This window comes from Fredinandcohnia onubensis (assembly GCF_002734215.1).
GTDB classification, from domain to species: Bacteria; Bacillota; Bacilli; order Bacillales; family Bacillaceae_L; genus Ferdinandcohnia; species Ferdinandcohnia onubensis.
Genome location: NZ_NSEB01000004.1, coordinates 655,471 through 712,701, shown reverse-complemented (window position 1 = coordinate 712,701; position 57,231 = coordinate 655,471). Strand labels below are relative to the sequence as shown.

At 37.3% G+C, this 57,231-nt stretch carries 63 protein-coding genes and 1 tRNA gene (1 of these 64 only partly in view); 27 read left to right on the top strand and 37 right to left on the bottom strand.

What is annotated here, in order from left to right; translation table 11 throughout:
- Positions 1-398 precede the first annotated feature (398 nt).
- Both CKK03_RS06550 and plsY read right to left on the bottom strand, forming a co-directional pair.
- The gene (locus CKK03_RS06550) at positions 399-1,997 is read right to left on the bottom strand and encodes an aminotransferase class V-fold PLP-dependent enzyme (RefSeq protein WP_099361782.1); all 1,599 of its coding nucleotides are present in this window, start codon (positions 1,995-1,997) and stop codon (positions 399-401) included.
- 16 nt (positions 1,998-2,013) lie between these two features.
- On the bottom strand, positions 2,014-2,583 hold the full coding sequence (gene plsY / locus CKK03_RS06545) for a glycerol-3-phosphate 1-O-acyltransferase PlsY (RefSeq protein WP_099361781.1): 570 nt from the start codon (positions 2,581-2,583) through the stop codon (positions 2,014-2,016).
- A 188-nt stretch (positions 2,584-2,771) separates the two neighbouring features.
- Here plsY and CKK03_RS06540 point away from each other — a divergent pair.
- Positions 2,772-2,843, top strand: a tRNA-Ala gene (locus CKK03_RS06540).
- Between the two features lie 67 nt (positions 2,844-2,910).
- Here CKK03_RS06540 and CKK03_RS06535 read toward each other — a convergent pair.
- Positions 2,911-3,828, bottom strand: coding sequence for a TetR/AcrR family transcriptional regulator (locus CKK03_RS06535; protein ID WP_099361780.1), 918 nt, complete (start codon positions 3,826-3,828; stop codon positions 2,911-2,913).
- A 237-nt stretch (positions 3,829-4,065) separates the two neighbouring features.
- Between CKK03_RS06535 and CKK03_RS06530 the strand changes: the two genes are divergently transcribed.
- Positions 4,066-4,488: a universal stress protein gene (locus CKK03_RS06530; RefSeq protein WP_099361779.1), complete on the top strand. Its 423-nt coding sequence runs from the start codon at positions 4,066-4,068 to the stop codon at positions 4,486-4,488.
- Positions 4,489-4,682: 194 nt separating this feature from the next.
- Positions 4,683-6,167: an aldehyde dehydrogenase family protein gene (locus CKK03_RS06525; protein WP_099361778.1), complete on the top strand. Its 1,485-nt coding sequence runs from the start codon at positions 4,683-4,685 to the stop codon at positions 6,165-6,167.
- A gap of 67 nt (positions 6,168-6,234) precedes the next feature.
- Here the strand turns inward: CKK03_RS06525 and CKK03_RS06520 are convergent, their stop codons facing one another.
- From CKK03_RS06520 to CKK03_RS06510, 3 genes are all read right to left on the bottom strand, one after another.
- Positions 6,235-6,849, bottom strand: coding sequence for a YitT family protein (locus CKK03_RS06520; RefSeq protein ID WP_099361777.1), 615 nt, complete (start codon positions 6,847-6,849; stop codon positions 6,235-6,237).
- Positions 6,850-6,919: 70 nt separating this feature from the next.
- Positions 6,920-7,657: an NUDIX hydrolase gene (locus tag CKK03_RS06515; protein ID WP_099361776.1), complete on the bottom strand. Its 738-nt coding sequence runs from the start codon at positions 7,655-7,657 to the stop codon at positions 6,920-6,922.
- A gap of 130 nt (positions 7,658-7,787) precedes the next feature.
- On the bottom strand, positions 7,788-8,309 hold the full coding sequence (locus CKK03_RS06510; protein ID WP_180271173.1) for a hypothetical protein: 522 nt from the start codon (positions 8,307-8,309) through the stop codon (positions 7,788-7,790).
- A 264-nt stretch (positions 8,310-8,573) separates the two neighbouring features.
- Between CKK03_RS06510 and CKK03_RS06505 the strand changes: the two genes are divergently transcribed.
- The 3 genes from CKK03_RS06505 (at position 8,574) to CKK03_RS06495 (ending at position 10,970) form a co-directional block, all read left to right on the top strand.
- On the top strand, positions 8,574-9,302 hold the full coding sequence (locus tag CKK03_RS06505; protein ID WP_099361775.1) for a glucosaminidase domain-containing protein: 729 nt from the start codon (positions 8,574-8,576) through the stop codon (positions 9,300-9,302).
- Positions 9,303-9,423: 121 nt separating this feature from the next.
- Complete coding sequence (locus CKK03_RS06500; protein WP_245864019.1) at positions 9,424-10,191, top strand: CPBP family intramembrane glutamic endopeptidase; 768 nt, start codon at positions 9,424-9,426, stop codon at positions 10,189-10,191.
- 98 nt (positions 10,192-10,289) lie between these two features.
- Positions 10,290-10,970, top strand: coding sequence for an SIMPL domain-containing protein (locus CKK03_RS06495; RefSeq protein ID WP_180271172.1), 681 nt, complete (start codon positions 10,290-10,292; stop codon positions 10,968-10,970).
- Positions 10,971-11,012: 42 nt separating this feature from the next.
- Here the strand turns inward: CKK03_RS06495 and CKK03_RS06490 are convergent, their stop codons facing one another.
- The 3 genes from CKK03_RS06490 to CKK03_RS06480 form a co-directional block, all read right to left on the bottom strand.
- Positions 11,013-11,723, bottom strand: coding sequence for a CBS domain-containing protein (locus tag CKK03_RS06490; RefSeq protein WP_099361773.1), 711 nt, complete (start codon positions 11,721-11,723; stop codon positions 11,013-11,015).
- 103 nt (positions 11,724-11,826) lie between these two features.
- Positions 11,827-11,985: a DUF2639 domain-containing protein gene (locus tag CKK03_RS06485; RefSeq protein WP_099355587.1), complete on the bottom strand. Its 159-nt coding sequence runs from the start codon at positions 11,983-11,985 to the stop codon at positions 11,827-11,829.
- 1,008 nt (positions 11,986-12,993) lie between these two features.
- Positions 12,994-13,173 carry an H-type small acid-soluble spore protein gene (locus tag CKK03_RS06480; RefSeq protein WP_099361772.1) on the bottom strand — a complete coding sequence of 60 codons (180 nt, stop codon included), beginning with the start codon at positions 13,171-13,173 and terminating at the stop codon, positions 12,994-12,996.
- 125 nt (positions 13,174-13,298) lie between these two features.
- Between CKK03_RS06480 and CKK03_RS06475 the strand changes: the two genes are divergently transcribed.
- Both CKK03_RS06475 and CKK03_RS06470 read left to right on the top strand, forming a co-directional pair.
- Positions 13,299-13,547: an atypical membrane-integrating protein (Mistic protein) gene (locus tag CKK03_RS06475; protein WP_099355585.1), complete on the top strand. Its 249-nt coding sequence runs from the start codon at positions 13,299-13,301 to the stop codon at positions 13,545-13,547.
- 21 nt (positions 13,548-13,568) lie between these two features.
- Complete coding sequence (locus CKK03_RS06470; protein ID WP_099361771.1) at positions 13,569-14,561, top strand: potassium channel family protein; 993 nt, start codon at positions 13,569-13,571, stop codon at positions 14,559-14,561.
- A gap of 41 nt (positions 14,562-14,602) precedes the next feature.
- Here the strand turns inward: CKK03_RS06470 and CKK03_RS06465 are convergent, their stop codons facing one another.
- The 5 genes from CKK03_RS06465 to CKK03_RS06445 form a co-directional block, all read right to left on the bottom strand.
- Positions 14,603-15,949: a glucose-6-phosphate isomerase gene (locus tag CKK03_RS06465; protein WP_099361770.1), complete on the bottom strand. Its 1,347-nt coding sequence runs from the start codon at positions 15,947-15,949 to the stop codon at positions 14,603-14,605.
- A gap of 165 nt (positions 15,950-16,114) precedes the next feature.
- Complete coding sequence (locus CKK03_RS06460) at positions 16,115-17,278, bottom strand: iron-containing alcohol dehydrogenase (RefSeq protein WP_099361769.1); 1,164 nt, start codon at positions 17,276-17,278, stop codon at positions 16,115-16,117.
- Between the two features lie 136 nt (positions 17,279-17,414).
- Positions 17,415-17,801: a S1 domain-containing post-transcriptional regulator GSP13 gene (yugI, locus tag CKK03_RS06455; protein ID WP_099361768.1), complete on the bottom strand. Its 387-nt coding sequence runs from the start codon at positions 17,799-17,801 to the stop codon at positions 17,415-17,417.
- Between the two features lie 288 nt (positions 17,802-18,089).
- Complete coding sequence (locus CKK03_RS06450; RefSeq protein ID WP_099361767.1) at positions 18,090-19,259, bottom strand: aminotransferase; 1,170 nt, start codon at positions 19,257-19,259, stop codon at positions 18,090-18,092.
- A complete protein-coding gene (locus CKK03_RS06445; protein ID WP_099361766.1) occupies positions 19,256-19,756 on the bottom strand; it encodes an Lrp/AsnC family transcriptional regulator in 501 nt (166 codons plus the stop codon). Before CKK03_RS06445 ends, CKK03_RS06450 begins: the two co-directional genes overlap by 4 nt.
- A 165-nt stretch (positions 19,757-19,921) precedes the next feature.
- Between CKK03_RS06445 and CKK03_RS06440 the strand changes: the two genes are divergently transcribed.
- Complete coding sequence (locus tag CKK03_RS06440) at positions 19,922-20,725, top strand: alpha/beta fold hydrolase (protein WP_099361765.1); 804 nt, start codon at positions 19,922-19,924, stop codon at positions 20,723-20,725.
- 450 nt (positions 20,726-21,175) lie between these two features.
- On the opposite strand, the gene CKK03_RS06435 is transcribed toward CKK03_RS06440, so the two are convergent.
- Both CKK03_RS06435 and CKK03_RS06430 read right to left on the bottom strand, forming a co-directional pair.
- A complete protein-coding gene (locus CKK03_RS06435) occupies positions 21,176-21,436 on the bottom strand; it encodes a DUF1871 family protein (protein ID WP_099361764.1) in 261 nt (86 codons plus the stop codon).
- 14 nt (positions 21,437-21,450) lie between these two features.
- A complete protein-coding gene (locus CKK03_RS06430; protein WP_099361763.1) occupies positions 21,451-21,651 on the bottom strand; it encodes a hypothetical protein in 201 nt (66 codons plus the stop codon).
- 134 nt (positions 21,652-21,785) lie between these two features.
- Between CKK03_RS06430 and kapB the strand changes: the two genes are divergently transcribed.
- Positions 21,786-22,169 carry a kinase-associated lipoprotein KapB gene (kapB, locus tag CKK03_RS06425; RefSeq protein ID WP_099361762.1) on the top strand — a complete coding sequence of 128 codons (384 nt, stop codon included), beginning with the start codon at positions 21,786-21,788 and terminating at the stop codon, positions 22,167-22,169.
- Positions 22,170-22,328: 159 nt separating this feature from the next.
- Here kapB and CKK03_RS06420 read toward each other — a convergent pair whose 3' ends face one another.
- Both CKK03_RS06420 and kapD read right to left on the bottom strand, forming a co-directional pair.
- Complete coding sequence (locus tag CKK03_RS06420) at positions 22,329-23,657, bottom strand: C40 family peptidase (protein ID WP_099361761.1); 1,329 nt, start codon at positions 23,655-23,657, stop codon at positions 22,329-22,331.
- A 132-nt stretch (positions 23,658-23,789) separates the two neighbouring features.
- On the bottom strand, positions 23,790-24,413 hold the full coding sequence (kapD, locus tag CKK03_RS06415; protein ID WP_099361760.1) for a 3'-5' exonuclease KapD: 624 nt from the start codon (positions 24,411-24,413) through the stop codon (positions 23,790-23,792).
- A 369-nt stretch (positions 24,414-24,782) separates the two neighbouring features.
- On the opposite strand from kapD, the gene CKK03_RS06410 reads away from it, so the two are divergent.
- Both CKK03_RS06410 and CKK03_RS06405 read left to right on the top strand, forming a co-directional pair.
- Positions 24,783-25,964 (top strand): MFS transporter, encoded by a 1,182-nt coding sequence (locus tag CKK03_RS06410; RefSeq protein WP_099361831.1) that lies wholly within the window; start codon positions 24,783-24,785, stop codon positions 25,962-25,964.
- Between the two features lie 68 nt (positions 25,965-26,032).
- Positions 26,033-27,901 (top strand): transglycosylase domain-containing protein, encoded by a 1,869-nt coding sequence (locus CKK03_RS06405; RefSeq protein WP_099361759.1) that lies wholly within the window; start codon positions 26,033-26,035, stop codon positions 27,899-27,901.
- Between the two features lie 13 nt (positions 27,902-27,914).
- On the opposite strand, the gene CKK03_RS06400 is transcribed toward CKK03_RS06405, so the two are convergent.
- A complete protein-coding gene (locus CKK03_RS06400) occupies positions 27,915-28,472 on the bottom strand; it encodes a DUF5366 family protein (RefSeq protein ID WP_099361758.1) in 558 nt (185 codons plus the stop codon).
- Between the two features lie 116 nt (positions 28,473-28,588).
- On the opposite strand from CKK03_RS06400, the gene CKK03_RS06395 reads away from it, so the two are divergent.
- The gene (locus CKK03_RS06395; protein WP_099361757.1) at positions 28,589-29,158 is read left to right on the top strand and encodes a hypothetical protein; all 570 of its coding nucleotides are present in this window, start codon (positions 28,589-28,591) and stop codon (positions 29,156-29,158) included.
- Positions 29,159-29,187: 29 nt separating this feature from the next.
- Here CKK03_RS06395 and CKK03_RS06390 read toward each other — a convergent pair whose 3' ends face one another.
- Positions 29,188-29,412, bottom strand: coding sequence for a hypothetical protein (locus CKK03_RS06390; protein WP_099361756.1), 225 nt, complete (start codon positions 29,410-29,412; stop codon positions 29,188-29,190).
- A 393-nt stretch (positions 29,413-29,805) separates the two neighbouring features.
- Between CKK03_RS06390 and CKK03_RS06385 the strand changes: the two genes are divergently transcribed.
- From CKK03_RS06385 to mnhG, 7 genes are read left to right on the top strand one after another with little or no spacing between them, the layout of a single operon-like run.
- Positions 29,806-32,211: a Na+/H+ antiporter subunit A gene (locus CKK03_RS06385; protein ID WP_099361755.1), complete on the top strand. Its 2,406-nt coding sequence runs from the start codon at positions 29,806-29,808 to the stop codon at positions 32,209-32,211.
- Complete coding sequence (locus CKK03_RS06380) at positions 32,208-32,630, top strand: Na(+)/H(+) antiporter subunit B (RefSeq protein ID WP_099361754.1); 423 nt, start codon at positions 32,208-32,210, stop codon at positions 32,628-32,630. Before CKK03_RS06385 ends, CKK03_RS06380 begins: the two co-directional genes overlap by 4 nt.
- Positions 32,631-32,633: 3 nt before the next feature.
- The gene (locus CKK03_RS06375; protein WP_099361753.1) at positions 32,634-32,975 is read left to right on the top strand and encodes a Na(+)/H(+) antiporter subunit C; all 342 of its coding nucleotides are present in this window, start codon (positions 32,634-32,636) and stop codon (positions 32,973-32,975) included.
- Complete coding sequence (locus CKK03_RS06370; protein WP_099361752.1) at positions 32,968-34,449, top strand: Na+/H+ antiporter subunit D; 1,482 nt, start codon at positions 32,968-32,970, stop codon at positions 34,447-34,449. The genes CKK03_RS06375 and CKK03_RS06370 overlap by 8 nt, the downstream gene beginning before the upstream one ends.
- Positions 34,450-34,454: 5 nt before the next feature.
- Complete coding sequence (locus tag CKK03_RS06365; protein WP_099361751.1) at positions 34,455-34,931, top strand: Na+/H+ antiporter subunit E; 477 nt, start codon at positions 34,455-34,457, stop codon at positions 34,929-34,931.
- On the top strand, positions 34,931-35,215 hold the full coding sequence (locus tag CKK03_RS06360; RefSeq protein WP_099361750.1) for a Na(+)/H(+) antiporter subunit F1: 285 nt from the start codon (positions 34,931-34,933) through the stop codon (positions 35,213-35,215). The genes CKK03_RS06365 and CKK03_RS06360 overlap by 1 nt, the downstream gene beginning before the upstream one ends.
- Positions 35,199-35,576: a monovalent cation/H(+) antiporter subunit G gene (mnhG, locus tag CKK03_RS06355; RefSeq protein WP_099361749.1), complete on the top strand. Its 378-nt coding sequence runs from the start codon at positions 35,199-35,201 to the stop codon at positions 35,574-35,576. The genes CKK03_RS06360 and mnhG overlap by 17 nt, the downstream gene beginning before the upstream one ends.
- Positions 35,577-35,616: 40 nt before the next feature.
- On the opposite strand, the gene CKK03_RS06350 is transcribed toward mnhG, so the two are convergent.
- Genes CKK03_RS06350 through CKK03_RS06340 form a run of 3 tightly spaced genes read right to left on the bottom strand, consistent with a single transcriptional unit; the run spans position 35,617 to position 37,697 of the window.
- Positions 35,617-36,000: a hotdog fold thioesterase gene (locus CKK03_RS06350; protein WP_099361748.1), complete on the bottom strand. Its 384-nt coding sequence runs from the start codon at positions 35,998-36,000 to the stop codon at positions 35,617-35,619.
- A 21-nt stretch (positions 36,001-36,021) separates the two neighbouring features.
- On the bottom strand, positions 36,022-37,080 hold the full coding sequence (locus tag CKK03_RS06345; protein ID WP_099361747.1) for a PQQ-dependent sugar dehydrogenase: 1,059 nt from the start codon (positions 37,078-37,080) through the stop codon (positions 36,022-36,024).
- Between the two features lie 14 nt (positions 37,081-37,094).
- The gene (locus CKK03_RS06340) at positions 37,095-37,697 is read right to left on the bottom strand and encodes a DedA family protein (protein WP_099361746.1); all 603 of its coding nucleotides are present in this window, start codon (positions 37,695-37,697) and stop codon (positions 37,095-37,097) included.
- Between the two features lie 115 nt (positions 37,698-37,812).
- Here CKK03_RS06340 and CKK03_RS06335 point away from each other — a divergent pair, with 115 nt between their 5' ends.
- The 3 genes from CKK03_RS06335 to CKK03_RS23630 all read left to right on the top strand — a co-directional run bounded on the left by CKK03_RS06335 (position 37,813) and on the right by CKK03_RS23630 (position 39,457).
- On the top strand, positions 37,813-38,667 hold the full coding sequence (locus tag CKK03_RS06335; protein WP_099361745.1) for an oxidoreductase: 855 nt from the start codon (positions 37,813-37,815) through the stop codon (positions 38,665-38,667).
- An 81-nt stretch (positions 38,668-38,748) separates the two neighbouring features.
- Complete coding sequence (locus tag CKK03_RS06330) at positions 38,749-39,180, top strand: YuzC family spore coat inner layer protein (protein WP_099361744.1); 432 nt, start codon at positions 38,749-38,751, stop codon at positions 39,178-39,180.
- A gap of 115 nt (positions 39,181-39,295) precedes the next feature.
- Entirely contained in the window at positions 39,296-39,457 is a 162-nt protein-coding gene (locus tag CKK03_RS23630; protein WP_180271170.1) for a hypothetical protein, read from the top strand.
- Positions 39,458-39,602: 145 nt separating this feature from the next.
- Here CKK03_RS23630 and CKK03_RS06325 read toward each other — a convergent pair whose 3' ends face one another.
- Both CKK03_RS06325 and CKK03_RS06320 read right to left on the bottom strand, forming a co-directional pair.
- Positions 39,603-40,061 (bottom strand): helix-turn-helix domain-containing protein, encoded by a 459-nt coding sequence (locus tag CKK03_RS06325; RefSeq protein WP_099361743.1) that lies wholly within the window; start codon positions 40,059-40,061, stop codon positions 39,603-39,605.
- A 108-nt stretch (positions 40,062-40,169) separates the two neighbouring features.
- Positions 40,170-40,937: a sulfite exporter TauE/SafE family protein gene (locus tag CKK03_RS06320; RefSeq protein ID WP_099361742.1), complete on the bottom strand. Its 768-nt coding sequence runs from the start codon at positions 40,935-40,937 to the stop codon at positions 40,170-40,172.
- Between the two features lie 270 nt (positions 40,938-41,207).
- Here CKK03_RS06320 and CKK03_RS06315 point away from each other — a divergent pair, with 270 nt between their 5' ends.
- Complete coding sequence (locus CKK03_RS06315) at positions 41,208-41,822, top strand: biotin transporter BioY (RefSeq protein ID WP_099361741.1); 615 nt, start codon at positions 41,208-41,210, stop codon at positions 41,820-41,822.
- A 37-nt stretch (positions 41,823-41,859) separates the two neighbouring features.
- Here the strand turns inward: CKK03_RS06315 and CKK03_RS06310 are convergent, their stop codons facing one another.
- Together CKK03_RS06310 and CKK03_RS06305 are read right to left on the bottom strand one after the other, a co-directional pair.
- Complete coding sequence (locus CKK03_RS06310; RefSeq protein ID WP_099361740.1) at positions 41,860-43,203, bottom strand: Na+/H+ antiporter family protein; 1,344 nt, start codon at positions 43,201-43,203, stop codon at positions 41,860-41,862.
- A gap of 1,481 nt (positions 43,204-44,684) precedes the next feature.
- The gene (locus CKK03_RS06305) at positions 44,685-46,190 is read right to left on the bottom strand and encodes a leucyl aminopeptidase (protein ID WP_099361739.1); all 1,506 of its coding nucleotides are present in this window, start codon (positions 46,188-46,190) and stop codon (positions 44,685-44,687) included.
- A 218-nt stretch (positions 46,191-46,408) separates the two neighbouring features.
- On the opposite strand from CKK03_RS06305, the gene CKK03_RS06300 reads away from it, so the two are divergent.
- Positions 46,409-46,879: a divergent PAP2 family protein gene (locus CKK03_RS06300; RefSeq protein ID WP_099361738.1), complete on the top strand. Its 471-nt coding sequence runs from the start codon at positions 46,409-46,411 to the stop codon at positions 46,877-46,879.
- Between the two features lie 32 nt (positions 46,880-46,911).
- Here the strand turns inward: CKK03_RS06300 and spsC are convergent, their stop codons facing one another.
- The 5 genes from spsC to CKK03_RS06275 form a co-directional block, all read right to left on the bottom strand.
- Positions 46,912-47,595 (bottom strand): stationary phase survival protein SpsC, encoded by a 684-nt coding sequence (gene spsC, locus CKK03_RS06295; RefSeq protein ID WP_388037315.1) that lies wholly within the window; start codon positions 47,593-47,595, stop codon positions 46,912-46,914.
- 156 nt (positions 47,596-47,751) lie between these two features.
- Complete coding sequence (locus tag CKK03_RS06290; RefSeq protein ID WP_099361737.1) at positions 47,752-48,078, bottom strand: YuiB family protein; 327 nt, start codon at positions 48,076-48,078, stop codon at positions 47,752-47,754.
- A gap of 137 nt (positions 48,079-48,215) precedes the next feature.
- Positions 48,216-49,442: an NAD(P)/FAD-dependent oxidoreductase gene (locus CKK03_RS06285; RefSeq protein ID WP_099361736.1), complete on the bottom strand. Its 1,227-nt coding sequence runs from the start codon at positions 49,440-49,442 to the stop codon at positions 48,216-48,218.
- Between the two features lie 348 nt (positions 49,443-49,790).
- Positions 49,791-50,156, bottom strand: coding sequence for a HesB/IscA family protein (locus CKK03_RS06280; RefSeq protein ID WP_099361735.1), 366 nt, complete (start codon positions 50,154-50,156; stop codon positions 49,791-49,793).
- A 270-nt stretch (positions 50,157-50,426) separates the two neighbouring features.
- Entirely contained in the window at positions 50,427-50,663 is a 237-nt protein-coding gene (locus CKK03_RS06275) for a YuzB family protein (protein WP_099361734.1), read from the bottom strand.
- Between the two features lie 196 nt (positions 50,664-50,859).
- Here CKK03_RS06275 and CKK03_RS06270 point away from each other — a divergent pair, with 196 nt between their 5' ends.
- Positions 50,860-51,927: an NAD(P)/FAD-dependent oxidoreductase gene (locus CKK03_RS06270; protein WP_099361733.1), complete on the top strand. Its 1,068-nt coding sequence runs from the start codon at positions 50,860-50,862 to the stop codon at positions 51,925-51,927.
- 51 nt (positions 51,928-51,978) lie between these two features.
- Here CKK03_RS06270 and CKK03_RS06265 read toward each other — a convergent pair whose 3' ends face one another.
- Positions 51,979-52,308: a YuzD family protein gene (locus CKK03_RS06265; protein ID WP_099361732.1), complete on the bottom strand. Its 330-nt coding sequence runs from the start codon at positions 52,306-52,308 to the stop codon at positions 51,979-51,981.
- 226 nt (positions 52,309-52,534) lie between these two features.
- On the opposite strand from CKK03_RS06265, the gene CKK03_RS06260 reads away from it, so the two are divergent.
- The gene (locus CKK03_RS06260; RefSeq protein WP_099352680.1) at positions 52,535-52,771 is read left to right on the top strand and encodes a NifU family protein; all 237 of its coding nucleotides are present in this window, start codon (positions 52,535-52,537) and stop codon (positions 52,769-52,771) included.
- A gap of 197 nt (positions 52,772-52,968) precedes the next feature.
- Here the strand turns inward: CKK03_RS06260 and thrB are convergent, their stop codons facing one another.
- From thrB to CKK03_RS06240, 4 genes are all read right to left on the bottom strand, one after another.
- Positions 52,969-53,886, bottom strand: a complete 918-nt coding sequence (gene thrB / locus CKK03_RS06255; RefSeq protein ID WP_099361731.1) for a homoserine kinase — start codon at positions 53,884-53,886, stop codon at positions 52,969-52,971.
- A complete protein-coding gene (thrC, locus tag CKK03_RS06250; RefSeq protein ID WP_099352678.1) occupies positions 53,876-54,943 on the bottom strand; it encodes a threonine synthase in 1,068 nt (355 codons plus the stop codon). The genes thrB and thrC overlap by 11 nt, the downstream gene beginning before the upstream one ends.
- Positions 54,940-56,238 (bottom strand): homoserine dehydrogenase, encoded by a 1,299-nt coding sequence (locus CKK03_RS06245; protein WP_180271169.1) that lies wholly within the window; start codon positions 56,236-56,238, stop codon positions 54,940-54,942. Before CKK03_RS06245 ends, thrC begins: the two co-directional genes overlap by 4 nt.
- A gap of 230 nt (positions 56,239-56,468) precedes the next feature.
- Positions 56,469-57,231, bottom strand: partial view of a 2-hydroxyacid dehydrogenase gene (locus tag CKK03_RS06240; protein WP_099361729.1) — the 3' portion only. It continues 221 nt past the right edge of the window; only the last 763 of its 984 coding nucleotides appear in the window; the start codon falls outside the window, past its right edge — the gene reads right to left on this strand; it ends in the stop codon at positions 56,469-56,471.

Sequence of the window (57,231 nt, the reverse complement as noted above, 5' to 3'; positions counted from 1 at the left end):
GGGAAATATGACTTCAAAAGAGATACTAAATGTAAATAGTACCCAGTTGTGTATCCTTTTTAATAAAAAAAGCAATAAAAGCATACGTAAATAAGGAATGCGTATGCTTTTATATAGATTGCCAGCATAAAAACATTCGCAAGTTCCATAAAAAGGTAAATCAATTTCAAAAACTACTATAACGTTCCTTAAGATTTGATTTTAAAAATAACAGCACCCTTATTCGCACTACGACAGTAACTATTGTCAATTTGCGAATAAGGGTGCTAATTATTTAATATTTTGTGTCTGTTATTAAAAAGTATATTAACTAAAACAGCTATGCTTATTACCGTATCAAAAGGAATGCTATTTTTTTTGCTAAAAATAATATTTATTAAAAAGAATCGAACTATAAACTATATCGAGGGTTCTCCTAATTTTGCATATTGATTTAATAATATCTCAAACACTCGTAGCATTCTTACTATTTTCTTTTCATCGTGGTTGCTCAGACACGAAATTTGAATCCATTTCTTTTCTTGTAAATAGCTGCTTTCATAGTGAAGATAATATCCCTGCAGTGCCATATCATCTCCAAAGTCCTTTGAAGAAATATAGCTTGGTAGTAATACCGTCATGATTGCAGGTGATGAAGATTCTTGTGGTGTTAAAATCTGTAGGCCAAGACCTTCAAGATATTCACGAATCAACTTGTATCTTGTTTTTATTTCAGAATAATACTCACCTATTTCATATTTTTTAAGAGCTTGTTTTAAAGCCTCTAGCAAGTTCGAGGAATGGGAATATGGAATACTTTGATTATAGGCATACATTCCGAGATCCAAATATCTTGGAATTGACTGATTTGGCTCAACTTCATGATTGTGGAAGACAAATGAGAGTCCAGTATAGCCACCAATTGCTTTCCCGCTCACCCCTGATGCCAAGTATATATTCTGGAAATCTAGTTTAACTGCTCCAATTGTACTAATACAATCCAGACAAAGCTTGACATTGTTCTTCAGGCAGATTTCTTTTAAATTTTCATAGTTTATGAGCATACCTGTAGAAGTTTCACTATGGACACCCCAAAGCCATGTATACTCACTATTTTCGAGTTCACTCTTTATATCCGCTTCTGTAATAGGATTTCCCCATGTTTTTTCTAATCTTGTAAAAGCTAAACCAGCTCGATTAGCATGATCAATTAATCTTGATCCAAACTCTCCATTGCTAATGATTAGGCCTTTACCTCCTAGTACAGATAGCTGGGCCGCAATAACATCATTTGCTAAAGTACCAGAGCCCACCAAAATTTCCACATGTTTTGAGTTTGTCATTTTACATAGTTTCTCTCTTACAGACTTCATTTGAAATGAAAATTCATTCGAACGATGGGAAATCGGCTCCTCACCAAGTGCTGCTTTTACATCCTCGCTTATTTTAATTGGACCAGGTAAAAAGCTAACAGGTTCTTTTAATATTCTGCCGGCCAAAGATTCATCGAACGTTTGTTTGGTTAAATACATCGGCCAAAATGACGCAACTTCGGTCCCAGTTAGAGATGCAAATGGTTTGAATCCTAATTGCCGATATAATTTTTCTTGTCTTGTTGTTCCTGAGATTAAGGCGACATCATAGCCTTCTTTCAAGCAATAATTAGACATAAGCTGGGCAAGGCCGAAAAAGATCCTCCCATTATTCCGATATTCTTCCTCAACAGCAAGCAAACGAATTTCGCACGGACTATTTGGTTTAACTGGCAGCTGTTCATCAAGATTTGGAAGCTTATGATCAAGTGAAAACGGTCTATTGGCTCTTACAGCAATCATACCTACTAATTTAGAATCCTTTACGCAAATTAAATATGTATTTTCATCATGGAATTTATCAATTAACATTTTTTCTTCATTTTTTTCATGCTGTGGAATTTCTTCAACAAATGTTTTGTAGTTTAAACGATGGATTTGATTAAATTCTTGTTTTGTCCGTGCTATTTTATAGACAAAAGTCACGTTGGAATCACTCCGCTTATATGTTTTTATTCACTAATTTTTCCTTTAGGTTGTCACGATGTGCCACTAGTAATAGGGCGATTACAATAAAAATAAGAATACATTCACGGATCGAATAGTCCATGAACCAATAAATGACTGGGACGGTAAGAAAAGCAGACATTCCAGCTAATGTAAAGCTTCTCAAAGTCAATAATAAAAGAAGGAAGATCCCACCGAATACTAGAAACGGTTGATAAGCCAATACAACTAATCCACCTGCTGCGGTCGCAATTCCTTTTCCGCCTTTAAATTTGAGAGTAATTGGCCAAATATGTCCGATGACGACTGCGATTAATGAGAGAATTTGCATTTCAAATGAGAAATTCAAGTATTTTGCACCTAGAACTACAACCATCCCTTTTAAAACATCACCAATGGCTGTTAGCAAAAATCCCTTCTTTCCTAGCAATCTACCAGCATTCCGAGCCCCAACATTCCCACTTCCGAGTTTGCGAATATCCTCGCCTTTCATAAACCTCATGACGACATATCCGGTCATTATCGTTCCTATAAAATAAGAAGCTATTACATATAAATAAATCACAAGTCCACCACCATTTTAGGTTTAATCAATTTTACCATTTTTTTCAGGTTATTTATATCGAAATTAAAGGATTCTTTTACATCTTTTTTAGTAGAATATATGAAATTTGGGACATCCTTATGCAAAAATAACGTATTAATATATTGTCTATTAAGAAGCCACATGATATAATTTTGCTAAATTCATACGGGGTTGTAGCTCAGGGGGAGAGCATTTGCCTGGCAGGCAAAGGGTCGTGGGTTCGATTCCCATCAACTCCATCATTAAAGTCACTCTTTGGTCCACATTGAGTGGCTTTTCTTATTGATAAAAGCACAACAGACCCGATCAGTTTGATTGGGTCTGTTCTTTGTTTAATATATGCTCTCTCACAAAGTGAGCAAACTGAGAAAGCTCTTCTGTTTGTTGAAGCTCCTTGCTCATCACTAAAGATAGTAGTGAGCTCTCGATGAGAAAGAGACGTGGGAGTTTATTATTCATAGATTCTTCCTGAATGAAGTCAACTAATTGCTGGTACTTTACTTTTTCCGGTTCATTTTGACGAATCTTCATAATCGCCTTTTTCAGGTCATTTGTTTTTTCAAAAAATTCAGTTTGAACATTCTTTTTTCCTTCATTCTTTTCAGGCAACCATGTTTTTAGTAACTCCGGATTCAATAGCTTACTATTTGCATTATCTACATCTTCAACTAAAGTTAGTAAGCGATCGACACAATATTGCATGATGGCTTCATGATCAACTTTCGGACCGTACGTAAAGAAGTGATATTGAAACGATTGTTGTAGCATTCCGGAAAAAAGAATCGCACAATCCAATAAATACTCACGTTTCTCTTCACCAAATAAGTCGATAAAACGATAATAAAGCCATCTGAGTTGCAATAACTGAAATTGTTTTACAAACTGCTTTAAATCCGGATCATTCGATACAAGGGCCTCTTCAATAAGAGCATAAAGTTTGTTTTGCTTATTTAACTGAAAAAAGAGACCTAATTGTTTACTAAAGATATCAATATTCGCAAGGTTTTCACCTATTAATAATTTATTCCGTTCTTCCTCGTTTTTGATTTGGATTGAGTTAAAAACGGCCATAAACAGTTCGCTTTTTGAAGAAAAATAGTTATAAAAGGTCCCCTTTGAAATCCCACTAGAATCAAGGATATCTTGGATTGACGTGGCTTGAAACCCTTTTTCCATAAAGAGTTGATGAGCCTTTTCTAAGACATATTGTTTTCGTTCATTCATGTTCAATCCCTACTTCTGAACTACCATTTTTTAAATTTTATAGTAAATGATTTAAATAAAGAATTCAAATATCAAATGGAATAACTTTTGTAAATTCGTTATTATTTCAACAATTTTGTTAACTACATCTGCTACTACAAGAATAACATTATAATAGAAGTAGGGGTTGATTTTTATTTCTATTTGCATGTTGCCCTTAGAAAGTTCAATCTCACCAAATTGAAAGGGGGTTCCTTTATGAACAGACTACTTGTTCCTGTTGATGGTTCCACTCATTCTATTAAAGCATTACAATTCGCGTTACAACTAGCAGATGAAAAAAATTCAGAAATCATATTACTTAATGTCCAGCCAAGTTATAATACTCCAAATGTAAAACGTTTTGTTGGAAAAGAACAAATTAGAGAGTATCAAACTGAAGAAAGTAAAAATGCGTTTGAACGTGCATTAGCTGAAATAAAAAGTGTCACTATTCCTGTCGAGACAAAATTAAGAGTTGGAGATCCATCAATTGAAATATGTGAGGAAGCAAGAGATTTAAAAGCAACACAAATTATCATGGGATATAGGGGACTTGGGGCTATCAAACGAACCGTGCTTGGCAGTGTAAGCTATAAAGTATTACATGATGCTCCATGCCCGGTAACAATTGTTCCTTAATAACGTCTTCTTGGTAGAATGATTGATTATCAATCATTCTTTTTTTGTCGAAAAAACCCGTCTTGAATTGTCGGAATTTTTTACCAAAAATTGGTTGATTACTAGTTTATAAATGTTAACATTAGTATTGAAGGTGTTTTTAGCAATGCCTGTATGCCTGTATTGCTAGTTTCATATTAAAAAGGAGGAAGAAAATGAGCCAATTAATTTTTGCATTACGAGAGAAGGTTGAGTCATTTTTAAGAGGGACTAAAAAGCTTTACATCAATGGAGAATTTGTTAAGAGTGCTTCTGGTAAAACGTTCGAATCCTATAATCCAGCTACCGGAGAAGTTTTAGCAACTGTAAGTGAAGCTGGACCAGAAGATATTGACCGTGCTGTAAAAGCTGCCCGAAAAGCTTTTGATGAAGGCCCTTGGCAAAAAATGACGGCAGCCGAAAGAAGCCGTATCATGTATAAACTGGCAGATTTGATGGAGCTACATAAAGATGAGCTAGCACAGTTGGAAACATTGGATAATGGAAAACCGATTCGTGAAACATCAAATGCAGATATTCCTCTAGCAATTGAACATATGCGTTATTATGCTGGATGGTCTACGAAAATTGTAGGACAAACTATTCCTGTAAATGGACCATTCTTTAACTATACTCGTCATGAAGCTGTTGGTGTTGTGGGACAGATCATTCCATGGAACTTCCCGCTATTAATGGCAATGTGGAAACTTGGTGCAGCTCTTGCTACTGGTTGTACGATTGTATTAAAGCCAGCTGAACAAACTCCTCTTTCTGCTCTTTATTTAGCAGAGCTAATGGAAGAAGCAGGATTCCCAGCTGGGGTCGTGAATATTGTTCCTGGATTTGGTGAAACTGCTGGTCAACCTCTAGTTGATCATCCATTGGTTGATAAGATTGCGTTCACTGGTTCAACAGAAGTAGGAAAAAGCATCATGGAAAGAGCCTCCAAAACATTAAAACGTGTAACATTAGAATTAGGAGGAAAATCTCCAAATATTATTTTACCTGATGCTGATCTTTCAAAGGCCATCCCTGGTGCATTAAATGGGGTTATGTTTAACCAAGGTCAGGTATGTTGTGCTGGCTCACGTGTTTTCATTCAAAAGAAACAATTTGATAATGTTGTGGCAGACATGGCAAGCCATGCTGAAAAGATTAAACAAGGTGCAGGTTTGCATTCTGATACAGAAATTGGACCGCTTGTTTCAATCGAACAACAAAATCGCGTTTTAGGATATATTGAAAAAGGAATTAACGAAGGTGCAGAACTAGTAGTAGGTGGTCAGAAACCATTTGAAGAAGGCTATTTCGTATCTCCAACTATTTTTGCGAATGTAAAAGACGAAATGACAATCGCGAAAGAAGAAATCTTTGGTCCTGTTATTTCAGCAATGCCATATGAGGACCTTGATGAATTAATTGCACGTGCAAATAATTCTGAGTATGGTCTTGCAGCTGGTGTGTGGACTCAAGATGTTGGAAAAGCACATTATATTGCAAACAACTTACGAGCTGGTACAGTATGGGTGAACTGCTATAATGCATTTGATGCAGCTTCTCCATTTGGTGGTTACAAGCAATCCGGAATCGGCCGTGAAATGGGATCCTATGCATTAAATAACTATTCAGAAGTAAAGAGTGTCTGGATTGCTATGAACTAAATAACAAAGCACCTGTAGCTTAACATCAAAAAAGCGAGAACCTCATTTTAGGATTCTCGCTTTTTTGTTAAAACGTACTTGTATTATGTTTCTGAATTTGCCGTTTTGGTAATTGGACCTTATATAAGAGATCGATAATCCGTGTGCTTATAAATTGACTAACGAGCGCATAAATGATGATTTTCCAATCCACGATGATTCCTGTCGCAAGCAAAATCGTACCATTAATGGCAAACAGTGCTTTTCCTGGTGAAAATCCTTTAAGTTTTGAAATGATTAAAGCTAAAATATCCATTCCACCTGACGAGGCACCCATACGAAATAATATCCCAATTCCAACACCAAAGATCATCGAACCTACAGTCAAATCAACGATTACATTTGAGATTGGATTTGTTACCAATGGACTGATTACACGAATGGTGAGTGCTGTAACTGTGACACAGTACAGCGTCCAAATCGCGGCCTCTTTTCCAAGCCACTTAATCGCAGCAAATAAAAGACCCGCATTTAGTACCCAAAGCGTAATATCAAAAGGAGTACCCGCTAAAAAATTGACCAGTACTGCGACACTAGCAGCTCCTCCAGTTGGAATATAATGTGGAAATAAAAAGGTTGCCATGGCAAAGCCCTGAATGATTGCTGCAATTCCAAGTATTAAACCTTTGTTCATTAATTTCATGATGTGAGCTCCTACGACTAAACCAGATTTTATTATAATGGTACCATTATTTATGAAAGTTAAAAAGTAACTATTCTCCTTCAAATCTTGCTAATAATTCATATGGTCTCACTTTAAATGCTTCATATGGCACATAATCTCCTCTTATCGCATCAAGAACACGTGGTGTAAACTTTGGCCTTTTTATATAATCAGCAAAATTTAGTTCATTTATTTTTACAAAAGCTACTTCTTTTGTTTCGTTAGATGTCGTTAAATTACCTCCTCTATATTCCCCTCGAAAAACAATTGAAACGACACTTCCGTTCGAATATACACCCGTTACACCATGTAATCGCACATAAACTCCTGTTTCCTCAAAGATTTCCCGACAAAGGGCCTTGTCTAACGTTTCTCCTTCATCCACTCCCCCACCAGGAAGCTCCCATGTATCAGAGCGCCAAAAGGTCTTTACCAGTAATACCTCATGATTTTCATTTGTGATAAATCCACTTACACTGACTGTGTGTTTAGGGGACTCATACGTACCTGTTGAAGATAAGAAGTCCTCCTTACAGTCTAAGCAATACTTTTTTAGTTCCTCTATTTTCTCTTTCTCTTTATAAACTCTTTTTTCAATTTTTATATACTCGTCCATATTTGGATATTCCCAAACGGCCATGATTTCCTTATTGGATTCATCTTGCCACTGTCCAATTAGTTTTGCACCATTTTTAATTTGAATCGGGATAAAGTTGTCATTTAAGAATTGCACACATTGAGAAGCCATGTTCGGAGTGACTCTGTAAATTATTCTTTTATATAACATTGTTCTCATTCCTTTTTCAAAGTTAATGTATCATACGTCAAAGTCTTCAATCTGTTTGGACATTTTCTTCGCATAATAAAAGACCTGCTTTACCGTAAGATAAGTGGTAAGCAGGTCTCTTTCTTTTTAATTAATCTTTCCAAATAATTTCACCCGATTTTGTTGTAGGATCGATTTCAACTTCGAAATCGTGTTTTTCATAAAAATAGACAAGACGATCAACGTGATCCCAGTCTCTTTTGGCGATATCGCCTGTAATAACAGGGATGTTTTGTTCGCGCGCAATTTCCTTTAAATGATTCATGCAAATCGAACCATAGCCCTGGTTCGCAGGTCCTTTGATATCACCAATATGAATCGCATTATCTTCATCTTTGTATTGTGCCTGAAGTGAAAAATCCCAGTTACCTCTATAGGCTGTGTCACAATCATTCACCATAATTTGGCAACGATTGCCGTCATCAAAGGCCGATACAATTACCCATTTTTCTTCCTTTGATTGGTCAATACCGATGATTTGATGCTTTTTGGAGATTTCTTTGATGTTATCTTGCATGCGAAAAAGCTGAAACTGTAAATCCTCTAAATCCTGTTTGACCTCTGACGGGTTCTTATTCAGATCCTCTTTCATTAGCAAACTTTGAAAATACATAACAAACACCTTTCATTGTATATTTTTTGCCTTAAAAGCAATTTACTTCCATTTTATTGATAAAAATGGGAAATGTTTACGTTTCTGACAACGAACATACAGTTTCAGATTATACTAGACTAACAGTATATTTGCAAACACCTCTCTAGGTCTGTCATCGTTTTATAAGATTGTTATAACATCTTTGTAACATAACTGTCATTTTATTATGTTAGGATAGTTTCCATGAGTAGGAGAAAGGTCTTATGAAGGAGGTAGGATAGTATGAAAATCTCAAACCTTTTACTTAAAAAACCAGCCCTCATTTATATAATTGGTGTTGTAATCATTATAGGAACAAGTATTTTCGCTACCATGCAACATTCAAATGCTGAAACACTTGAAAAGAAAGATACGCCAGCAATCAATCCAGTAAAAGAATTAAAGAAAGAAAAAATAATAAATAATCAAAAACCGCAAAGCAAGCCTGTGCAAATGGCTTCAAAAAATTATAATGTAGAACAGGAAAATACCATTACTGCTTCAGAATTGGACAAGCATTTAAAGGGAAATTTAAAAGGTTTAGGACCAAACTTTGTAAAGTCGGGTGAAGAGCACGATATTGATCCTATATTTTTAGCAGCATTAGCTGCTCAGGAAACAGGTTGGGGTGATTCTGAAATTTCAACCTCACCTTGGAACAATATTGGCGGTATTACATGTATGCCCGATATTTACGCTGATATTTTTGGTGAAGATTATCCAAACCCTGGTTGCCAGGAATTAGTCGAAGGTGGAACAGAATGGCAAAAATTTCGTTCTATTGAAGATAGTATCCATTTTAAAGCGATCTATTTAAAGAAATACTATGTCGAGAACGGAAATGAAACAATTGGAGAAATCCAGACAATCTACGCTCCAAATCAAGCAGCGAATGACGCCACTGGTCTTAATAATCATTGGGTAAAAAATATTGTATCCATTATGAATAATGTTAAAGAAGATCAAGTATGAGTAAGGTGCCTTAAAGGGTACCTTTTTTTGTTGTACTTGAAAAATAAAAATGAACTTTCTCATCACTTCATTCGTATTATCTACGGAAAATAAATGATAACGAAAATTAATGAGGGTGTTCATGATGACAGAGTTTTTTATATTTTGGATAGCTGCATCAATTGGGGCAATCGTCGTTATGCCCTATCAGTTTAAAATGTTAAAAGGCAAAATTGAGGAGGACGCAATAAAGAATCCCACTAAAAAGATTCCTCCTACTCCCGTACTTGTTTTAATCAGTATCATTCAAAGTGTTGTGTTATTAGGAGTATCCGCATTTATTGGAACATGGCTTGCTCCAAAAGTTGACTTACATTGGTGGTTAATTGATTCCTGGTTAGATGGAAGCACTGTTCCCTACGACATCTCAGGGACCATTCTTCTGAGTATTGTGATTGGATTTGTTGCAGCCATTATCATCATCGGTTTGGATATTCTTTTCATGAAAAAGATACCTAATGTTCAAATGGATGAACCTTCTAGATTTCAATCGTTTTTGGCTTCATTTTATGGTGGAATCTCAGAGGAAGTTTTAACCCGCTTATTCTTAATGACAGCAGTGGTTTATGTATTTAGCCTTTTAGGGCTTGGAGATCTTTCATATTGGATTGGTATCATCGTTGCTGCCCTTTTATTCGGAGTTGGGCATTTGCCAGCTGCTTTTGGACTTTTCGGCAAATCCAAAATCGTTATTATCCGTACGGTTGTACTTAATGCCATACCTGGAATGTTGTTTGGGTATTTATATTGGAAGTTTGGAATCGAAATAGCCATGATTGCTCACTTTACAGGGGATATATGTTTACACGTCATTTTTGGACCAATGTATCGAAAAAGAATGGCTGGCTAGCTCACGAAATTCGTGGGCTTTATTTTTTTGTATGCACACCTAAATGTTCCCGAAGTAATACAATACCAAAAAAGATTATTTTGGGAAGGAGCTCTACGATGTATTATTATGAACCTTGGATGATGCGTTCTCAACCTAAAAGGAACAATAGTACCAATACACATAGAATGCAAGTAAATGGTGAGGGAATTGTTACAACTGCGCCTAATATTGCAACCATCACACTAGGAGTCATTACAGAAAGTAGCACAGTTACAGAAGCACAGAATGAAAATAACCAACTTACAAAAAAGGTCATAGATTCTTTATTAGGACTAGGGATACCAAATGAACATATTAAAACTGTAGATTTTCGAATCGACATCATTTATGACTATGAAAACTCGAAACAGACCTTAAGGGGCTACCGGGTCACTCATATGTTACAAATATCAGATGTAGACATCCAATCTGTTGGTACGGTTGTGGATACAGCCGTTCAGAACGGAGCCAATACGGTGACGAATATTACTTTTACAGTGCGCAATCCTCACGTATATTATGAAAGAGCACTTCAGAATGCCGTTCAAGACGCACAAGATAAAGCAAGGACAATCGCCAAAAAATTAGGAGTTGCACTTCAAGAAGTTCCCCTTCAAATTAAGGAGTTATCACAGCAAAGCCCACCTGTTCCGTTTCAAACGGCAATGTTTGCAAAAAGTGAAGCTGCTACACCGATACAGGCTGGGGAGTTGACGATTACTGCTAGGGTGGAAGCGACGTTCCTATATTCCGTTTAATAATTAAAAGGCACTGATCTCATTGCCTGTTTAGTTCGCGTTTTAATCAATTTCAATTAGGTCCCATGATGTGATGATCCCTAATGGCTTTTCGTCGATTTGTCCAGTTTCGGTTATGATGACCGCTTCTAGTTTTTTACCGTGCGCATGGCGTTTCTCAAACTTTTCTTCAACGACAAATATATCACAATTTTGATCAACAAATTCGATTAGATGCTTTGTTTCGTAGGGGATGATTTTCCCAACTCGGATATTTGATAAGTCAATACTATCATTTAATAAATGTTTGGCCATCCATTTCATAATAGCCCCAGACGTTAAAATTCCAATGCAAATACCATCTTTGTAAATCGGAAACTTCGTATACGAATTGTTATGGGTGGCAAGAATCACATCTTTAATAGAGGAATGAAAATTAAAATAAATAACAGGGCGACTTGAAATCGATAATGCCGTTACTGGTTTCTCCAAGAGTGCTGCAATTTCCTCAATCCGCTCAACCACTTCTTGATGTGGCTCAGCTATATAAAAATCAGCACGTAACTTTTCATGGACAATCGCGTTGCGGAGCTTAGCAAATTGAAAGAGTTCATCCTTATAGGAACGGATAATAGCATGCCTTTTTGCACCATGCGCAACCAATTGACTAAATATATCTCCATTCACATTCTTGACCATTTTACTTAATGCTTTATGGACACGATTGAAGGCTATCTCAAATCGTTGTGATAAATCGATTTCGACTGTTTCCACTGTTCCCCCTCCTACTCAACTCTTATTATATTTTAAAAGTGAGTAGATTTGGAGAATAAATGTTTACATAAAAAAAAGCAGCCTCGAGGACCGCTTTTGACAATTATTTATCTGCTTCTTTATCTGCAACTAGCTCAAAATACAGTTTTCGTAGGATATATGTTTTATACGTTTCTAGTTTTTTTCGCTCAACTGGATGATGGTAAATCCCTTTTTCTTTTAATTGTTTCACGTACCAACCCTTTGATCCTGGATAAGACATATCAAATCCCCCTCTTTTTTTCGCTTGTCCTATATGTATGCTAGGAAGAGAAAAAGAATGAGTATCCTTTAAAAAATTTTTATAGAGTTTGTAACCTTTTACAAAACAGGTCGTCTAATTCAATGAAGTTTTCATTTCTCTCTTGCCTCTAATTACTCTCTCATAATTAGAGGCACTTTTTCCTTCATTTCCCCTATCATTTATATATACAAAAAACCTCTAGGGTGTCCTAGAGGTTTTTTGGTTTGCATGAAAGATTCCAATATGCAAATAGTATAAAAAAGAGGTGATTTTGTGAAGAAGGAGACACTTAGCTGGATTTTAACTGGACTTGTGATTGCTTTTTTTCTATGCTCATTTTTTTATTTTAGCTCGGATATATTCGCAAAATTCATTAGTGGATTTTGGGATTGAAAAAGCTCCCCTTTGCGTAAAATGGGAGCTTTTGTTTTGTCATTCCATTTTAGTAAGGAACATGGTAGTTCTCGGTGAGTCCACTTGATGATGGACTCAGTGGCTTGAAACTTCTACGGTGTGTCTGAATTCAAGGGTTTTTCTGACAGACACCATCAGTAACTTCTCCTTTGTGTCAGAATGCTAGGCTCATTCGGACTCAGTGAACCAAAAAACTCTACGGTGAGTACGAATTCAAGGGTTATTCTGACTGACACAACCTGAAGCTTCTCCCTTGTGTCAGAATGCAAAACTCATTCGGACTCAGTGAACTAGAAAACTCTACGGTGAGTCTGAATTCAAGGGTTATTCTGACAGACTCAACCACTTACTTCTACTTTGTGTCAGAATTACGGGTTGATTCTGACAGACTCAACCAGAAAAATCTCCAGTGAGTCCAATTGTGTGGTTGATTCGGACTCTTAGCACCCAGATACCTCTAAATCAAGTCGGAATGCTGGGATGATTCAGACAGAGAAAACCATAATTTTCTCTTTCCAGTCAAAATGCCACCCTACACCCGACTAAAATCAACCCGCTTTAATACTTTTGTACTTACATTTCTTCCAATTCAGCTACTGGGACACTATTTTTTTCATGCTCCCTACCTCTTAGGTGCACGGTGCACATATTCCCCTGCTCATCACAGCTGTCAATCCATACTGAAGTGCCTTGATAATGAACGGTTACTTCATTTGATGAAGATAAGATTTGCTTTGCTCTACGAATATCCATTCTACTCACTCCCAATTCATATTTTCTTCCCTCCAATAGTTTCCGAATTTCTAGGAAATTTATGCAAAAATAGCAAGCTTTTGAACACACTATATAGGAAAGGATCAAGGAAGAGGAGTAAACGTATGAAGCTTAATGAAAATGAGAAGAAGACACTTAGTGATTCGATTGATAGGTTAAATGAAGGCTTAGATGTTGTCATTCAGTTATACAATGAGGCAGAAGAAGATAAGCCTCTGATTGAATTTGATCAAGAGGTTATTGAAGCCATCGAAAAAGCGAAGGAAACCTTTGGAGACGAAGAGATTACTCGTAGGATTAATACAATCATAAAAGAGATCTTTGCCTTTCTACCAAAAGATGAAAAAAAATAGAAGAAAAAAGGAGTGGAGTGTTTGTTAACAAGTATCTTAGCTTCCTTTTTTAAGCGCTTTTTGATTGCCAAGCTTATTGGAATTGTTTTATTAGTCATCATCATCTTTGGTGCCATTATTCACTTAATTGAGCCGGAAAACTTTCCAACCGTTTTCGACGGGGTTTGGTGGTCGATTGTCACCGCCGCGACAGTAGGATACGGTGATTATGCTCCAACTTCATTTGTTGGAAGAATTGTGGGGATGTTTCTGATCTTTATCGGTGTTGGAATTGTAACCCGCTATTTCGCTGCGATTTCAACTTCAACCTTCGTTACCCAAAATGCATACCTTGAAGGCACGTCTGGATTCCACGGAAAAAAACACATTATTATCATTGGTTGGAATGAACGTGTAAGGGAAACCATTTCATTTCTTAAAACTCCAGGATCATCAACTGAAATTCTGTTAATTGATGATTCCTTAGAAAAAAACCCGATGCCTGGCAATCATTTTCATTTTATAAAAGGGGATCCGACTCGTGATGAGACCCTAAAGCAAGCAAATATACAAGATGCAGAAATGGTCTTAGTTACCGCCGACCAAGGCAAGGATGAAGTACATGCTGATATGCTCACCATCTTGACATTACTTGCGATAAAAGGGTTGAATCCAACCGCTTATACAATTGTAGAAATACTAACTACTCATCAGATTCAAAATGCAAAGCGTGGAGGTGCAGATGAAATCATCCAAACGAACCGGATTTCTAGTTTGGTTATGGTCAATAGTCTTTTTTCACATGGAGTGTCAGATGCTTTGCTGTCCATGTTGGTTGATTTAAAAGGTGTAAAACTTCAGTTTTTGGAAACGACCTTTGATTTGGTGGGATTAACTTTTCAAAAAGCGAGTGAAACTTTATTAAAAGAAGGAAAAATTTTAATTGGAATTAAACGAGGCGAAGAAATAACAATTAATCCTCCACTTTCACTTGAAATACGAAAAAATGATCACATTCTAATCATAAAAAGTTAAAAGGGATTCTCCATTCGGGAATCCCTTTTACTATGATCAGCTTATAAGCGTTTTTCTAGTTCGGCCTTCTTCTCTTCGAAGCCAGGCTTACCTAGTAGAGCAAACATATTTACTTTGTATGCTTCTACACCTGGTTGGTCGAATGGATTTACACCTAATAGGTATCCACTCATTGCACATGCTTTCTCAAAGAAGTACACAAGGTATCCAAATGAATACTCGTCCATTTCTGGTACATGGACAATTAGATTTGGTACGCCTCCATCTGTATGAGCAAGCATTGTACCTTCGAATGCTTTTTTATTAACAAAATCAACCGATTTTCCAGCTAAATAATTTAATCCATCTAAATCATTATCTTCTGCTTCAACAATTAATTCATGACGGGATTTTTCGATATTAATAACTGTTTCAAATAAATCACGTCGCCCTTCTTGAACATATTGTCCAAGTGAGTGAAGGTCTGTTGAGAAGTTTGCAGACGATGGATAAATTCCTTTTTGGTCTTTCCCTTCACTTTCGCCAAATAATTGCTTCCACCATTCGGAGAAATATTGAAGTCCTGGTTCATAGTTGATTAGCATTTCAATTGTTTTGCCTTTGTTGTATAGTGCATTTCGAACAGCCGCATATTGGTAAGCAGCGTTTTCTTCAAGCTCTGATTTAGAGAAATCAACACTTGCCGCTTGTGCACCCTTCATCATTTCTTCAATATTTGCACCACTAACGGCAATTGGAAGTAGCCCAACAGCTGTTAAAACGGAGTAACGACCACCAACATCATCAGGAATGACGAAGGATTCATAGCCTTCTTCAGTTGCTAAAGTTTTTAATGCGCCACGTGCTTTGTCAGTTGTTGCAAAGATACGGCCACGAGCTTCTTCTTTTCCGTATTTTTCAATTAACATTTTACGGAAGATACGGAATGCTAGTGCTGGTTCAGTTGTTGTTCCAGATTTAGAAATGACGTTAATTGAATAATCTTTACCTTCTAGTAAATCCATAAGGTCCTTCATATATGTAGAACTGATGTTGTTCCCTACAAATACGATTTGTGGTGTTTTACGTTGTTCCTTTGATAAGGAATTATAGAAGGAGTGGTTTAACCAATCAATAGCTGCTTTTGCACCAAGATAAGAACCACCGATACCAATCACAAGTAAAATGTCAGAATCTGATTTGATTTTTTCAGCGCTTTTTTGAATGCGAGAAAATTCTTCTTTGTCATATTCAGAAGGAAGGTCTACCCATCCTAAGAAATCACTACCTGCGCCTGTTTTTTCATGTATAGAATGGTGTGCGACCTTAACCGCATCACGTAGATATGTAATTTCATGTTCTCCAAAAAAAGTTAATGCTTTTGAATAATCAAAACGAACATGTGTCATTTTCAATACCTCCACCCTTTAATTTTCAATGCCTCTTTTCACTGTAACCAAACTTTTCTGTTAAATCAAGACCGTCGTCTTACTGTAAGCGTAGCCATTTTAAAAAAGTAAAAAAAAGAACTCACACAGGTAGTATGAGCCTTTTTGGCAGTTTATAAATATCAATTATAGGGATGCTTTTAGTATTTCAAGCGAATCTTGTTTGCCTAGTACTTTAAAGCGGCCAAATTCACCGAAAACAACTGTTTTTTCGGCCATTAGTTCAAGGTTTTCTTCTCCAATGTCGTAATCTGCCAATCTTGATGGTGCACCGATGCTGTTCCAAAATTCTCTTAGCTTATCGATTCCTTCAAGTGCTACTTCACGATCTGTTTTTCCTTCAGGATCGACATCAAAGACACGCACAGCCAATTGCTTGAAACGGTCTACATTTTCATCCAAAACATGCTTCATCCAATTCGGGAATAGAATCGCAAGTCCACCACCATGAGGAATATCATATACAGCAGATACGGCATGTTCAATATTATGTGTAGCCCAGTCCCCGTTATATCCCATGTTTAACATTTTATTTAAGGCAAGAGTTCCATTAAGCATAATGGTCGCTCTGTAATCATAGTTTTCTAAGTCATTAATTAGTTTCGGTGCCGTTTCGATGACCGTCCTTAGTATAGACTCACACCATCTATCTTGGGTTAACGTGTTCGGTTCATGATGGAAATAATGTTCAAACACATGTGACATCATATCCACCATTCCATACACTGTTTGATTCTTTGGAAGGGAATATGTATAAACTGGATCTAGAATTGAAAATTTAGGAAACACAGCAGGACTTCCCCATCCATATTTTTCATTCGTTTCCCAATTTGTAATGACCGAGCCTGAATTCATTTCTGAGCCTGTCGCTGCTATAGTCAAAACAGTTCCTAAAGGAAGAGCGTCAGTAGCCACTGCTTTTCGAGACATGAAATCCCATACATCACCATCGTATTTTACGCCAACGGCAATTGCTTTTGTACAGTCAATAACACTTCCACCACCAACAGCGAGCAAAAACTCAATGCCTTCCTTACGGCAAATTTTGATTCCTTTTTTGACAGTAGACAGACGGGGATTGGGTTCTACTCCAGAAAACTCGTGTACCTCTGCCCCTATTTCATTTAATTGGTGAATGACTTGGTCGTACAAACCATTTCTTTTGATGCTACCGCCACCATATATAAGCAATACTTTTTTTCCGTATTGGGGTATTTCAGTTTTAAGTTCTTGTACCTGCCCTTTACCAAAAATAAGCTTAGTTGGGTTGTAATATGTAAAGTTTTCCAAAATGATCGCCTCCTGTAAAAAATTATGGCAATGTTACAACATGTTGTAAAGTAGTTTGCTCTTTACATTATCTTTCTATTTTTATTAATATATGTAAAAAAAGAGGCTATTCAATGAATGCCTCTTTTTCTGGTTCTTAGTTAAAATTCGATTGTTCAATCCATTCTTCAAGCTTATCCTTTAAAGTGTTGAAACCTTGAGGGCTTTCAGCATTTGCTGGCTGTGCTTGTGCTGGACGTTTTTTAGGCTTAGCAGTTCTTTGTACCGGCTTTTCTGGTGCTTCTTCAGTTGCACGAATTGATAGACCGATTTTTCCTGCGCCTTCATCAATAGATAAAATCTTTACATTTACTTCATCGCCAACTTTAACATGTTCGTTAATATCTTTAACAAAACCATGAGTTACTTCTGAAATATGAACTAAACCTTGTGTATTTTCGTCTAAAGCAACAAATGCTCCATAAGGTTGAATCCCTGTAATTTTACCCTTAACAACACTTCCTACTTCGAATTTTTCTGTCATGCTACCCAACTCCTAAAACTTTAGTTTACATACCTTTATATACGCAATAAACAATTATAACACAGAATAGCCATTTATTCAAAAAAAGAACCTTTTCTCTTTTAGAGTTACCATTTCGAGATGAAATTATGAAGGAGGTAATATTTATCATTTTGATAATAGCGGGATCTGTGCGGTGTTTAAAATAGGTGATTACTGGAGATACTACTTTTAAAGGCTTTCTAGTATTCCCCTTTTGTATGTAGGACAAAACCAAAATTGGTTTTGTCCATTTTTTTATACAATTTTTTAGACAAGATTGTTGTTTTTCAAGAATCGGCCCATACGTTTGACTGCTTCTTGGAGTTGCTCTAGTGAGGATGCATACGAGCAGCGAATAAACCCTTCACCACTTTCACCGAATACATTACCAGGAACAACTGCTACTCTTTCCTCCATCAGTAAACGATGCGCAAATTCCTCAGATGATAATCCCGTTTCTTTAATAGACGGAAATGCATAGAAAGCGCCGCCTGGTATATGACAAGATAGTCCAATTTCCTGTAATGAGGATACGAAAAAGTTTCTACGCTGACGATAGCTTTTTCTCATATATTCTACATCTGAAAGTCCATTTCTTAGAGCCTCGATTGCTCCGTACTGAGCCATCGTCGAAGCACACATCATTGTATATTGATGAATTTTCAACATAGCTTCCGAAATTTCTCTTGGAGCAGCAGAATAACCTAAGCGCCATCCAGTCATAGCAAAGCCCTTTGAAAATCCGGAAACAAGGATTGTACGCTCAAACATCCCAGGGATACTTGAAAAACTAGTATATTTGCCTTCATAGGAAAGTTCAGCATAAATCTCATCTGAAATCACAAGTAAATCGTGCTTTTCCACAATTTTAGCAATGGCTTCAAGTTCTTCCTTCCTCAGCATTGTACCTGTTGGATTATTTGGAGAACAAATAATAATGGCCTTTGTACGTTCTGTTACTACTTTTTCTATTTCTTCTGGCTGTAGCTTAAATTCATTTTCAGGTCTCGTATGCACAGGGATAGGAACTCCGCCTGCTAGCGAAACGATTGGGCTGTATGCAACAAACGTTGGTTCCACAATGATTACTTCATCACCTGGATCGACAATTGCACGTAATGCCAAATCAATTGCTTGGCTTCCACCGACCGTCACTATAACCTCATGTTCAGGAGCATATTGCACCCCAAAAGATCTTTGTAAATAAGCTGAAATTTCCTGCCTTAGTTCTAGTAGTCCCGCATTTCCTGTATAAGATGTTATTCCTGACTCGATAGATTGGATGCTTGCTTCTCTAATTGACCAAGGTGTTACAAAATCAGGTTCACCCACACCTAACGAGACGACACCTTCCATGGTTACCGCTAAATCAAAAAATCGGCGGATTCCGGAAGGTTGTAATTCTTGAACTTTTTTAGAAAGGTACTGAGAGGTCATGGTGTCACCACAATCCGTTTGTCATCTTCACCTTGATCAAAAATAGTTCCATCATGCTTATATTTTTTCAAAATAAAATGAGTTGTTGTCGAAAGAACAGAATCAAGAGTTGAAAGCTTCTCAGACACAAAAGAACCAACTTCTGACATCGTTTTACCTTCAATTACAACCGATAAATCATATGCGCCAGACATTAAATAAACAGATTTTACTTCTTTAAAATGATAGATACGTTTCGCAATTTCATCAAAGCCGACACCTTTTTTCGGGGTTACCTTGACATCAATCATGGCTGTTACACCTTCATGGCCTTCAACTTTCTTCCAGTCCACGATTGTGTTATACTCCACAATAATCTTTTGATCTTCTAGTTTTTGAATAATGCCATCGACTTCATCGACACTTTTGCCTACTAATTTTGCAATTGTTTCCACAGGAAGTCGTCCGTTATTTTCAATAATCTCAAGTATTTCGATTTCATTTTCCTGTAACTGCATAATGGTCACTCCTAGTAATTTGAAATGAATTTTTGTCACTTATTATATCAGATAAATGAATAGTATATTGAATTATTTTATATTCATTCGAAATTTTATGAGTTTTTCTATCCCCTTTGGTAAAAATAGGGATAAATCAATAGTGTAGGATGTGGATTTTCATCAATGGATACGATACAAATTAAGGGAGTAAATCTTCATTATCAGTTATACCAACATAGTAAAAAGAAGCCAGTTCTTGTCATGTTGCACGGCTTCTTATCATCCTCATTTAGCTTTCGAAGACTGATTCCCTTTTTAAAGGAAGAGTATACAATCTTATCGATTGACCTCCCCCCTTTTGGGAAGAGTGAAAAATCAACTAGATTTACGTACTCTTATTCCAATATCGCGTATGTTGTTTGCGATTTGATTCGGTCTTTTCATTTTTCAAAAGTGAATTTAGTTGGCCATTCGATGGGTGGCCAAATATGCCTATACATTGCAAAGCAAGCGCCTGATTTAGTAGATAAATTAGTTTTGTTGTGCAGCTCAGGCTATATGAAACGGATGCCAAAGTCCTTAATCTATTCTTCCTATCTTCCCTATTTTCACTTTATTGTAAAGAGGAAGCTAGCCAAGCAAGGGGTATTACATAATTTACGTAATGTCGTGCATAACCATGAGCTCATTGACCAAGAAATGATTGATGGTTATACAGAGCCCTTCTTGGATAACCGTATTTTTATGGGTTTAACGCGAATGATTCGCCATCGTGAGGGAGACTTACCGTCTGAAGAATTAAAAAAGATTAACCATCCAGTCTTTTTAATTTGGGGTGAAAAAGATCGAGTTGTTCCAATTTCTGTAGGGAAAAGGCTTCATCAAGACCTGCCAAATTCTAGTTTTGTTTCCATTAAGAATACGGGGCATTTGGTTCCTGAAGAATGTCCGGAGAAAGTATACGAGTATATTTCGGAGTTTATCTAGGTGTTCTTAGCTCGACTTTCCTTCATCGGGTCTATGAAGGGGATTTGGTACGAAAATTCCCACCTGATTCCTCTTCATCCCGTCTATGATGGGGATTTGGTACGAAAATTCCCGACCGATTCCTCTTCATCACGTCTATGAAGGGGATTTGATACGAAGATTCCCGATTGATTCCGCTTCATCGCGTCTATGAAGGGGATTTGGTTCGAAAATTCCCACTCGATTCCTCTTCATCGTGTCTATGAAGGGGATTTGATACGAAGATTACCGACCGATTCCTCTTCATTGTGTCTATGAAGGGGATTTGATACGAAAATTCCCCCACGAATCCCCTTCATCATTTAAGTTAAAGGGTAAATGGAGAGCAGCGCCATCCCTCCCTATCCAAATCATCAAAGAACCCGTACAAAACCCTTAATATACAAAAAAAGATGGGTTGCCCCATCTTTTTTACAGTTCGCACGTCGCATTATTTAAAATGGATAAGAGTTTTACAGCCATGTCCTCACATTCTTTTAGTGGAATGACTTCCTCAAAGGAGAATTCAAAAATAGACTGTATTTTTCTTGCTAATTTACCGGGATTATCAAATTGATGGGCTGCCTGTAAAACATCCACCGCTTCTGTTTCATAAGAACCGACTCCATAGCCAAGTGGATCCCATTCTTGCAGCATAATCATAATTTGTAAATTGGCTTGTTGATTTTCCATAGAATCACCTAAAATTACTTCATGAAATTATTTTTGTCTTGTTTTATTAATTGCTTCTCTAGTTCCTCAGCTTTCGCTTGTTCTTTTTTTGAATGCTTGATAAATAAGCGAAACACGATAAACGCAATAATTAAGCAAATAACAGTAGTTATTCCAGCTGGAATATATTCTGATTTATCCTCAGGGAAATATAGAAACAGGTTTAATACTGGCATTCCTACACACCTTTCAACCTATAATGATAGCTTTTTACATTATAACACAAACCTAAGACGTGTTATAAGATGCTTGTTCGAATGACGTCGGTTATAATGAAAAGAGTTAGAAATTTGCAGAAGGAGTGATTAGAATGTCTGATGAATTTAAAGTTGGTGACATTGTAACTGGAATTTATAAGACTGGAAAATATATTGGAGAAATTACAGCAATCAAGCCTGAGCATTATCTTGTGAAGGTAAAGGCTGTCTTAAAGCATCCAATGCAAGGGGATATTCATTCACCGAAGGATGTTAATGTTCCACTTTTTCAAGAACGGAGAGCACTTGCTTTTAACGAGCAGACAAATGTTCCAAAAAAGATGGTACGCCATTACAAAGAGGAAGTTCCTGAATATAAGACCTCTTTAAGAGAAGCAGTGGAAAAAACAAAGAATGATTTAGAAGCTGAAGGAACAGAATGGGCACTACGTAGTCTTGAAAACATGAACGTGTTGGAGAAAGATTATTTTAAATAAGCCCTTGAGTCGAATTTTAGGCTAATGACCATAAAATGTATTTATTGGCCGTAAATTTAATTTATAAGCCGTATTTTTACCTTATCGGCCATAAATTACAATTATTGGCCGAAAACATAGAAAACCTACGGATTCAATTGTTCCGTAGGTTTTACTTTTTTAGTAAACCCGCTTGGCGCCTACATAATATTTAGACCAATACGTATTATCCATCGATACAACGTCTATTCCCTTTGAAGATGTGGCGGAAATAAACTTGTTATTCCCTACATAAAAGCCGACATGGGAGATACGGCCTGTATCATTGACCGCAAAAAACACGAGGTCTCCCTGCTGTAAATTTGCTTTTGAGACAGGCGTCCCCATCGTATAATAGCCTGCTGATGTAGTTCTTGGGATATCAATTCCATGACGCGAATGCATAAAGGAAACGAAACCAGAACAATCAAATCCAGCTGTTGTCGTTCCTCCCCACAGGTACGGAATTCCTACAAAATTATACGAGTCATTCACTAAATCTTGAAGCACCTGCTCTCGGTTTTGTGTTCCTTGTTCAGCTTGAGCAGTTCCACTCACTTTTAAAACTTGTCCAATTGAAAGGGTATTTGTTGTCAGATTATTGATGTTTTTAAGCTCCGTCACACTCATATTATAAGTTCGAGCAATTCCATATAAGGTATCTCCTGCTTTTACGGTATATGTAGCACTTGCTACATTTTTCTGTGGGGCTGTTGCTGTATTTCCTAGCTGTAATGTTTGACCCACATAGAGCATCGATGATGTTAAGTTATTATTTTTCATGATTTGGTCAACCGTTGTGTTGGCTCGCTGGGCTATCGAATATAATGAATCGCCAGGTTGAACCGTATATGTGTTGTCTTGTATTTGAGTGGTCTGTGGTGCAGTACCGATTACTTGTAGGGTTTGTCCCACATGGATGGTGTTTGAAGTTAGATTATTTAATTGCTTGATTTGATCAACACTCATGTTATAAGAATTAGCAATGGAGTAAAGTGTGTCACCACGGGTGACTGTATACGTTGCTGTCGTTTGTGGAGGTTTGGCCTCACTAATTACAAGCGTTTGTCCAGGGTAGATCATATCACCGGTTAAATGGTTTAGTTGTTTTACCTGGGACACGGTTAGATTATATTGTTTTGCAATTCCATATAGTGTATCACCGTTTGCAACCGTATGCGTTGTTTGGGTTTGGGAACTTGCTTGGTTATTGCTGGCTGCCTCTACTTTAGAGGAATGGTGTCCTCCCACTAAAGTAATTGTTGCGATTACCATTGTCCCCATCATGACCTTTACGATATTCGGATTTAGGGTAGGGACTTTTTCATTGAGATACATGCGAATGCTTTCGTTTAGATGAAGCTTTTTGCCTTGTTCTGGTGTACCAATTTCACTTGAAAACTCCTCTAGCTGGGGATCTATATATAAACATACAGTTTGTGGATTTTCTATTTTATGGCCAATAAACATAAGGCATCCCTCCTTTTGAAATTAGGATATCCTAACGGGATGCGATTATTTTTCAAATCAATTGTAAAAATTCGACAGTGCTATCAAATTTTAAAAATAAAAACCAATTCACTTGATGAGCGAATTGGTTTTTTATAGTGCAAATTTATTTAATACTTTCGAGAAATCGACTCGATCACCGATAGTTGTTGGCTCTGGTTTGGATAAATAGCGTTTATCGTTTTCAACTAACTTGAATATATTAAAGGTTGTAAGGGCGTCATCAAGGGCACAATGATGTTTGCCTGTCCCTTCTTTACCATACTCTTGGACCGCCTTCCAAAGACCTGTCTGATTTTGGTCCCCAAAAAAGCGTTTATATTCCATAGACAAGTCCCTTTGCTTTCCTTTAAAAGGAAAAGGAATTCCAGCCCGTTGAGAATTATGGCGCAAAACCTTCATATCCATATTTCCCCATGTGATGATGGTGCTAGATGAATGATTTTCATACCCTGAGAGCTTATTAACCAACTCTTGAAATGTGATACCGTGATCGACTTGCTCTTGAGAAATGTTTAAAAAGGACTTACATCGTTCTGTTAATGTAGGAAATTTTATTGGTTTCACATATGATGAGTATTGTTCGATTATTTTTTGGTTCCTCACGCAAACAAGTCCAACTTCAATAATCTCGGGGTAAAATCCTTGTGGGTTGTTTTTTCTCTCTGGCATTGTAAATTCAAAATCAATAAACAAATATTGATGCTGATTATCCACTCCTAAACCTCCTTTATCATATTAGTCTAGTAAAGTTAGATACTACCTTACAATATAAAATCAACGAACATCTTTTTAAATATTATAGCACGGTTTACTGTATTTTTCAGAATATATTTATAATATATATGCTATTTAACCTTAACTATATTCAAACAGGCTTTGAGCCCGCTTGAATATAGTTATAGCCTCCGGCGGATGCCATGATTTTTCAAAGGTAATTTTCGAGCAAGCTCGAAAAAATCAGGCGCAAATACGCCAAGGCGTAATTGATTAAGTAACAATAATATTCTATAATATTTAGTAAGTCGAAATATTCGAATTAAGAAGGTGTTTCCGATTCAATCAGCTAAGCGAAATCTTTTGATCATGTGGTTTGCCAATTTCTTTGTTGCTGCAAGTGCTACAATGATAATGCCATTTCTCTCTTTATACATCGAAACCTTTGGTGATTACTCAGATAGCTTTGTACAAAGGTGGGCTGGATTAGTTTTTGCAGCAACCTTTGTTACGGCTTTTTTTATTTCACCGATATGGGGACGTTTTGGTGATCGAAATGGCTACAAAAAAATTCTTATCATTACAGGTATTGGTATTGCCGTTAGTATTTTTTTAATGGGATATGTGAACTCGGTAAAGCAATTATTTTTCTTGAGACTCTTCATGGGTGCTGTAACAGGTTTTATTCCAACCTCCCTTGCCCTCATTTCCGCACAAACACCGAAAGAAATTGCCGGAAAAACGTTAGGAACACTTCAAATGGGGAATGTGTCAGGAGCATTATTCGGTCCATTATTAGGTGGATTGCTTGCAGATGCAGTCGGTTTCCAATATACCTTTGTCCTCACTGCGGTCGTGATTTTAGGGGCAGTCGTCTTAGTTGCTGGTGGTATTAAAGAGGTACGAGCGAATGAAACAAGTACTACTGCCAAAAAGTATACCCGTAAAGAGGTTTTAATTCATATCCTCAAGCATCCGGTTTTATTAACCATTATGCTTATCTCGACTCTCATCCAGGTCGCTAATTTTAGTATTCAGCCCTTACTTGCATTATATGTTACGCATTTAACAGACAGTAGTAATATTGTGTTCTTGGCTGGGATGGCATTTTCCGCGACCGGTTTTGGAAATTTATTATTCACGAGACAATGGGGTAAAATCGGTGACAGCATTGGCCATGAAAAAATCTTAACAATCCTCTTGCTTGCGTCCTCGATTATGTTTATTCCGCAAGGACTTGTGACCGAGTTATGGCAACTTGTAGTTTGTCGATTTTTATTTGGAATGGCCGTTGGAGGGCTCATCCCTTGCATGACAGCTTATATCCGTCAGGTCGCACCACTTTCCATGCAAGGCGAAGTTCAAGGCTATAATGTAAGTTTTCGGTTTCTAGGAAATGTCATTGGTCCGATTTCTGGTGGGATTCTTAGTGGTTTTTTCGGAATTTCTACCGTCTTTTTCGTAACAAGTGGTCTCTTTTTAACGGGAGCAATAATCTTATGGCTAAGTGTTGTTCGGCATTCTGAAAAATCAACTCAACAAGCTGCTTAAACAGATGGCGATTGCCATCTCTTTTTTTATATAATACTAGTATAGTATATTTCGAGAGAGTGTTTTAAATGAGAAGACAAACAGGGTACATCATCACTTTTTTACTTTTACTGTTGTTTTTGTTTGTACTATTCCAAGTAAACGAGGAGTTGAAGCTTGCAAAAAGTTTTCCAGCTGTGCTGGATGAAAAAATCCCAATTGATGAAGTGGTGTTACCACAAACAAGCTACATAACGGACAGAACAGGAAAAGTAATTTCAGAGATTCACCATAGCGAGAATCGGATCACGCTCACTAAGGATGAGATTCCGCAAATTGTAAAGGATCTGTTTATTACCATTGAGGATCAGCATTTTTATGAGCATCTAGGCTTTGATATATCCGGAATAAGTAGAGCTGCTCTTGTTAACTTACAAAATGATTCTATCGACCAAGGTGGAAGTACACTTACGCAGCAGCTAGCTAGAAATCTCTATTTAACCAACGAAAAAACCTATAACCGAAAGTTAAGTGAACTATTGTATTCGTATCAACTTGAGCGGAACCTTTCAAAAGAAGAGATTATAACATTGTACATAAATGCGATTTATTTTCAAAATGGGGCATATGGGATTGAAACTGCTTCTCAGCTTTATTTTAATCAATCCATCAAAGATGCGTCACTCGCGAAAATTGCTTTTTTAAGTGCGATACCAAATAATCCATCTCTTTATAATCCAGTTACGCATTTCTCAAATACAAAAGAAAGACAAGAACGGATTTTACAAAACTTAGCCGAAGCAGGAAAAATTACAAAAGAGGAATATGAAAAAGCGCTACATGAGCCGATTGAACTTGCAAAAAAGGAGAAAATCGTCGACCAGTATCCTGATTATACGACCTATATTTATCAAGAGTTTGAGGAATTAATTGCTGAAAAAGATGGATTTAACCAAAAAATAAAGTCAGCAACTTCAAATGATGAAAAGGAAAAACTGCAGAAAGAATTAGATACTAAGGTAAAAGAGACTCTCAAGTCTGGAATCATCATTGAAACAGCATTGAACCCTTCAATACAGGAAGCCGCTATACATTCAGTGGAACGATATTTACCAAACGCAAACGTTCAAGGTGCTGCTGCAGTTATCGAACATAGCAGGAATCAACTTGTCGCCATTGTTGGTGGGAAAAATTACGAAAAGTTTTCCTTTCACAGGGCATACCAAGCTTTCCGTCAACCTGGCTCTGCGATTAAACCATTGCTTGTTTATGCACCTTATTTTGATCAAACAGGTGCCTCTGTCTCACAGACAATTAATGCAAACAATTATTGCAAAAACGGATATTGCCCGCGAAATTATGGCGGTGGCCAATATGGAAATGTTAGCTTACAAACGGCTTTTAAGTATTCCTATAATACCCCTGCTGTTCGTCTGTTAGAAAGGGTTGGGGTTGAAAATGGTTTCAATTATTTGGATAAGCTTCACTTTTCGAATGTGGTTAAAGAGGACCACTATTTACCCGCGGCCATTGGCGGTTTTACATACGGGATGTCCCCTTTAGAAATGACAAATGCATTTGCAACATTTGCAAATAATGGTCAATTTATTCAAGCTCGTGGTATTACAAGGGTAACCGATTTACAAGGAAAGATCCTTTATGAATGGAATGAACAATCTTCAACGGTTTGGAGTCGTTCAGCTAATCAAAAGGTAAAGTCATTACTTGCCGACGTTGTTAAATCTGGAACGGCTAAAGAAGCGAATTTTTCTAGCGGTTATATTGGTGGAAAAACTGGAACCACAAATGATGTAAAAGACCTATGGTTCGTCGGTTTAACCGAAAAGTATACAGCAGGTGTATGGGTCGGTCATGATCAGAACAAAAGCATTTACTATATGGAATCACGAAAACCGCAAATATATATATGGAAGGATATTATGAAGGCGAGCCAGTAATTGGCTCGCTTTTTTAGATTGGTAAGCTAGCGATAATACTGTTGTATAACCGAATACATACATAAGTTACGGTCATAAAAAACGTGAACCAACTTAGTGTATGAAAAAAGACTAATCCAATTAATCCACCGAAAGATAAGGTGTCTTGTATTTTATAGACGAAAAAAATAAAATATCCAAGAGTTGCGAGTAACAGGACAATGACGATGCCATAAAAGGATTGGACAAAAGCAAGTGAAACCGTTCCTCCAACAAGATAGAAGAAGGAACCGACACGTATTTTGGGCAAACTTTCTCCATTACTGTCCCTCGTAAAAAACAAAAGGGAAAGTTCAAGCAATGTATTCGAGATTAATTTTAGAGCGGCAAATACCATGAAATAAATCAAGAAAAACACAAAAAAGATCGCAAAATTAATCCAGGTTGGGGAGAAAAACTCCTGCATTCCACGGTAGATACCAATTTGTTTAAGTAGCTCTAATGTTTTCAATTCAGTCAAAATCGCAAACGAGATACTAAAAAGGATAATAGAAATAAGCGGAAAGTAACTTGTAAAATATGTATTCTTCATTTTCAATTCCTCATATCAATACTTCACTGCGTTGTTCTTTTCGATTTTAGTGGTAAATCTCTTTTTTGTAAATACATATAGAGTAAGGACTACTATTATGGGAAAAGAGGGGTTAGATGAAAAAAGGGTTATTATTTTTGATGATTGTCTGTTGTTTGGCTTTTTTCACCTTCTTAAGTACGGCAGGTGCATCTGGGGAATCAGATTTCACAAAAGCGGTTAATGAGAAACTGAAGGAAATTAATTATTATGCGGAAGGTTCTGCTGAAGTGGTTAATACCATTACGAAGGAAGCAGAAATTACAAAAGTCATCACGGCGGATGATCCAAGTACAGAGAAAAATGAAGAAGAAATTGATACGTATACAGCCAATGTTGTCGTAGGGCACGTAGCATATAAATTAAAACGCGATAGCATTTTTTATATTCAAAAACATGAATTCTTTTATTATGATACGGAAAACAAAGAATTTCTAATGCTCGCAAATTTCCCTGATGATCAGGAAATTGCTGCTCTATACGATGATTATATGGAAGCTGGTTATGAAGCTGGAATTACATTAACTTCGAATTTATTATTTAGTTTATTTACTCTCTTGGCTCTTCTTGGATGTCCCATCTTAATTATGATGTTCCATAATAAAGCTATTCCGGTTCCAATGGTAAGAAATAACAGTATGATTTAGGATGAGATGCTTTTTGTCTCATCCTTTTTTTATTTTCGATGTTCGATCCGAATATATTCACGTGGTTTGAATTTTGGGTAGACCGTTGTTTCCTCAGTTTGTGTCGAATCAATTGTTTGTATTTGAAATTGTTGATTGTTATCAACTTGTTCTTCTACGATATATTCTCTCTTCGTTTGGTCATGAATTACCCACGCTATTGTAAACAAGAAGGCAAAAATCGCAATTGCCACAATTCCTTTTTTCACATTCACAAAACTCACCTCTTGCTACTAGCATTCATTTCGAAAAGCATTTTTATACAATCTATTTTAAAAAAATTTTTTTGTTCATAAGAACACATCTCTTCATATTTAATAACAACTAAATATCTAGGTAACACTAGAAGTTGCAAGGCATGCAAGTTCGTAATAATTGTTATATACTTTTATAAGATGTAACTTTATTCAGCATAAGGCTTCTACTTCAATGAGTGATATTGTAAAAAAAACTACAAATTGAACTGGGTCTAACCTTGGCTGAATAAAGTTAAAGCCACCGGCGGATGCCACGATTTTTAAAAGGTAGTTTTTCGAGCAAGCTCGAAAAAAATCGGGCGGCAAATACGCCAAGGCGCATTTGATAATTTTGTTTGAGGGGGTACTGTTTTGTCACTTGTACATTGGGCCATATTATCTCCATTTATATTGGCTATCTTAATTCCTTTTTTACGCAAATATTTGCGCGGGATTCATACAGGTTGGTTTGTACTATTTCTACCTGTACTACTATTTTCTTATTTCTTTCCATTTATGAAGGACACGATGAATGGAAATCCGATAATTCGTACCGCAGAATGGATACCTTCCATTGGAGTAAATTTCACTGCGTACATTGATGGATTAGGACTCTTGTTTGCCTTACTGATTACAGGTATTGGAGCATTGGTTGTTCTCTACTCTATCTACTATTTATCGAAAGAAAAGGAATCCCTACATAACTTTTATGTGTACCTACTCTGTTTTATGGGAGCTATGCTTGGAGTTGTCCTCTCCGATAATGTGATTATGCTTTACACGTTTTGGGAGTTAACTAGTCTATCTTCTTTTCTACTAATTGGATACTGGCATAATCGTGAAAAGTCTAGGTATGGTGCACTTAAATCAATGTTAATCACCGTGTTTGGTGGTTTATCCATGCTAGCTGGATTTGTTTTACTATCACTCATGACGAATACATTCAGTATTCGTGAGATGATTGCTCAAGTGGATACATTACCATCAAATTCACTATTCATTCCGGCAATGCTATTAATTTTATTAGGTGCTTTTACAAAATCAGCTCAATTTCCGTTCCATATTTGGTTACCGGATGCAATGGAAGCACCAACACCTGTTAGTGCGTATCTTCACTCAGCAACAATGGTAAAGGCAGGTATTTATTTAGTTGCGCGCTTAAGTCCAATTTTTGCTGGATCAAGTGAATGGTTTTGGATTATCTCAACCTTTGGAATCATTACCTTGTTCTGGGGCTCATTTAGTGCCGTTAAACAAACAGATTTAAAAGGAATTCTCGCATTTTCAACAGTAAGTCAACTGGGGATGATTATGTCCCTATTAGGAATTGGTTCAGCTGCTCTTCATTATGACCATCTTGATACCAATATTTATTTGGCTGCAATAGTCGCCGCTATTTTCCACTTAATTAACCACGCGACATTCAAAGGAAGTTTGTTCATGGTTGTAGGTATTGTCGACCATGAAACAGGTACCCGTGATATACGCAAGCTTGGTGGATTAATGACCGTGATGCCAATCACCTTCACATTGGCTGTTATTGGCGCCTTTTCAATGGCAGGTCTACCACCATTTAATGGTTTCTTAAGTAAAGAAGCGTTCTTTACAGCCATTGTAAATGCAACGACACTTGATATTTTCAATATGGAAACATTAGGTATTCTTTTCCCTATCATCGGTTGGATTGCTAGTGTATTCACGTTCATTTACAGTATGATCCTAGTCTTTAAAACTTTTACTGGAAAAGCTCAGTTTGAAAAACTGGATAAAAAACCACATGAAGCACCAATTGGGATGTTAATCTCGCCAATTATCCTAGCTTCACTTGTTATCATTTTTGGTTTGTTTTCAAACATTCTGGCTCCAAGTTTAATTGAACCAGCTGTGGCATCCATCGTTCCAAGCTTACTTGATGGTGATTCAAACTATCATGTTCATTTTGAATATTTCCACGGATGGAATGCACCGCTCTTTATGTCAATTGGAGTTGTTGTGTTAGGAACCCTTATGTTTCTTTCGCTTGCAAAATGGACAGGCATTTACAATGTCTTTTCCAAGCGCTTAACTTTAAACAATCTTTATGACAATGGGATTATTGGAATGGAGAGGTCAGCATCAAAGTTAAATCGCTTCTATATGACTGGGGTTATTCGTGACTACTTAGTGATTATGTTTGCATTCTTTATCTTAGCAATTGGAAGTGCGCTCATTATTAAAAATGCATTTGCTTTTGATTTAACACATGTTGCGCCAGTTCGACTTTTTGAAGCCGTGCTAGCATTTGTTCTTGTGGGTGGCGTAGCGACAACTGTTTTCGCCAAATCAAGACTTACGGCAATTATCGCACTTGGTGCAGTTGGATATTCAGTTTCGTTATTCTTTGTGCTATTCCGCGCACCTGATTTAGCGTTGACTCAGCTCGTAATTGAAACAGTATCTGTTTCCTTATTCCTTTTGTGTTTCTATCACTTACCAAAGCTACACAAAAAAGAAAAACCAATGCGTTTTCGTCTTACAAACCTCATTATTTCATTAGGGGTTGGAACCATTGTTACTTTACTTGCGATTTCCGCAAATAGCACAAGATTGATTGACTCTATCTCAAGTTATTTTGTAGAAAATAGCTATAAAAAAGGCGGAGGTACAAATATAGTTAACGTCATATTAGTAGACTTCCGTGGCTTTGATACATTGTTTGAAATTACTGTGCTCGGAATAGCAGCACTAGGTATATTTACAATGATTAAATTACGTTTAACAAGGAGGAAAGAAGGATGAAAACAAATGATTTAATCCTACAAACAGCAACAAAGATAACTGTTTTCATTATTCTTGCCTATTCCTTGAATCTCTTTTTTGCAGGTCATAATACTCCAGGAGGAGGATTTATCGGTGGACTGATTTCAGCTGCAGCAATCGTCCTTCTCCTTTTAGCATTCGATATGAAAACAGTAAAAAAAGCCTTACCTTTTGACTTTAAAAAGGTAGCGGCTCTCGGGTTATTAATTGCAACTTTAACTGCAATGGGTTCATTCTTTTTCGATGTACCCTTCTTATCCCATACATTTGGTTACTTTAATTTACCAATTTTCGGGAAAACAGAACTTGCCACTGCTGTATTATTCGATACCGGTGTTTATTTAGTTGTTGTAGGAGTAACCATGACCATTATCCAAACAATCGGGGAGGATGAATGATTTATGGAGATTTTAATGGCTATTGTTATCGGTATTTTGTTTACGGCAGCGACATATATGATGCTTTCAAAAAGTCTAATTCGTGTCATTATTGGGACAGGTTTGCTAAGTCATGGTGCCCATTTATTGATTTTAACGATGGGTGGGTTAAAGCATGGAGCTGCTCCTATTTTAGTAGAGGGTACGAAGGCATATGTTGATCCACTTCCACAAGCCCTTATTTTAACTGCGATCGTAATTAGCTTTGGGGTAACATCGTTTATTCTAGTGCTTGCGTATCGCTCCTATCAAGAGCTTGGAACGGATAACATGGATAAATTAAGGGGAAATGATAGCGATGAATAATTTTGTAATCCTTCCAATATTGATTCCTCTCATGACGGGAATCATACTTATCTTTGTAAATAAATATACGAAAGCATCAAGAGTTATCAGCTTAATCTCAACAATCCTAACTGTCCTTGTGTCATTAAGCCTTGTTAATCAGGTCTATCATAATGGGATTCAAACTCTTAACCTCGGTGACTGGGACGCTCCTTTCGGAATTGTACTAGTAGCCGATATGCTTGCTTCATTACTTGTTACTACAGGCAGTATTGTAGTCTTAGCGTGTACAATCTATTCATTCAAGAATATCGGGAAAGAAAGAGAAGCTTTCTTCTACTATGCGGCAGTACAATTCCTAATGGTTGGGGTATTAGGTGCATTCTTAACAGGGGATCTTTTCAACCTCTTCGTATTTTTCGAGGTCATGCTAATGGCTTCTTATGTCCTAATTGTTCATGGTGGGACAAAGCCACAATTACGTGAATCAATTAAATACATCTTGGTAAACGTGATCTCATCTGCCCTTTTTGTTATTGCCGTTGCCTATTTATACGCAGTAACAGGAACAGTTAATATGGCAGATTTATCAGCAAAAATTAGTGAACTTGGACAACCAGGTATTGTGACTGTTATCTCAATCCTATTTTTAGTCGTGTTCGGGTTGAAAGGTGCAATCTTCCCGCTATTTTTCTGGTTGCCTGGTTCTTATAATGCTCCACCAACACCGATAACAGCTCTATTTGGAGCGTTATTAACAAAGGTTGGAGTATATTCAATCATTCGAACGTTTACGATTATTTTCTATCACGATACAGGTTTTACTCATACCTTAATCGGAATCCTTGCAGGGTTTACAATTCTAGTAGGTGTAATTGGAGCTGTTGCATACTGGGATGTTAAACAAATTATTATTTACAATATTCTAACCGCAGTAGGTGTAATTTTGGTAGGTGTTGCAACATTAACACCGACATCACTTACTGGGTCGATTTACTATTTAATTCATGACATGATTATCAAAGCTGCCCTCTTCCTATTAGTTGGGGCGATGATTGTCATAACGGGGACAAGCAATTTGAAGAAAATGGGCGGTTTAATCAACCATCATCCATATTTAGGCTGGATGTTCTTCATTGCAACCATTTCACTTGCAGGTATCCCTCCATTTAGTGGTTTCATCGGCAAACTTCTAATTGTTAAAGGAAGCCTTGCTGCTGAGCATTATGCACTGGTTGCGGCAATTTTAATTTCAAGTCTTCTAGTCCTCTATTCGGTAATGAAAATCTTCATTAACGGTTTCTGGGGTGAAGCAAAGCTTAGGAAAGAAGAAGAAAAAGGAACAACAAAAGGACTATTATTTCCAATCACTCTTCTACTTTCACTCTCAATTGCACTTGGATTTGGTGCTGAATGGTTCTATCCGTATATCTCGCAAGCAGCTCAAGATTTAACGGACCCATCCATCTATGTCCAAGCTGTCTTAAAGGAGTAGATATTATGTTGTTGCAATTGGTATTAAATATTTTTATTGCCGTTTCATGGATGTTTATTTCGAATTCTTATGACTTTGGAGCCTTTTTTGGCGGATATTTGATTGGTCTTTTTCTAATCTTTATTTTACGTCGTTCCTTCTCACACAGGTTTTATCTAAATAATGTGTGGGCAGTAATGAAACTCATCATCATTTTCTTTAGAGAGTTGATTCTATCAAATTATGCCATTATGAAGGTAGTTGTAAAACCAAAGCTTGATATCAAACCTGGGATTTTTGCATTACCTATCGAAGTCAAAAAAGACTGGGAAATCATGGTGCTTTCAAATTTAATTACGCTGACTCCCGGTACATTGGTAATGGATATTTCAGATGATAAAAAATTAATCTATGTTCACGCCATGGATTTACAAGATGTGGACGAAGCAATCGATTCAATTAAAAGTACATTTGAAAAAGCAATTATGGAGGTGAGCCGATAATGTTTGAGATTATACTTAATATTGCACTTGTCTGCTTATCGGTTTCAACGATTGCTTATTTATACCGTGTAATTAAGGGACCTTCGATTTCTGACAAGGTCATTGCACTCGATGCAATTGGAGTCAATTTAGTTGGAATTACCGCGATTATTTCAGTCATTCTGCGCTCAAATTCATTCCTTGAGGTCATCTTACTGATTGCGATTGTAGCATTTGTTGGCACGGTAGCCTTTTCGAAGTTCCTTGAGAAAGGAGTCGTAATTGAACATGACCGAGACGCTTAAAATTTTGTTCGCAGTCATTATTTTATTCGGAGCACTTTTAAGCATATTAAGTGCGATTGGAATTCTCCGTTTACCAGATGTGTACACAAGAAACCATGCAGTATCTAAAAGTGGGACACTAGGGGTTCTTTCGATATTACTTGGAACGTTTCTATACTTCTGGCTCATTGAAGGCTATATGAATGCGAGGTTGATTCTGGGATTCGTCTTTCTCTTTCTGACATCACCAGTTGCCGGACATTTGATAAGCCGCGCTGCCTATAATACAAAGGTTCCACTTTGGGAAAAAAGCTCCCAAGATGACTTAAAAGATAAGGCACACCATTCAAAGGTAAAAGAAAAAGAAAAAGTTAGTCAATAAAGTAAAGCGAGGACACCTGGGGTCCTCGCTTTTTCGGGCTTCATTTTTTCAAGTTGATAATTGCTGTGGTGCAGCGTGATACGCAGATTAGGTTATCTTCTTCGTCGACTATTTTTACATCCCAGACCATTGTTGTTCTTCCTTTATGAAGGGGAGTGCCGATTGCTTTTACGATGCCATCCTTTTTTGCGCGAATATGGTTAGCATTAATTTCAAGACCTGCACAGCCTTGAGTATCGCGATCTACTAAATTGTATGTGCCTACACTAGCAACAGTTTCCGCTAACGCAACAGATGCCCCACCATGCAAAACACCAAAAGGCTGACGTGTGCGTTCATCAACTGGCATAGTCGCTGTCACTCGGTCAGGTGTCACCTCTTCAATTGTAATCCCTAAAGTCTTGATTAACGAATTTTCTACCATTCTTCTTCTCCTCGTTCTCGTTTATTTCCGAATTGCTGATAATTGGATTGAAAGAAGCTTGTCATCATCTTCTTTTGGATTCCCGCGTCCGTCTGTGTTATTTGAAACGGTATAAAGGGTGCTATCTTCTATGTACACGTCTCTCATTCGGCTATTGATATCAAGGATCGTGTCAATTCTACCTGACTCAACATCATAGCTTCTCACTTTCGATCCACGTAACGTGGCGATATAAAGCTTGCCATTTGCATAATCGATGCCAGAAGGTGCCCATGTTTCCTCGCCTGTATGATAAATTGGTGTTATCATACCAGCCTCAGTCTCATCCCCTTCAATAACAGGCCATCCGTAGTTTTTACCCGGTTCAATCAGATTAATCTCATCATGTGCACTTTGTCCATGTTCTGTGCTGTATAATGTTCCTTTTTCATTCCATGCAAGCCCTTGAGGGTTCCGATGACCATATGAATAGACATAGGAGTTAGGAAAAGGATTGTCATTCGGAATAGAGCCATCTAGGTTCATTCGAAGGATTTTGCCGGCAAGGCTTGTTTTGTTTTGAGAGTTTTCCGGAACTCCTGCATCACCTGCTGTAACATAAAGTTTTTGATCTGGGCCAATCTTAATTCGACCTCCATTATGAATTCTTCCACCAGGGATTCCCTCTAGTAAGACTGACTTTTCTTCCCAAGTTGAATCGTTTCTTTCGACAAGAATCACGCGATTTAAAATTTCTCCGTTCTCCAGATATGTATGATACAAAAATGCCTGATTTGAGTCATAATCGGGTGCAAGCGTAAATCCAAGAAAGCCGCCCTCCCCTTGGTGTACAATTTCTTTTTGAAGGTTTAGTTGCTGTGGCGTTACTTTCCCAGTAGCTTCCTCAATTTCTGATAACCTCCCAACACGTTCTGGTATAAGGAAGGTTCTGTCTGTTTTGGTTATCATCCATGGAATGGTGAGGTTTGTCGCAATAATAGTCGGATTTGAAACAGTTTCCTTTACAGGTTCATCAAGAGGCTGTTTCTCTGAACAACCAGTTATTATAGATAATACTAGAATTAAAGATAGCTTTTTCATTTTAGGACATCCTCTCAATGTGAAAGCTTACGGAGTTTTCGCGTCTTTTTTATCTTAACCAATACAAATACTACCATTGCTGCAACAGCTATACCAATGACAATATCGTAATATTTAATAAAACCGTCTATGAACTCTTCCCCTGCAAAATACCCAACAGAAAAAATAATGGACACCCATACAAATATAGCTGTGTAAAGGGTAGTTGCAAATTTAAAAAAGGATATTTTACTAAAACCGAATAAGAACGGAAATAGAATTCGAAAGCCTGGTACGAAGTAACAAAAAGCCAACGCAAACGCATTGTATTTTTCAATAAGAGATAATCCACGATCAATCTTTTTTCTCATCTTATTTTGTTTATTTAAGAGGACAACCATCGCATGTCCTGCAAAGCGTCCAAAGATATAACTGGTAGTGACGGCTGTTAGAATACCTGCATATGTAACTAAAAAAATCCTCCAAGGTACAAAAACATCCTCTGAAGCAAAAAATCCAATTGTTGAAACAATGACTTCATTAGGGATTGGAATGATAAAAGCCCCCACCCACAACCATAAATAAAGTCCTATATATCCGTTTTCCTGAATAATTGACACGATTTCATTTAGATCCATCTTATCCCTGCCTTATCAGGTTGAAATATTAAATTGTAGATACTCACTACTTTCTATTATAAGATTAAATGGATAATATTAGAAACCTTTTTAAATGGATTAAGGAGAGAAAAGCGTGGAAAAACCCATTGTGATCATAACCGGTGCTTCAGGTGGATTTGGACTCTTAAGTTCAATCGAGTTTCTGAAAAAAGGCTACTTTGTTGTAGCAACAATGAGAGATTTAGAAAAGAAAAAAAATGTACTTCATAAATTAAATGATTCTACTTTAGAAGAAAATCTTCTTTTTTGTCAATTGGATGTGACGGATGCTAAGTCCTTACATGATTTTGGGGGAACTCTAGATAATCTTGGGAGAATTGATATCCTATTGAACAACGCCGGTTTTGCAACAGGCGGGTTTGTCGAAGAAATTTCGCTGAATGAATACAAAGCCCAATTTGAAACAAATTTTTTCGGGTTAATCGAGGTTACAAAACTTGTTCTTCCATATATGAGACATCAAGGATCGGGAAAAATCATAAATATTAGCAGTATCAGTGGGAAAATCGGGTTTCCAGGTCTATCTCCATATGTTGCCTCTAAATTCGCCTTAGAAGGCTGGTGTGAATCATTACAGCTAGAAGTAAGACCTTTTGGTATAGACGTTGCCCTAATTGAACCTGGCTCATTCCAAACGAATATTTGGAGCAGCGGAACAAAGATTGCTGAACAATCATTGCAACCCACATCTCCCTATCATCATATGATGAAGAAAATCCTAGCAAGACTTGAAAAAGGCCAAGCTTCATATGGAGACCCGCTTGAGGTTGCACAGTTCATTGTGAAGCTTGCCCAAAAGGGTTCCTTGTCCAAACTTCGCTATCCTGTGGGAAAAGGAGTAAGTTCCTCAATATTTCTAAAGAATGTTCTTCCTTGGAAAAGGTGGGAAGGAATTGTGTTAAAAATGTTGGGCATTGTAAGCATGTAAATCCGGAGGGCAAGGATAAAAAGCACCTTATCAAAAAATTAACATATATTGTAAGGGAATTTTGATAAGGGAGGTCTAGAGTTGTACTATCATCCGTTTGTCTATGGGAATCAAGGACCACCAAGGACGGTTTTGTATCCAGGATATTATTCTAACATCACAAGACATTCCGTGTTTCCTGACCCTAGTACGTATTATCCAGCCCCATATTATCGAAAATTACCGGAAGTTGACCCGACGTTATTTAAGGAATCTGCAGAAGAAATGAGAATTCTAATGATGGATGCAAGCATAATGCTTGCTAAATTAGCTGATTCAAAAGAATTTGCAAAACAGGTAATGGCTGCTGCACAAGCATCAAATGATAAGGAAGTAAATCGATTGTTAAAATCAACAGGAATTAAGTCGCAAGTTAAAGCGACCTTTAATCCTGATGGTTTAAATCTTCATTTAGAGGCTAGTGTAGCTGGCACTAAATCGAGTCAGTTAACAATTGCATTAAGATGGCGGTAAAAATGAATAGACTGCTGTGGAACGAAGGTAAAAATTTGCCTATCGTTCTTTTTTATTTAAAAGAATGAAATTTATTTGGTTTAGGACATGATAAAATACGAGGAGGTAAAAATCAATGAAAGACATAGATAGAGACTTATTTAGACTAACACAAAGCAAAGAAGAACAGCTTGTCAATCAACTTGACCCAGAGCTTGATCTTCGAAATATAAATTTCGCCACAGGCGAAAATGTATACCTAAATGAACGCTACGATGATTTTTCCATCGACCATTAATGAATGACATGGAGGAAGTTAAATGGCTAAAAAAGAACGACTTAACGAAGAAGCTGCAGCAAACAACAACTTAACTTCATCTACGTATTCAAAGAGTAAAACAGTAAAGAAAACGAAAAATGGGGCTAAGTAGTTTGCCCCGTTTTTAATTGGCTTCAGTTGAAAGTTCAACTAGTCTATTGTAAGCTTCCTCCTTATCGAACGAAGAATACCATCGAAAATTAGCTTCGTCCAAAATACGATAATGCTGGCTAATCACATTTTGTTGAAGACGAAACTTCCCTTCCCCCTGAAGGTCCTTCCACCATAGCTTTCCGCCTAATGTACGTTCCTTTGCCCGGTCAATCCCATTTCGTCCAACGATTTCAATGACATCAACAGGATCTCCGCCTAACGTCGTTTGAATAATTTCACTATCTCGAAATAATGCGCAAACAGCGACAACACATGTCCAACCGGCTTGAATTCTTCCTTTTTCAATTTGCACCAACGTCTTTTTTGAGATCCCCAAGATTTCTGCCATTTTATCTTGTGTATATCCTTTTTCAGTCCGGATAAGTTTCAATTTTTCAGAAAGCAATTTCGTTAATTGTTCTTTATCCATGTTAATCACCTATTTCAAAAGTAACGCTACTTATTTTAGTAGACACAAAAGCCTTAGTGTAATTTTACACTAAGGCAATATAGTTAGCAATTTATTCACTTTCTTGGGTTAATAAATTAACTTCAAACCACTTATAAAAATGATGACACCAATTACGGTTTGCAATGGTTTCATAGGAACCTTTGCAGACAGGGTACTTCCAATGATTACACCTGGAATCGAACCACAAAGTAAATTTGCAACCAATAGAAAGTCAACATTTCCAAAACCTAGGTGAAAAAAACTACTCACCGTGACTAAAATAAACGCATGGGCGATGTCGGTGCCAACTAATTCCGAAGTGCGCAATTGATAAAATAACAGCATAGCAAGGGCAAATAGCGACCCAGAACCGACTGAGGTTAACCCAACTATAAAACCAAGGATGGCGCCTAAAAGAATGGTTGCTTTTGCTTTATCTTCAATAGGTTTTATACTATAGGAGCTGCTTGTAAAACGAGAACTGAACAAGGTTTTTATTACGGTCGCAATGGCAACCATCATAAGAACATATCCAAGCGCATGCTTTACTATTTCCCCTTGCAGGAGTTTATCTCCCCCAACAAAATGCAAAGTAGTCACTGCTAAGATTGCACTTGGAACACTGCCTATAGCTAAATATTTTACAAGCTTAAAATTGATTGTTTTCTGCCGAAAATGCTGTACAGATCCAAAAAATTTCGTAATTGAGTTATAGACAAAGTCTGTTCCAACTGCAATTAGTGGATTAATACCAATTAAGATTAAGAATGGGGTTAACAATGCCGCTCCACCAACACCTGTTAGTCCGACCAAAAAACCGACAAAAAGGCCCATTAATACAATTCCAATACTCATTTCCGACCGCTCCCAACATTTTCGGATATGGGCATTATATTTAAAGGACATCCCTTTTGACACTTTTTTCTTATATTGGATGGTAAAAAAATTTTTTAAGTATAACAATTGGAGATAATTTGAAGGATCATATCTACATATATTCTATCAACGTCATCGAATTCATATGACTTCACTTTTCATTTGTTAACTTCTGTTTTTTTTTGTTGACATATAATGAATCTTGTTTTACGATTTTGTTAACTAAAAAAACACGGAGGTTAACACATAATGACAGCAATATCAAAACCACGCATTCGTGCAATCGAAATTACATATGTTGGAATGTTTGCAGCGCTTATGGCGATCGGCGCAAATATTACCTCAATGGTACCGTTTTTACAGGTTGCGGGTGTACCTTTAACTATGCAAACCTTTTTTGCAGTATTAGCTGGGCTTCTTCTCGGAAGTCGATTAGGTGCGATTTCTATGACTGTGTATATGTTAATTGGAATTGCTGGAGCACCTGTTTTTTCAGGATTTGAAGCAGGGCTAGCTCCACTCATCGGAGGTACGGGCGGATTTATTTTATCGTTCATTGCAACAGCTTATTTCTCAGGAAAGATCGTTGAACATGCTAAGGGAAGTCCAACCTTAAAAACGTTTATGATTGCAGCATTTGTTGGTCTTTTTATGAACTATTTCATTGGTACAAACTATATGTACTTTGCTTTCAATTTTTGGTTAGAGGTTAAAATGAGCTATGGAGCTGCATGGAGTGTGATGGCTTGGTTTATTGTGAAGGACCTTGCTTTTACCATCTTCGCAGCTCTTATTTCACCAAGAATTTATCGAGCAGTTACTAGAAACTCTGTGAATCCTTCTTCAACAAATCTATCAAAATAAGTGAAATACCCCCACGAAAGTTCGTGGGGGTAAGTTTTTATAAGATAATCGCTGCAATCCAGCCGAAAATAATGAGTGGAATATTATAGTGTATAAATGTTGGTACACAAGTGTCCCAAATATGATTATGCTGACCATCAACGTTTAATCCAGCGGTTGGACCTAGCGTACTATCTGATGCGGGTGATCCAGCGTCTCCTAGAGCTGCTGCAGTTCCAACAAGAGCAATTGTCGCCATTGGGCTAAATCCAACTTCCATACATAATGGTACAAAAATAGTTGCGATGATTGGAATCGTTGAAAATGATGAACCAATTCCTAAGGTAATCAAAAGACCTACAATTAACATCATTAACGCAGCAAGTGATAAATTTCCACCGATTAATTCCGCTGATTGAGAAACAAGTGCCTCAACATGCCCTGTTTCCTTAATAACAGATGCAAACCCAGAAGCTGTGATCATAACGAAACCAATGAATGCCATCATTTTCATACCACTTGTTATGACTTCGTCAGCTTGACTTACTTTCATCGAGCCACTGAAATACAGAACGGCTATTCCGGCCAATGCTCCAAAAATCATGCCATCCACATCAAATACTTGTGACAGTGTTAACTGTATACCTAATGTAACAAGCACGGCAAGTGTCGCGAAGCTAAGACTCTTTTTCGTATAAGTTGTGTTTATATCTGAACCTGACTCATTTGCAATTTCGATCGTTTTATATTGTTTTGGCTTACGGTAGGAAAATAGAACTGCGATAAGTAAACCAACTACCATCCCTGCAGATGGAATCAACATAGCAATTGGGATATCTCGTTTTGCCACTTCTAATCCACTTTCTAGCATATATTGCTGCAGAAGTCCGTGGAAAATCTCTCCAAATCCAACGGGTAAGGCAATGTATGGAGCTGTTAAACCAAAAGTAATAACAGTAGCGATAAGTCGACGATCAATTTCGAGTTCATTAAATACCTTTAATAAAGGTGGAATTAAAATAGGAATAAAAGCAATATGAACAGGTACTATATTTTGTGATGAAATAGAAATAGCTAGAATAATTAAGATGATTAAAACCTTTGAATAGGTTTTACGTTTGCTATCCCCTTGCTTCCCTACAAGTTTGATGGCAAGGTCAACCATCGCATCTGGTAATCCTGTTTTTGAAATAGCTACTGCAAAACTACCAAGTAGTGCATAACTTAATGCGACTGTAGCATTTCCACCTAAACCTTCTGTGAATGTGGATACTGTTGTTGCAATGTCGAGACCACCTGTTAATCCCCCAACAATTGCCCCTATGGCAAGAGCTACAACAACATTTATACGGAATAAGCTTAGAATTAGCATGACAAGAACTGCTATAACAACTGCATTCATGGTGAAAACTCCTTCTAGTATGATTATTATTTTTAAAACACTTTAGTTTGCTAAATTGGTAGAGAATTAAAATACTAAACTAAAATACCATATGATATTAGAAATCGTCAATGGTATTTTTTTGGAGAAGTTGGTTGGGATTCTTGTGTAACACGATTTGCTGGGGATTGGGATTTCATAGGGTAAGCAGAAATACGCGGGGTTGCGATATAGCACATATCGTTCTGGGATATAGGGATATACCGATTACGTGGTTTGCGGTATACCACATATCGGTTGGCGATACAGGGATTTACCGATTACGCGGGTTGCGGTATAGCACATATCGGTTGGCGATATAGAGATATACCGATTACGCAGTATGCAATATAGCATTAATTGTTTTGCGATATAGAGATATATCGTTTGCGCGGGTTGCGGTATAGCATTTATCGTTTTGCAATATAGAGATATATCGTTTGCGCGGGTTGCGGTATAGCATTTATCGTTTTGCAATCTGGGGATATATCGATTAAGCGGTTTACGGTATAACACATATCGTCTTGCAATATAGAGATATACCGATTAAGCCGTTTGCGGTATTGCACATATCGTTTCGCGATACAGGAATATATCGATTACGCGGGTTGCGGTATAACATTTATCGATTTGCAATCTAAGGATGTACCGATTAAGCCGTTTGCGGTATAGCTCATATCGTTTTGTGGTATAGAGATATACCGATTAAGCCGTTGAGGTATTGCACATATCGTTTGGCGATATAAAGATACACCGATTAAGCCGTTTGCGGTATAGCTCATATCGTTTGGCGATATAGAGATATACCGATTAAGCCGTTTGCGGTATAGCTCATATCGTTTGGCGATATAGAGATATACCGATTAAGCTGTTCGCGATATACCACATATCGTTTCGCGATATAGAGATATACCGTTTAAGCCATTTGCGGTATAGCATTTATCGTTTTGCAATCTGGGGATATATTGATTAAGCTGTTTACGGTATAACACATATCGTCTTGCAATATAGAGATATACCGATTAAGCCCTTTGCGGTATTGCACATATTGTTTGGCGATATAGAGATATACCGATTAAGCCCTTTGCGGTATTGCATTTATCGTTTGGCGATATAGAGATATACCGATTAAGCCGTTCGCGATATACCACATATCGTTTTGCGATATAGAGATATACCGATTAAGTCGTTTGCGGAATACCACATATCGTTTTGCGATACAGGAATATATCGATTACGCGGGTTGCGGTATAGCATTTATCGATTTGCAATCTAAGGATATACCGATTAAGCCGTTTGCAGTATACCACATATCGTTTTGCGATATAGAGATATACCAATTAAGCTGTTCGCGATATACCACATATCGGGGCTGCGACATACTATAATCATTTATCATTGCGATCTGGTGATAATTCGTCCTATAAAAAGAAGCCTACCCATTAGGTAGACTTCTCAATCATTTATTCTTCTGATTCACCAAAACGCTCTACTAGGGTTGCGAGTGTACGGACCATGACCCCTGTTGCACCGGCTGGGCCTAGATTATGAGCTGAAGTGGTCGTTGCTGTTCCCGCGATATCTAGATGTACCCATGGTGTATCTTCTGCGAATTCGCCTATGAACGTGCCAGCGAAAATTGCATGTCCATCGCGACCAGGTGAATTATTTAAATCGGCAACCTGGCTTTTTCGAACACGCTTCTTATGATTTTCTGTGATCGGCAAACGCCAAATGGGTTCGCCAGCTTCGATGGATGCTTCTAGTACCTCTTCAAAAAAGGCTTCATTGTTTGTCATTGCACCGGTAATATCATTACCTAAAGCGACAATCACTCCCCCTGTTAATGTCGCAACATCTACTAAATAAGAGGCTCCATGAAACTTCGCATAAGTGATGCCATCTGCTAAGGCAAGTCGACCTTCTGCATCCGTGTTTAATATTTCAATTGTCTTCCCATTCATAGAGGTCACTACATCATCAGGCTTGAATGCATCACCGCTAATCATATTATCTGTTGATGGGATAACAGCGACTACATTCTTTTCTGGTCTTAGTTCCCCGATGATCTCCATAGCTCCTAAGACAGCAGCTGCTCCACCCATATCCGATTTCATGCCTACAATGCCGTCTTTTGGCTTGATGGAGTATCCACCTGTATCAAAGGTGATTCCTTTTCCAACTAGTGCAATGACATCTTCCCAGGCCTCTTTCCCTTGATATTTAAGTACGATCATTTTAGGAGGCTCTACAGAACCTTTATTAACCGCTAAGAGGGCGCCCATTCCGAGCTTTTCCATATCTTCTTTTTCTAGTATTTCCACTTCGAATCCGTATTTCTTTCCGAGTTCTGCTGCATAATTCGCTAAATCGGTAGCTGTTAACATATTTCCTGGTAGATTCACAAGAGTTCTGGCAGAGTTTGTTCCTTGTCCATACGCATATCCGACAGTTAAACTTGCTTGGATCTCTTCTGCATCGTCACTAGAATAAACAACGACTTCTTCAATTTTCTTTTCTGGTGCATTTGACTTTTGCTTGTAATCTGCAAATTTATATGTAGACAATGCAAGGGCTTCTCCGAACGCATGGGCAACATCTAGTGAATCTAATTCCTCAGTTACAAAGGAATCCAACCCTACTGCAAAGCTTTCAACCTTTGCTTCAGAGATTTTTTTAACAGCCTTCCCAAACGCCTCTCTGAGAGATTCAAGTGTTTGATTTTCTTCTTTTCCAAGTCCTAAAAAATAAACTCTTTTTATTGGTGCCTTCCCTAATGTATGTACTTTTGAAACCGTATTTTGCTCCGCTCGGATATCGCCTTCTTTTAACAGTTCTGTAATTTGTCCATCTAATAAGAGATCTAATTCTTTTGTAAGACCTGTTGTTTTTTGATTTTTTAAAAAAAGACCGATTAGTAATGCTTCATGTGCTTCAATTACTTGTGCTTCATCTTTGACGTTAAACATTGTTACACCTCCAATATATTTTACCTTTTTATTATAAACTTCGAGACACTAAATTTCATCTTCCAACCATCGGTGAATATTTCATTTTGCAGGCGCAACCAAATTCTTTTATAATGATAAAAAGTAACTTTGTTTTACATGAGATGTCGTTTCTAAAGGTTTTGAACATATAAAACAAATATAGAAAAAATGGATGTTTATGAGAGGAAGAAGTTTACATGGAGCTTTTTACGAATTTTCCCCTTTGGGCCGCACTTGCTGCAATCGGATTTGCACAATTTGTTAAAGTCCCACTACATTTTTTTGTAACAAAAAAAGTTGATTGGTCGTTAGTCACGAGTACTGGTGGGATGCCTAGCTCCCATTCAGCAGCCGTTACTGCGTTAACGACTGGTATTGCCCTAGAACAAGGCGTAGATTCCCCTTTCTTCGCGATAGCAACAGTGTTTGCTGTCATTGTCATGTTCGATGCTTCTGGTGTTCGTAGACATGCTGGTGAACAGGCAACAGTTCTCAATCAGCTTGTTGCAGATTTTCAAAAGTTTGCAGAGGATGCAAAACTATGGCCAAAGCTTGATGAAGATAGCAAAAGAAAGGAATTAAAGGAATTATTAGGTCATAAACCTATCGAGGTATTTTTTGGTGGATTAACTGGGATCTTATTAACTTTATTACTTCATATCCTTTAAAATACAAAACGGCTAATCTTTATGATTAGCCTTTAACTTTTTTCACCTAAAATTTGTTGCCGGAATACTTGCATGGACTTATCCTCATTCATTGCAGCAATTTCTTCTTCAGATATTCTTCCGTCACCCATCTTGATGACATAAACATCGAGGGTTTTCTTCCCCCATTTTTTATAAACATCATCAACTGTATCATAGTACAAATCTATTTTATTTCCTTTGATGGCTCCGCCTTTGTCAGCGACTACTCCATACCCGTAGTCGGGGATAAATAGAATTGTTCCGATTGGAAACACATCTAAATCCGCAGCAATTGTTGAATACAAATCACGTTTCACCTTAACACCTGAATAGGTAATCCCATAGGAAGGGTGATTCGCATCCTTACCTGTTGATTCAACACCTGCCGTATATCCGGTCGCGACAACTGTTTGTGTTGGGTATTTTGAAAAATCAATGGCTTCTTCAATAGGTAATGTGGTTTCTAAGCCAGAGGCCGAGACCGCCTTATTTCCATTAGCAAAAAATAAAAATTTTGATACCCATTCTACACTTTTAATTCCTACTGCTTGCGATTTCTCTTGAAATTGGTTGCCTATCCAGTTTGTAAGATCTTTCGTCTGCACTCCGGAAAAAGATTGGAACGTAGTGATTAGTGCTAATGCAAATAGGAATGTCATTGCACTTCTTCTTATCATTGTGTTTAAACGAAACACATTTTTCCACTCCTCTCACGACTCTATTTCTTTCCAATTTGGCAAAAAAATATTCGTTTATGAGTGGAAGATAATTGTAAGCAAAAAAAGAAACGTAAAGATTTTATAAAAAAATCCTTACGTTTCTTTTTGCAATTTCTATATAGAAGTGGCTTCCTAAAACATTCTGTATCCTTTTTTTCGAAGGAGCTTTATGATCACTCCTGATAAGATCGCACCAGCAAGACCACTAAGTAAAATCGCAATATCTAGAGGAGCTAATGTCGTGATACTTTCACCTAAAGAGCTAAATGCAGTAGATGGCGATGTAAAATAATCAAGAAAGGATACTTCTTGAATGATTGCCAAGGCAATTATTGGATAGATAATAGCCATAATCCACGACATACGTAATAGCATATTAAGAATGAATCCAATTCCAAAAAATAATACGAAAAACAATAACATCGAAATTAAAAATATCGGTAAAAAACTGAGTGACATGGCAACTCACCTCCTCGGACAAATCCCTTCCTAGTTTACTAAAGGTATGATTAGTGAGTCAATTGATTTCACTTACCAAATCGCACAATTATGTAAAAAAGGAATGCTAAGATAATAGCATTCCTTCGTTAATATTGTTAAATGAATTTTAATTTACCTTTTTTAAGAACAAGTGATGGTCCGCCTACTATTAATAGAGCACGGTTATCAATTACTTTCTTCATGAATGCTGCTTTTGAGCCCCAAATTTTTCTGCCAAATACAACACCGATTCCATCATGCTCACCAAGTGAACATACAGTTCCTTTGTTATCAAATGAAAATTCACCAAGTTCTCCTTGTCCACGAACTAGTACTGCAATGTTTTTCGCTACTAATGCACCTTGTTGCATTGCAATTTGTGCAGTTGGTGGGTATGGACGATTGATTTCTTCATTAATAACTAGTGAGCTATCACCAATAAAGAAAACATCTTCATGGCCTGGTGCACGAAGGTCTTTGTCAACTTTCACACGACCACGCATTGCTTCAAAACCAGAAGCTTCGATTACGCTGTTTCCACGAATACCTGCTGCCCATACAACAGTTTTCGCTTTAATTTCTTCTGTTACATCGTCTTTTCCAACGATGATTCCTTCAGGTGTACCTTCTTTAATCGCAGTACCGATTTTGAATTCTACACCTTTTTTCTCTAAGTGGTTCACTGCATATTCAACTAATTCAGCATCAAAACCAGGTAATACAGTTGGTGCTGCCTCAACACAAATGATTTTTACTTTATTTTGGTCAACATCGAATTCACGGCAAAGCTCAGGAACTCTATTAACAAGTTCTCCTAAGAACTCAATACCAGTAAATCCTGCTCCACCAACAACAATTGTTAGACGAGTATCGTCTTTTTCTTCTTCAGTGTTATATGTTGCGAATTGATATTCGATATGTTCTTTAATTTGACGAGCTGTATTTACATTTGAAATTGAAAATGCGTATTCTTTTAGGCCTTTAATTCCAAAAGTCTCGGATTCTCCACCAAGTGCTACAACTAAATAATCATACTCAACCTGTGTATCGTCCTCAAGAATTACACGTTTGCCTTCACGATCAATCTTTGCTACAGAGCCTTTTACAAATTTAACTTTATGTCCACTGATTACGTCTTCAATTTGGTAACGTACACGGTCCGCCTCTAAAGTACCTGCAGAAGCTTCATGTAACCATGTGGTCTCATAGTGATAATCATTTTTATTAACTAGTGTAATATCAGCTTCGTTTACACCTAAAGTTTTTTGTAAGTTAACAATAGTGGTTAATCCACCGTATCCTGCACCTAAAACTACGATTTTTGGCTTTCTCACTGTAATCACGCCCACCTTTTCTTTTTTGCAGTCAAAAATACTTATTTCTATTTTCAACTGTAAGCTCTAATTTTATTGATAAAATAGTTTGTGATATCTTTCACGTAAGATACCATTATTGGACAAAAAAGATTCCGATATTTGTCAAAAAGTTGTACTATTTAATATCCACATCCTATATTATGCCTTTTATATTGTTTTTTCAAGTGTTTGAGGACCTTTTTGAATATTAAAAAAATAAAAAACAACCCTTTTTGGAGGTTGTTGAAAAATTGTTATTTTTTTAGTCTAAAAATTGCCATATTATAGGGTAAAAAAAGTCGGGCCCACAATAGAAGCCCAACTTATAATTAACAATTAGCAATTCTCAGGTGTTCCCGCTACTTTTGCCGTACGGAAGGAAGAACCACATCCGCAAGAAGCAATTGCATTTGGATTATCGATGGTAAATCCGCCACCCATAAGGGATTGTTTAAAGTCTATGTTTACACCAGTTAGTATCGGAGCATCTTCTTTATTAATGATAATCTTGATACCATGCTGTTCATCTTGGCGATCATTTTCACTTACTTCTTGTTCAAAGCCCATTCCGTAAGAAAGTCCACTACAACCGCCACCCTTAACAGCAACACGTAGGAATGATCCTTCTTCCTCATTCTGTTTCATCATATCTTTAATTTGAAAAGCAGCCGCTTCAGAAATGGTAACTACACGATCTGTCATGTTTGTAACCTCCTTCTTTTTCAAGCTTACTAAATAGGTTATTACTATTAGTATAATGGTAATCGGGGTTTGTTACAAATAATCTGTCTAATGGTAAATTTTTTTCCTACCTCTAGTATAAAATGGTATTATTTGGAGCACAATAAGATTATCCCCCGTTTTTTTTAGAAACTCTTCATTCATTTAATGGAGGGTTTTCTTTTTTTTTGCCCAAGATTTAAGAAAAGCAGTCAACATAGACTGCTTTTCTTGTATATAAAATATTTTGTATTAGAACATTGGGTTTTCTTCTAAATAGGTATAGATATTTTCAACAAGCTCATCAGCTGTTTCACCAGTAACTACATCCCCATTTACAAGAGCATATAGCGACTCAAAGCATTGTCCACAATAGCTTAGGCATCCGTATTCAATCACATCAAGATTTGGATCCTGTTCAAGAATTTCCTTTGCTTTCTGTGAGCCACTTGCCAAATTACTAACACAAAACTCAATGATAGGATTCACTGGTATTCACCTCACTACAACTACTTATCGTACTCTTATTTTTTCGATTCGTCAATTTTGTGAATATCGGTTGTTATTTTGTCATAATTTCGCTATACTTTTAGTGTTTGTAAAGGATAACGAATTAGCTAAAACTTTGTACTAACATTGGATGAATACGCTTTAACTAAAGAGAGTAACAAAGGGGATAATCATCATGAAAAATCTTGTCATTTTAGGTGGAGGGTATGGTGGAATGCGGGTTTTACAACGCCTTTTGCCAAATCAATTACCCGAGGATATACAGATAACCTTAATTGACCGTGCGCCTTATCATAGTTTAAAAACGGAATTTTACGCGCTTGCAGCAGGGACTATTTCAGACTCCCATGTACGTGTAACATTTCCAGAACATCCACGTTTGCACGTAAAGTATGGGGAGATTACGGGCATCGATTTAAATGAGAAACTTGTTCACATGAGTGATGAAGAACCAGTTAAGTATGATGATTTAATAATTGGATTAGGATGCGAAGACAAGTATCACAATGTTCCAGGAGCGAATGAATACACAGACAGCATCCAAACCATTGATAAAGCAAGAAAAACCTATCAGAAGCTTAATAATCTTCCGGCAGGTGCTACTGTTTCCATTGTTGGAGCAGGCCTAAGTGGAGTTGAACTTGCAAGTGAGCTGTATGAAAGCAGACCCGACTTAAAAATCAAATTATTCGATAGAGGGAAACATATACTTTCTGCTTTCCCTGAAAAATTGAGTATGTATGTAGAAAACTGGTTTGATAAGAACGAAGTTGAGATTATTAATAATTCAAATATTACAAGAGTGGAAGAAAATGTACTCTTCAATAATGACCAACCTGTTCAAAGTGATGTTGTTGTGTGGACAGCTGGTATCCAACCTAATAAAGTTGTTCGTGACTTAGAGGTTGAAAAAGACGGAAGCGGCCGAGTGGTATTAACAAAACAACACAATCTTCCAAATGATGAACATGTATATGTTGTTGGTGACTGTGCAAGCTTACCACATGCGCCAAGTGCTCAGCTTGCTGAAGGCCAGGCTGAACAAATTGTTCAGGTCCTTGTAAAGCGTTGGAAGGGCGAAGAACCTCCAGCTGAGTTTCCTAAAATTAAGCTAAAAGGTGTTCTAGGATCTCTAGGTAAAAAAGAAGGATTTGGATTAGTTGCAGAACGAGCTCTCACAGGACGTGTACCTCGTATGTTAAAATCTGGGGTATTATGGATGTATAAGTATCATAATGGGTGATAAAAAAAATGCACGGTTAGTCAATGACTTTCCGTGCATTTTTATTATTCATTATTCAGCTGCCTTGTATCCGTATTTCTCCATTTCTGCATAAATGGTTTTTAGCTTAGGGCTACCTTCCCCGACAATGGTGCCCTCTAGAACTACAACTGGGTAAAACATATCTTCCTCAATTACACGTGTGGCAAATGTTTTTTTCTCTTCGTCCCCAGGTGGATCAAAAATATCAACATGCGTAATATCGAATGGTTGGTTTGGGAACTTTCTGCTTAATGCCGCTTCAAGCCACTCATAAGTTTCCTTGGAAGAAGGAAGATTGACACAACTCGGACATAATACTTCCGCACCGTACACACAGATCTCAACCTTTTGCTTTTCCATTTCATGCGCTCCTTTTCCCCAATTAAATCGGCTACAATCATTTCTTTTTCCATTGTACTAAAAATCTGTTAGAATAGACACCAAAAGATACAAAGTACACATCTTAGGATTCTCAATAAGGGTTTGTAATTAAAAATTGGAAAAATGCATTATTTGGTTTTAATAGATTTTTTCCAGTAAACAGATTATAATAATTATAAAGGTATGAGGAAAGGAGTCAATCGAAATGGCTGAATTAGATATTAGAGAGCAAGTACAAGAAGTATTAGATAAACTTCGTCCATTTTTACTTCGTGATGGCGGAGACTGTGATTTAGTTGATATTGAAGATGGTGTTGTAAAGCTTCGTCTTTTAGGTGCTTGTGGAAGCTGCCCAAGCTCTACAATTACTTTAAAAGCTGGGATTGAACGTGCGTTATTAGAAGAAGTCCCAGGAATCGTTGAAGTTGAACAAGTTTTTTAATAGATAAATGAGTGATGCCTCAAGTTTTTGAGGCATTTTTTTATGCGTAAAAAGTCTAGTGGCAGTATTTTTGAATTAGTGACAGTAATTCCGATTTAGTGGCAGTATTTTTGAATTAGTGACAGTATTTTCGATTTAGTGACAGTATTTAAGTATTCTGTACTCAAAAAAGCGAAACCCATTTCGGTTTCGCTTCTTTATTCATGTAATGAAAGTGAAGTTAACACACTGCCGTTTTTCTCAATCGATACTTCTTCAACCTGATATCCTTCAAATGCAGATGATAACTCTTCTCTAAGTTGTTTTCCTCGTCCACATTCAGTGAAACAAATGACTGTTGGCCCTGCTCCGCTTATGGCTACCCCAAATGCTCCTGCGTTTTTTGCTACCTGATGAATGTGACTGAACTCTGGAATGAGCTTCGCACGGTATTGTTGATGGAAAAGGTCGAGCTCCATCATTTTCCCCATTAATGCAAGGTTCTTAGTTAAAAGAGCAGCGACCATTACATTGCTTATCGAGCTTGCTTTAACCGCCTCAGGATAGGATAATTCAGTAGGAAGCACACTTCGGGCATCCTTTGTCTTTAGTTCATACGGTGGAATGACAACCACCAAATCAAAGGATAGATCATTCACATGGACGAGATCCGTGTCCTTGCTTCCACGATGACTGCCAATGACTAAGCCACCGTATAGCGATGCCCCTACATTATCGGGATGTCCCTCAAATTCACAGGCTAAATCAAGCTTTTGTTGGTTTGTTAATTTAAGATGACAAAGTTCATTAACCAGTTCGATTGCAGCGATTATAGCGGCTGCACTACTCCCCAGACCTCTAGCTAGTGGAATATTGCTATGAACATATACCTTGCAGGGAGGCAGCTCATAGGAGAAAGTACGAGCTACCTTTTCTGCGATTTGATAGATAAAATTATCTTTACCAGTTGGAGTATCCGCAATTTCTTCTGATTGTAGGACAAACTCCCACTCTTGACTTGGTTCAACTTGGAGAGTTAAATAACGATTGACCGCTAACCCTACTGAATCAAATCCAGGTCCAAGATTTGCCGTACTTGCTGGTACTTTAATTTGAAAGGCATGATCAAACTTCATGTAGTACGGCTCCTCTGATATGTTCATAAACAAGCTTTTCATCGTTCGGCAATACCACAGGCTTGATAGAAGTTGCTTCAATCGCAATATTAGGGTCCTTTAGTCCATTTCCTGTTAGAACAGCAACGATTCGGCTACCTTTTTTAATTTCACCACTGCGTACCTGTTTGATTACTCCAGCAATGGAGGCACAAGAACCTGGTTCAGCAAACACGCCTTCTTTTCTAGCTAATAATTGATATGCTTCAAGGATTTCGTCATCTGAAACCTCATCAATTTTACCTTTTGACTCACTTGCAGCCACCACAGCACTATCCCAGCTTGCTGGATTTCCGATTCTGATTGCGGTTGCTACTGTTTCAGGATTTTCAATCACTTGATTCTTTGCAATTGCTGCTGCACCTTCTGCTTCAAATCCACGCATTTCAGGAAGACCTGTATTGTGACGCTCATTATATTCTTTGAAACCTTTCCAGTACGCTGTAATGTTTCCAGCATTTCCAACCGGAATCGCTAGTACATCAGGGGCTCCGTCTAATTGCACACAAATTTCAAATGCTGCTGTTTTTTGTCCTTCAATTCGATATGGATTTACAGAGTTTACGAGAGTAATAGGTGCTGTTTCACTAATATTACGAACCATCTGTAGCGCATGGTCAAAGTTTCCTTCAATTGAAATGATTTCAGCTCCGTACATAACGGCTTGAGCTAGTTTACCCATCGCAATCTTGCCCTCAGGAATGACTACAATACAACGTAGTCCTGCACGTGCGGCATATGCTGCTGCAGCTGCTGAAGTATTCCCAGTTGATGCACAGATAATCGTATTGCTTCCTTCTTCAACTGCTTTCGCAACCGCCATTACCATCCCACGGTCCTTGAAGGAGCCAGTTGGGTTTGCACCTTCAACTTTTACATATAATTCAACCCCAAGATCCTCTGAAATGGAATGTAGCGGAATTAAGGGTGTATTCCCTTCATTTAAGGAAAGCATTGGAGTATTTGTATTCACCGGTAAATATTCACGAAATTGCTGTAATAGTCCTTGCCATCTCATCCTAGGTTTCCTCCTTCAACTCGGTAAGAGCTCTTAACATCTTGAATAATCTGTAAATCTCTAAGCTGTACTAAAATTTCCTCGTAATCTCGTAATGATGCTTGATGAGTAACAAGTACAATTTCAGCTAAATCTTTATTTTTAAGCGGTAATTGAAGAATTTTCTCAAAGCTTACACCGCGTTCTGAGAATAGGGATGTAAGTTTTGCAAATGCTCCCACTTGATCTTTTACGTGAATACGTAAGAAGTATTTTGAGAAGATCTCAGAATCGTCTTTTAGTTTCTTCTCATATTGAGGGGACACGCTACTTTTACCATTTACTCCAAGTCTCATATTTTTCATGACTCCGACTAAATCGGAAACAATTGATGTTGCAGTTGGTAGGCTTCCTGCACCCGGTCCGTAAAACATCGTTTCTCCGACTGCTTCTCCATACACATATACCGCATTAAATTCATCATTTACTCCAGCAAGTGGGTGTGTTTCAGGAAGAAGTGTTGGTTGAACACTTACTTCAACTTTTTCCCCCTTACGATGGGCAGTACCGATCAACTTAACTACATAACCTAATCGTTTACTGTATTCAATATCCTCACTTGTTACAGTTGAAATTCCTTGAACTCGAACATCTTTAAGGTCGATATTCATGGAGTAGCCTAATGTTGCTAGGATGGCCATCTTTCTTGCTGCATCTAGACCTTCAACATCTGCTGTAGGGTCTGCTTCTGCATAGCCAAGCTCCTGTGCTTCTTTTAATACCTCTTCATAAGCACTACCGAACTTCGTCATTTTTGTTAAAATGAAATTAGTGGTTCCGTTCACGATTCCCATCATTTTAATGATTCTGTCTGAGGCAAAGCCATCTGCTAACCCTCGAAGGATTGGAATCCCACCGGCAACACTTGCTTCATAAAATAGGTCACAGCCATTTTCACTTGCAACAGTTAATAGCTCTGAACCGTATAATGCCATTAAATCCTTGTTTGCTGTGACAACGTGTTTTTTATTACGTAAAGATTGAAGAATAAGCTGTCTAGTGTCATCTACTCCCCCCATTACTTCAATGACAACATCGATTTCTGGGTCTTCAATTACCTCGTTTGCATTTGTTGTCAAAAGGGAAGGTTCAATCTCTACCGTTCTATGTTTATGTATGTCTTTCACTAAAACTTTCTTAACCTCAATTGGGCAACCAACCTGATGCATTAATTTATCTTGATGATTTTTTAAAATCGTAACAACGCCACTACCAACCGTACCTAATCCTAATAATCCAACTGAAATTTTTTTCATTATTCATCCGCCTCCTCTGTATTTCTGAGAAATACAATTGTCTTCCTATAAAAGACATTATAGTGGTAATACTATGCTTTTACAAGTGCTTTTTTTCAGACTTTTTGCTTGAAAACGTTTAACACACTGATATAAAAGGGATACATTTAATAAAAAAGTTTTTATTTTGTAAAAATTCAACTTATAAAAGAACACCTTCTTTACGAAGGTGCCTCCGAAAAAATATATGATTACTGAAAGACCCATTCCTTGTTAACGAGTGTTTTGGGTTGTTGATTGATAAGAACAAGTTCAATATTTTCACAGCACAGTTTCATCATCTTTTCACGGGTTTCAGTACTTGAGCTTCCGATGTGTGGCAATGCTACGACATTGGGAAGTGTTAATAATGGATGATTTGCGTCTACAGGCTCTTTTTCAAAAACGTCGAGTCCTGCTGCGGCAATTTCACCATTGACTAACGCTTGATATAAAGCATCTTCGTCAACAACTGGCCCTCTAGAGACATTAATAAAAACTGCACTATTTTTCATGTTCATAAAGATTTCCTTATTGAATAAACCTCTTGTTTCATCCGTTAGTGGAGTTAGGCAAACAATAAAATCAGAGGTTTCAATTAGCTCATCAAGGGATGCGTAAGAAGCACCGATGCGTTCTTCTGCTACTACATTACGGGAGCGGTTATGGTACAAAATATTCATATCAAACCCTGTTGCGCGTTTTGCAACTGCTTCACCGATTTTTCCCATCCCGACAATACCAATTGTTTTATGATGGACATCGCTTCCTGCTAACAATAATGGACTCCAACTTTTCCATTCGCCTTTTTTTACGAATTCAGCTGCTTCCACAACTCGTCTTGCAGTTGAAAGTAATAATGCAAAGGCTAAATCGGCCGTAGTATCTGTTAAAACATCAGGTGTATTGCATATTGCAATTCCCTTTTGATTTGCATATTCTACATCAATATTGTCATAACCTACAGCAAGGTTT

Excerpts from the sequence above, each read along its gene's own strand:
- CKK03_RS06535 (WP_099361780.1), bottom strand. The coding sequence starts at position 3,828 with ATGAATGAACGAAAACAATATGTCTTAGAAAAGGCTCATCAACTCTTT.
- CKK03_RS06530 (WP_099361779.1), top strand. The coding sequence starts at position 4,066 with ATGAACAGACTACTTGTTCCTGTTGATGGTTCCACTCATTCTATTAAA.
- CKK03_RS06525 (WP_099361778.1), top strand. The coding sequence starts at position 4,683 with ATGAGCCAATTAATTTTTGCATTACGAGAGAAGGTTGAGTCATTTTTA.
- CKK03_RS06520 (WP_099361777.1), bottom strand. The coding sequence starts at position 6,849 with ATGAAATTAATGAACAAAGGTTTAATACTTGGAATTGCAGCAATCATT.
- CKK03_RS06515 (WP_099361776.1), bottom strand. The coding sequence starts at position 7,657 with ATGTTATATAAAAGAATAATTTACAGAGTCACTCCGAACATGGCTTCT.
- CKK03_RS06510 (WP_180271173.1), bottom strand. The coding sequence starts at position 8,309 with ATGTATTTTCAAAGTTTGCTAATGAAAGAGGATCTGAATAAGAACCCG.
- CKK03_RS06505 (WP_099361775.1), top strand. The coding sequence starts at position 8,574 with ATGAAAATCTCAAACCTTTTACTTAAAAAACCAGCCCTCATTTATATA.
- CKK03_RS06500 (WP_245864019.1), top strand. The coding sequence starts at position 9,424 with ATGATGACAGAGTTTTTTATATTTTGGATAGCTGCATCAATTGGGGCA.
- CKK03_RS06495 (WP_180271172.1), top strand. The coding sequence starts at position 10,290 with ATGTATTATTATGAACCTTGGATGATGCGTTCTCAACCTAAAAGGAAC.
- CKK03_RS06485 (WP_099355587.1), bottom strand. The coding sequence starts at position 11,985 with ATGTCTTATCCAGGATCAAAGGGTTGGTACGTGAAACAATTAAAAGAA.
- CKK03_RS06480 (WP_099361772.1), bottom strand. The coding sequence starts at position 13,173 with ATGGATATTCGTAGAGCAAAGCAAATCTTATCTTCATCAAATGAAGTA.
- CKK03_RS06475 (WP_099355585.1), top strand. The coding sequence starts at position 13,299 with ATGAAGCTTAATGAAAATGAGAAGAAGACACTTAGTGATTCGATTGAT.
- CKK03_RS06465 (WP_099361770.1), bottom strand. The coding sequence starts at position 15,949 with ATGACACATGTTCGTTTTGATTATTCAAAAGCATTAACTTTTTTTGGA.
- yugI (WP_099361768.1), bottom strand. The coding sequence starts at position 17,801 with ATGACAGAAAAATTCGAAGTAGGAAGTGTTGTTAAGGGTAAAATTACA.
- CKK03_RS06450 (WP_099361767.1), bottom strand. The coding sequence starts at position 19,259 with ATGACCTCTCAGTACCTTTCTAAAAAAGTTCAAGAATTACAACCTTCC.
- CKK03_RS06445 (WP_099361766.1), bottom strand. The coding sequence starts at position 19,756 with ATGCAGTTACAGGAAAATGAAATCGAAATACTTGAGATTATTGAAAAT.
- CKK03_RS06440 (WP_099361765.1), top strand. The coding sequence starts at position 19,922 with ATGGATACGATACAAATTAAGGGAGTAAATCTTCATTATCAGTTATAC.
- CKK03_RS06435 (WP_099361764.1), bottom strand. The coding sequence starts at position 21,436 with ATGGAAAATCAACAAGCCAATTTACAAATTATGATTATGCTGCAAGAA.
- CKK03_RS06430 (WP_099361763.1), bottom strand. The coding sequence starts at position 21,651 with ATGCCAGTATTAAACCTGTTTCTATATTTCCCTGAGGATAAATCAGAA.
- kapB (WP_099361762.1), top strand. The coding sequence starts at position 21,786 with ATGTCTGATGAATTTAAAGTTGGTGACATTGTAACTGGAATTTATAAG.
- CKK03_RS06420 (WP_099361761.1), bottom strand. The coding sequence starts at position 23,657 with ATGTTTATTGGCCATAAAATAGAAAATCCACAAACTGTATGTTTATAT.
- CKK03_RS06410 (WP_099361831.1), top strand. The coding sequence starts at position 24,783 with ATGTGGTTTGCCAATTTCTTTGTTGCTGCAAGTGCTACAATGATAATG.
- CKK03_RS06405 (WP_099361759.1), top strand. The coding sequence starts at position 26,033 with ATGAGAAGACAAACAGGGTACATCATCACTTTTTTACTTTTACTGTTG.
- CKK03_RS06400 (WP_099361758.1), bottom strand. The coding sequence starts at position 28,472 with ATGAAGAATACATATTTTACAAGTTACTTTCCGCTTATTTCTATTATC.
- CKK03_RS06395 (WP_099361757.1), top strand. The coding sequence starts at position 28,589 with ATGAAAAAAGGGTTATTATTTTTGATGATTGTCTGTTGTTTGGCTTTT.
- CKK03_RS06380 (WP_099361754.1), top strand. The coding sequence starts at position 32,208 with ATGAAAACAAATGATTTAATCCTACAAACAGCAACAAAGATAACTGTT.
- CKK03_RS06375 (WP_099361753.1), top strand. The coding sequence starts at position 32,634 with ATGGAGATTTTAATGGCTATTGTTATCGGTATTTTGTTTACGGCAGCG.
- CKK03_RS06370 (WP_099361752.1), top strand. The coding sequence starts at position 32,968 with ATGAATAATTTTGTAATCCTTCCAATATTGATTCCTCTCATGACGGGA.
- CKK03_RS06365 (WP_099361751.1), top strand. The coding sequence starts at position 34,455 with ATGTTGTTGCAATTGGTATTAAATATTTTTATTGCCGTTTCATGGATG.
- CKK03_RS06360 (WP_099361750.1), top strand. The coding sequence starts at position 34,931 with ATGTTTGAGATTATACTTAATATTGCACTTGTCTGCTTATCGGTTTCA.
- mnhG (WP_099361749.1), top strand. The coding sequence starts at position 35,199 with ATGACCGAGACGCTTAAAATTTTGTTCGCAGTCATTATTTTATTCGGA.
- CKK03_RS06350 (WP_099361748.1), bottom strand. The coding sequence starts at position 36,000 with ATGGTAGAAAATTCGTTAATCAAGACTTTAGGGATTACAATTGAAGAG.
- CKK03_RS06345 (WP_099361747.1), bottom strand. The coding sequence starts at position 37,080 with ATGAAAAAGCTATCTTTAATTCTAGTATTATCTATAATAACTGGTTGT.
- CKK03_RS06340 (WP_099361746.1), bottom strand. The coding sequence starts at position 37,697 with ATGGATCTAAATGAAATCGTGTCAATTATTCAGGAAAACGGATATATA.
- CKK03_RS23630 (WP_180271170.1), top strand. The coding sequence starts at position 39,296 with ATGAAAGACATAGATAGAGACTTATTTAGACTAACACAAAGCAAAGAA.
- CKK03_RS06325 (WP_099361743.1), bottom strand. The coding sequence starts at position 40,061 with ATGGATAAAGAACAATTAACGAAATTGCTTTCTGAAAAATTGAAACTT.
- CKK03_RS06320 (WP_099361742.1), bottom strand. The coding sequence starts at position 40,937 with ATGAGTATTGGAATTGTATTAATGGGCCTTTTTGTCGGTTTTTTGGTC.
- CKK03_RS06315 (WP_099361741.1), top strand. The coding sequence starts at position 41,208 with ATGACAGCAATATCAAAACCACGCATTCGTGCAATCGAAATTACATAT.
- CKK03_RS06310 (WP_099361740.1), bottom strand. The coding sequence starts at position 43,203 with ATGAATGCAGTTGTTATAGCAGTTCTTGTCATGCTAATTCTAAGCTTA.
- CKK03_RS06305 (WP_099361739.1), bottom strand. The coding sequence starts at position 46,190 with ATGTTTAACGTCAAAGATGAAGCACAAGTAATTGAAGCACATGAAGCA.
- CKK03_RS06300 (WP_099361738.1), top strand. The coding sequence starts at position 46,409 with ATGGAGCTTTTTACGAATTTTCCCCTTTGGGCCGCACTTGCTGCAATC.
- CKK03_RS06290 (WP_099361737.1), bottom strand. The coding sequence starts at position 48,078 with ATGTCACTCAGTTTTTTACCGATATTTTTAATTTCGATGTTATTGTTT.
- CKK03_RS06280 (WP_099361735.1), bottom strand. The coding sequence starts at position 50,156 with ATGACAGATCGTGTAGTTACCATTTCTGAAGCGGCTGCTTTTCAAATT.
- CKK03_RS06270 (WP_099361733.1), top strand. The coding sequence starts at position 50,860 with ATGAAAAATCTTGTCATTTTAGGTGGAGGGTATGGTGGAATGCGGGTT.
- CKK03_RS06265 (WP_099361732.1), bottom strand. The coding sequence starts at position 52,308 with ATGGAAAAGCAAAAGGTTGAGATCTGTGTGTACGGTGCGGAAGTATTA.
- CKK03_RS06260 (WP_099352680.1), top strand. The coding sequence starts at position 52,535 with ATGGCTGAATTAGATATTAGAGAGCAAGTACAAGAAGTATTAGATAAA.
- thrB (WP_099361731.1), bottom strand. The coding sequence starts at position 53,886 with ATGAAGTTTGATCATGCCTTTCAAATTAAAGTACCAGCAAGTACGGCA.
- thrC (WP_099352678.1), bottom strand. The coding sequence starts at position 54,943 with ATGAGATGGCAAGGACTATTACAGCAATTTCGTGAATATTTACCGGTG.
- CKK03_RS06245 (WP_180271169.1), bottom strand. The coding sequence starts at position 56,238 with ATGAAAAAAATTTCAGTTGGATTATTAGGATTAGGTACGGTTGGTAGT.